The sequence below is a fragment of the Aeromonas sp. SrichE-2G genome, assembly GCF_017939565.1.
In the GTDB taxonomy this organism is placed as follows: domain Bacteria; phylum Pseudomonadota; class Gammaproteobacteria; order Enterobacterales; family Aeromonadaceae; genus Aeromonas; species Aeromonas taiwanensis.
Genome location: NZ_JAGKRG010000009.1, coordinates 56,167 through 113,371, shown reverse-complemented (window position 1 = coordinate 113,371; position 57,205 = coordinate 56,167). Strand labels below are relative to the sequence as shown.

Annotated in this window: 47 protein-coding genes, 4 tRNA genes and 1 riboswitch (2 of these 52 running past the window's edge); of the genes, 29 read left to right on the top strand and 22 right to left on the bottom strand. The window is 63.3% G+C overall.

The window, feature by feature from the left end; all coding sequences use genetic code 11:
• Positions 1-723, bottom strand: the 5' portion of a protein-coding gene (gene murI / locus J9885_RS13105) for a glutamate racemase (RefSeq protein ID WP_210549713.1). Its footprint begins 66 nt before the window's first position; 723 of the gene's 789 nt are visible here — the first part of the coding sequence; the start codon lies at positions 721-723; its stop codon lies off the left edge, out of view.
• Between the two features lie 114 nt (positions 724-837).
• Positions 838-2,676: a TonB-dependent receptor gene (locus J9885_RS13100; RefSeq protein WP_210549712.1), complete on the bottom strand. Its 1,839-nt coding sequence runs from the start codon at positions 2,674-2,676 to the stop codon at positions 838-840.
• Between the two features lie 51 nt (positions 2,677-2,727).
• Positions 2,728-2,906: riboswitch (cobalamin riboswitch) on the bottom strand.
• A 208-nt stretch (positions 2,907-3,114) separates the two neighbouring features.
• On the opposite strand from J9885_RS13100, the gene purE reads away from it, so the two are divergent.
• Positions 3,115-3,624 carry a 5-(carboxyamino)imidazole ribonucleotide mutase gene (gene purE / locus J9885_RS13095; RefSeq protein WP_043763649.1) on the top strand — a complete coding sequence of 170 codons (510 nt, stop codon included), beginning with the start codon at positions 3,115-3,117 and terminating at the stop codon, positions 3,622-3,624.
• The gene (locus tag J9885_RS13090; protein WP_210549711.1) at positions 3,621-4,745 is read left to right on the top strand and encodes a 5-(carboxyamino)imidazole ribonucleotide synthase; all 1,125 of its coding nucleotides are present in this window, start codon (positions 3,621-3,623) and stop codon (positions 4,743-4,745) included. The genes purE and J9885_RS13090 overlap by 4 nt, the downstream gene beginning before the upstream one ends.
• Positions 4,746-4,818: 73 nt before the next feature.
• On the opposite strand, the gene J9885_RS13085 is transcribed toward J9885_RS13090, so the two are convergent.
• From J9885_RS13085 to leuE, 4 genes are all read right to left on the bottom strand, one after another.
• Positions 4,819-6,015 carry an MFS transporter gene (locus tag J9885_RS13085; protein WP_210549710.1) on the bottom strand — a complete coding sequence of 399 codons (1,197 nt, stop codon included), beginning with the start codon at positions 6,013-6,015 and terminating at the stop codon, positions 4,819-4,821.
• 109 nt (positions 6,016-6,124) lie between these two features.
• On the bottom strand, positions 6,125-6,856 hold the full coding sequence (locus J9885_RS13080) for a LytTR family DNA-binding domain-containing protein (RefSeq protein ID WP_210549709.1): 732 nt from the start codon (positions 6,854-6,856) through the stop codon (positions 6,125-6,127).
• Between the two features lie 46 nt (positions 6,857-6,902).
• A complete protein-coding gene (locus tag J9885_RS13075) occupies positions 6,903-8,576 on the bottom strand; it encodes a sensor histidine kinase (RefSeq protein WP_210549708.1) in 1,674 nt (557 codons plus the stop codon).
• Positions 8,577-8,725: 149 nt separating this feature from the next.
• Complete coding sequence (gene leuE / locus J9885_RS13070) at positions 8,726-9,361, bottom strand: leucine efflux protein LeuE (RefSeq protein ID WP_043763660.1); 636 nt, start codon at positions 9,359-9,361, stop codon at positions 8,726-8,728.
• 221 nt (positions 9,362-9,582) lie between these two features.
• On the opposite strand from leuE, the gene J9885_RS13065 reads away from it, so the two are divergent.
• Entirely contained in the window at positions 9,583-10,803 is a 1,221-nt protein-coding gene (locus tag J9885_RS13065) for an MFS transporter (RefSeq protein WP_210549707.1), read from the top strand.
• Between the two features lie 188 nt (positions 10,804-10,991).
• On the opposite strand, the gene J9885_RS13060 is transcribed toward J9885_RS13065, so the two are convergent.
• Positions 10,992-12,176 (bottom strand): NAD(P)/FAD-dependent oxidoreductase, encoded by a 1,185-nt coding sequence (locus J9885_RS13060; RefSeq protein ID WP_210549706.1) that lies wholly within the window; start codon positions 12,174-12,176, stop codon positions 10,992-10,994.
• Positions 12,177-12,335: 159 nt separating this feature from the next.
• A complete protein-coding gene (ftnA, locus tag J9885_RS13055) occupies positions 12,336-12,860 on the bottom strand; it encodes a non-heme ferritin (protein WP_043763665.1) in 525 nt (174 codons plus the stop codon).
• 209 nt (positions 12,861-13,069) lie between these two features.
• Here ftnA and J9885_RS13050 point away from each other — a divergent pair, with 209 nt between their 5' ends.
• Positions 13,070-14,854, top strand: coding sequence for a GGDEF domain-containing protein (locus tag J9885_RS13050; protein WP_210549719.1), 1,785 nt, complete (start codon positions 13,070-13,072; stop codon positions 14,852-14,854).
• A 28-nt stretch (positions 14,855-14,882) separates the two neighbouring features.
• On the opposite strand, the gene fabV is transcribed toward J9885_RS13050, so the two are convergent.
• Positions 14,883-16,070, bottom strand: a complete 1,188-nt coding sequence (fabV, locus tag J9885_RS13045) for an enoyl-ACP reductase FabV (protein WP_210549705.1) — start codon at positions 16,068-16,070, stop codon at positions 14,883-14,885.
• A 466-nt stretch (positions 16,071-16,536) separates the two neighbouring features.
• Between fabV and J9885_RS13040 the strand changes: the two genes are divergently transcribed.
• Positions 16,537-16,971 carry a universal stress protein gene (locus J9885_RS13040; RefSeq protein ID WP_010672329.1) on the top strand — a complete coding sequence of 145 codons (435 nt, stop codon included), beginning with the start codon at positions 16,537-16,539 and terminating at the stop codon, positions 16,969-16,971.
• A gap of 190 nt (positions 16,972-17,161) precedes the next feature.
• On the top strand, positions 17,162-18,175 hold the full coding sequence (gene trpS, locus J9885_RS13035; protein ID WP_210549704.1) for a tryptophan--tRNA ligase: 1,014 nt from the start codon (positions 17,162-17,164) through the stop codon (positions 18,173-18,175).
• Here the strand turns inward: trpS and J9885_RS13030 are convergent.
• Positions 18,154-19,113, bottom strand: a complete 960-nt coding sequence (locus tag J9885_RS13030; RefSeq protein ID WP_210549703.1) for a LysR family transcriptional regulator — start codon at positions 19,111-19,113, stop codon at positions 18,154-18,156. The genes trpS and J9885_RS13030 overlap by 22 nt on opposite strands.
• 91 nt (positions 19,114-19,204) lie before the next feature.
• Here J9885_RS13030 and J9885_RS13025 point away from each other — a divergent pair, with 91 nt between their 5' ends.
• Together J9885_RS13025 and J9885_RS13020 are read left to right on the top strand one after the other, a co-directional pair.
• Positions 19,205-20,104, top strand: coding sequence for an EamA family transporter (locus J9885_RS13025; RefSeq protein WP_043763678.1), 900 nt, complete (start codon positions 19,205-19,207; stop codon positions 20,102-20,104).
• Entirely contained in the window at positions 20,089-20,250 is a 162-nt protein-coding gene (locus J9885_RS13020) for a hypothetical protein (protein WP_134696378.1), read from the top strand. The genes J9885_RS13025 and J9885_RS13020 overlap by 16 nt, the downstream gene beginning before the upstream one ends.
• Positions 20,251-20,354: 104 nt before the next feature.
• On the opposite strand, the gene J9885_RS13015 is transcribed toward J9885_RS13020, so the two are convergent.
• Entirely contained in the window at positions 20,355-20,825 is a 471-nt protein-coding gene (locus tag J9885_RS13015; RefSeq protein ID WP_210549718.1) for a DUF6314 family protein, read from the bottom strand.
• Between the two features lie 42 nt (positions 20,826-20,867).
• Between J9885_RS13015 and J9885_RS13010 the strand changes: the two genes are divergently transcribed.
• On the top strand, positions 20,868-21,722 hold the full coding sequence (locus tag J9885_RS13010; protein ID WP_210549702.1) for a carboxylate/amino acid/amine transporter: 855 nt from the start codon (positions 20,868-20,870) through the stop codon (positions 21,720-21,722).
• 74 nt (positions 21,723-21,796) lie between these two features.
• Here the strand turns inward: J9885_RS13010 and J9885_RS13005 are convergent, their stop codons facing one another.
• Together J9885_RS13005 and J9885_RS13000 are read right to left on the bottom strand one after the other, a co-directional pair.
• Positions 21,797-22,660 carry a sensor domain-containing diguanylate cyclase gene (locus tag J9885_RS13005; RefSeq protein WP_167576816.1) on the bottom strand — a complete coding sequence of 288 codons (864 nt, stop codon included), beginning with the start codon at positions 22,658-22,660 and terminating at the stop codon, positions 21,797-21,799.
• Between the two features lie 423 nt (positions 22,661-23,083).
• Positions 23,084-23,797, bottom strand: a complete 714-nt coding sequence (locus tag J9885_RS13000) for a 3-deoxy-D-manno-octulosonic acid kinase (RefSeq protein ID WP_043763711.1) — start codon at positions 23,795-23,797, stop codon at positions 23,084-23,086.
• 139 nt (positions 23,798-23,936) lie between these two features.
• On the opposite strand from J9885_RS13000, the gene J9885_RS12995 reads away from it, so the two are divergent.
• The 8 genes from J9885_RS12995 (at position 23,937) to J9885_RS12960 (ending at position 31,971) form a co-directional block, all read left to right on the top strand.
• Positions 23,937-25,037 carry a glycosyltransferase family 9 protein gene (locus J9885_RS12995; RefSeq protein WP_246876944.1) on the top strand — a complete coding sequence of 367 codons (1,101 nt, stop codon included), beginning with the start codon at positions 23,937-23,939 and terminating at the stop codon, positions 25,035-25,037.
• Positions 25,038-25,292: 255 nt separating this feature from the next.
• Positions 25,293-25,919 carry a guanylate kinase gene (gmk, locus tag J9885_RS12990; RefSeq protein WP_043763682.1) on the top strand — a complete coding sequence of 209 codons (627 nt, stop codon included), beginning with the start codon at positions 25,293-25,295 and terminating at the stop codon, positions 25,917-25,919.
• A gap of 79 nt (positions 25,920-25,998) precedes the next feature.
• Positions 25,999-26,274 carry a DNA-directed RNA polymerase subunit omega gene (gene rpoZ / locus J9885_RS12985; protein ID WP_005307060.1) on the top strand — a complete coding sequence of 92 codons (276 nt, stop codon included), beginning with the start codon at positions 25,999-26,001 and terminating at the stop codon, positions 26,272-26,274.
• Between the two features lie 135 nt (positions 26,275-26,409).
• Positions 26,410-28,527, top strand: coding sequence for a bifunctional GTP diphosphokinase/guanosine-3',5'-bis pyrophosphate 3'-pyrophosphohydrolase (gene spoT / locus J9885_RS12980; protein ID WP_210549701.1), 2,118 nt, complete (start codon positions 26,410-26,412; stop codon positions 28,525-28,527).
• Between the two features lie 107 nt (positions 28,528-28,634).
• A complete protein-coding gene (gene trmH / locus J9885_RS12975) occupies positions 28,635-29,366 on the top strand; it encodes a tRNA (guanosine(18)-2'-O)-methyltransferase TrmH (RefSeq protein WP_210549700.1) in 732 nt (243 codons plus the stop codon).
• Entirely contained in the window at positions 29,366-30,028 is a 663-nt protein-coding gene (locus J9885_RS12970; protein ID WP_210549716.1) for a CatB-related O-acetyltransferase, read from the top strand. The genes trmH and J9885_RS12970 overlap by 1 nt, the downstream gene beginning before the upstream one ends.
• Entirely contained in the window at positions 30,025-31,065 is a 1,041-nt protein-coding gene (locus J9885_RS12965) for an alpha/beta fold hydrolase (protein WP_210549699.1), read from the top strand. The genes J9885_RS12970 and J9885_RS12965 overlap by 4 nt, the downstream gene beginning before the upstream one ends.
• Positions 31,066-31,158: 93 nt before the next feature.
• Positions 31,159-31,971 (top strand): Cof-type HAD-IIB family hydrolase, encoded by an 813-nt coding sequence (locus J9885_RS12960; RefSeq protein WP_210549698.1) that lies wholly within the window; start codon positions 31,159-31,161, stop codon positions 31,969-31,971.
• A gap of 48 nt (positions 31,972-32,019) precedes the next feature.
• Here the strand turns inward: J9885_RS12960 and J9885_RS12955 are convergent, their stop codons facing one another.
• On the bottom strand, positions 32,020-32,334 hold the full coding sequence (locus tag J9885_RS12955) for a hypothetical protein (protein ID WP_043763717.1): 315 nt from the start codon (positions 32,332-32,334) through the stop codon (positions 32,020-32,022).
• A 211-nt stretch (positions 32,335-32,545) separates the two neighbouring features.
• On the opposite strand from J9885_RS12955, the gene J9885_RS12950 reads away from it, so the two are divergent.
• Complete coding sequence (locus tag J9885_RS12950; RefSeq protein WP_210549697.1) at positions 32,546-34,189, top strand: methyl-accepting chemotaxis protein; 1,644 nt, start codon at positions 32,546-32,548, stop codon at positions 34,187-34,189.
• Between the two features lie 4 nt (positions 34,190-34,193).
• On the opposite strand, the gene J9885_RS12945 is transcribed toward J9885_RS12950, so the two are convergent.
• From J9885_RS12945 to J9885_RS12935, 3 genes are read right to left on the bottom strand one after another with little or no spacing between them, the layout of a single operon-like run.
• Positions 34,194-35,471 (bottom strand): sigma-54 dependent transcriptional regulator, encoded by a 1,278-nt coding sequence (locus J9885_RS12945; RefSeq protein WP_043763701.1) that lies wholly within the window; start codon positions 35,469-35,471, stop codon positions 34,194-34,196.
• The gene (locus J9885_RS12940; RefSeq protein WP_210549696.1) at positions 35,455-37,908 is read right to left on the bottom strand and encodes an ATP-binding protein; all 2,454 of its coding nucleotides are present in this window, start codon (positions 37,906-37,908) and stop codon (positions 35,455-35,457) included. Before J9885_RS12940 ends, J9885_RS12945 begins: the two co-directional genes overlap by 17 nt.
• Entirely contained in the window at positions 37,905-39,137 is a 1,233-nt protein-coding gene (locus tag J9885_RS12935) for an ABC transporter substrate-binding protein (RefSeq protein ID WP_349237391.1), read from the bottom strand. The genes J9885_RS12940 and J9885_RS12935 overlap by 4 nt, the downstream gene beginning before the upstream one ends.
• Before the next feature lie 340 nt (positions 39,138-39,477).
• On the opposite strand from J9885_RS12935, the gene J9885_RS12930 reads away from it, so the two are divergent.
• Both J9885_RS12930 and pyk read left to right on the top strand, forming a co-directional pair.
• Positions 39,478-40,815, top strand: coding sequence for an MFS transporter (locus J9885_RS12930; protein ID WP_043808845.1), 1,338 nt, complete (start codon positions 39,478-39,480; stop codon positions 40,813-40,815).
• 67 nt (positions 40,816-40,882) lie between these two features.
• A complete protein-coding gene (gene pyk / locus J9885_RS12925; protein ID WP_210549694.1) occupies positions 40,883-42,373 on the top strand; it encodes a pyruvate kinase in 1,491 nt (496 codons plus the stop codon).
• Between the two features lie 30 nt (positions 42,374-42,403).
• Here pyk and J9885_RS12920 read toward each other — a convergent pair whose 3' ends face one another.
• The 5 genes from J9885_RS12920 to J9885_RS12900 all read right to left on the bottom strand — a co-directional run bounded on the left by J9885_RS12920 (position 42,404) and on the right by J9885_RS12900 (position 43,545).
• The gene (locus J9885_RS12920; protein WP_210549715.1) at positions 42,404-42,871 is read right to left on the bottom strand and encodes an RICIN domain-containing protein; all 468 of its coding nucleotides are present in this window, start codon (positions 42,869-42,871) and stop codon (positions 42,404-42,406) included.
• 224 nt (positions 42,872-43,095) lie between these two features.
• A tRNA-Pro gene (locus tag J9885_RS12915) sits at positions 43,096-43,172 on the bottom strand.
• Between the two features lie 64 nt (positions 43,173-43,236).
• Positions 43,237-43,322 (bottom strand) — tRNA-Leu (locus tag J9885_RS12910).
• A 20-nt stretch (positions 43,323-43,342) separates the two neighbouring features.
• Positions 43,343-43,418: transfer RNA gene (locus tag J9885_RS12905), tRNA-His, on the bottom strand.
• 50 nt (positions 43,419-43,468) lie between these two features.
• A tRNA-Arg gene (locus tag J9885_RS12900) sits at positions 43,469-43,545 on the bottom strand.
• 254 nt (positions 43,546-43,799) lie between these two features.
• On the opposite strand from J9885_RS12900, the gene J9885_RS12895 reads away from it, so the two are divergent.
• From J9885_RS12895 to J9885_RS12855, 9 genes are all read left to right on the top strand, one after another.
• Positions 43,800-44,390: a TetR/AcrR family transcriptional regulator gene (locus J9885_RS12895; protein ID WP_043763732.1), complete on the top strand. Its 591-nt coding sequence runs from the start codon at positions 43,800-43,802 to the stop codon at positions 44,388-44,390.
• Entirely contained in the window at positions 44,387-45,493 is a 1,107-nt protein-coding gene (locus J9885_RS12890) for an efflux RND transporter periplasmic adaptor subunit (protein ID WP_210549693.1), read from the top strand. The genes J9885_RS12895 and J9885_RS12890 overlap by 4 nt, the downstream gene beginning before the upstream one ends.
• Before the next feature lie 15 nt (positions 45,494-45,508).
• Complete coding sequence (locus J9885_RS12885) at positions 45,509-48,589, top strand: multidrug efflux RND transporter permease subunit (protein ID WP_043808961.1); 3,081 nt, start codon at positions 45,509-45,511, stop codon at positions 48,587-48,589.
• Positions 48,590-48,710: 121 nt separating this feature from the next.
• The gene (locus J9885_RS12880) at positions 48,711-50,669 is read left to right on the top strand and encodes an ATP-binding protein (RefSeq protein WP_210549692.1); all 1,959 of its coding nucleotides are present in this window, start codon (positions 48,711-48,713) and stop codon (positions 50,667-50,669) included.
• Between the two features lie 76 nt (positions 50,670-50,745).
• Complete coding sequence (gorA, locus tag J9885_RS12875) at positions 50,746-52,095, top strand: glutathione-disulfide reductase (protein ID WP_210549691.1); 1,350 nt, start codon at positions 50,746-50,748, stop codon at positions 52,093-52,095.
• Between the two features lie 410 nt (positions 52,096-52,505).
• The gene (gene kdpA / locus J9885_RS12870; RefSeq protein ID WP_210549690.1) at positions 52,506-54,200 is read left to right on the top strand and encodes a potassium-transporting ATPase subunit KdpA; all 1,695 of its coding nucleotides are present in this window, start codon (positions 52,506-52,508) and stop codon (positions 54,198-54,200) included.
• Positions 54,201-54,255: 55 nt separating this feature from the next.
• On the top strand, positions 54,256-56,313 hold the full coding sequence (gene kdpB / locus J9885_RS12865; protein WP_210549689.1) for a potassium-transporting ATPase subunit KdpB: 2,058 nt from the start codon (positions 54,256-54,258) through the stop codon (positions 56,311-56,313).
• A gap of 60 nt (positions 56,314-56,373) precedes the next feature.
• Entirely contained in the window at positions 56,374-56,901 is a 528-nt protein-coding gene (locus J9885_RS12860) for a potassium-transporting ATPase subunit C (RefSeq protein WP_210549688.1), read from the top strand.
• On the top strand, positions 56,894-57,205 hold the 5' portion of the coding sequence (locus J9885_RS12855) for a sensor histidine kinase KdpD (RefSeq protein ID WP_210549687.1). The gene runs 2,277 nt beyond the window's last position; the window shows 312 of its 2,589 coding nt (coding positions 1-312); its start codon is at positions 56,894-56,896; its stop codon lies off the right edge, out of view. The genes J9885_RS12860 and J9885_RS12855 overlap by 8 nt, the downstream gene beginning before the upstream one ends.

Here is a 57,205-nt window from a genome sequence, read left to right as displayed (position 1 = left end):
CTGGGCATCCAGCCGACTGCAGTACGCCCGCCCTACCCCTTCCCCCTCGTGAGAGGATGGAAACGCCGCCAGCAGATGGGCCACCCGCCGTGCGACGGCACACCCCGAGTCGACCAGCTCACACTCCGGCATCAGTTGCCGGATCTCTTCGTTCAGCAACGGGAAGTGGGTGCATCCCAGCACCAGGGTATCCGGCCTGATTTCCCCTTCCATCCAGTCCGCCAACACCTCCCTCAGCAGAGCCATATTGACCGGCAGCCCCGCCAGCTTACGCTCTGCCTCGATCACCAGCTCGGTGGCCCCCTTGAGCAGCACCCGCTTGCCCGGCGCAAACTGGGCGATGAGTTCGTGGGTATATTCACGGCTGACGGTACCCGGAGTCGCCAGCAGGCCGATGCAGCCATTGCGGGTCAGGGCGGCGGCGGGTTTGATGGCGGGCACCACCCCCACCACGGGGATGCTCAACTCGGTGCGCAGGGATGGCAGGGCGATGGTGCTGGCGGTGTTGCAGGCGATCACTACCAGATCGATGGCATGTTCGGCCACCATCTGGCTGACCAGACGGGTACACACGGTGATCAGTTCCGACTCGCTCAGCTCGCCGTAGGGGAAGTGGGCGTTGTCGAAGCAGTAGAAATAGTTGTGTGCCGGCAGGGCGCGACGGATCTCCCCATAGACGGTCAAGCCGCCCATACCGGAGTCGAACACGAGAATATTGGCCACCTGAGCTCCCCCTTGGATGCGAGGCGGCGATCATACTCCCCCCTGCCGCCAATAGAAAAGGCCCCGCACATGGCGGGGCCTCGCTTTTTCCTCTCTATATAAGCAGAGGCGGGATCAGAGACGGTAATCGGCGGTCAGCTTGAACTCTGTCCCCGCCGCCGCATAGCCATAGGCAGGCACATAGTCGCGGTCGAACAGGTTGTCGATGCGTCCCCCCAGGGTCAGCTGTGGCAGCACTTCGTAGCTGGCCCCCAGATTGACCAGGGTGTAGGAGCCCAGCACCACTCGCTCAGCCGGGAAGCTGCTGAAGTTCTTGTCATCCCGTTTGCCCACGTAGAGCAACTCGGTAGACAGATCGACCGGGCCCAGCTGCGCCTGGGTCAACCAGCTCGCCTTCTGCTTGGCACGGCGCAGCAACTGCTGGTCCCCCTCATTCTTGTCTTCGGTCTTGGTGTAATCGAAGCTCAGATCGTGATGAAGCGGGCCGGTTTCCAGCCCAAGGGCCACTTCCACACCCCGGATCTCGGCATCCGTGTTACCCGGCTTGCAGGTGGAGAATGCGCTCTGGCAGGAGATCAGGTTCTCGATCTCGTTGCGATAGAGGTTCACTGACCAGTCCCAGGCGGTGTAACGGCCGGAGAAGTCCAGCTCCAGGTTCTTGCTCTCTTCCGGCTTCAGATCCGGGTTTTCATAACCTGGGTAATAGAGGTCGAGGAAGGTCGGTGCCTTGAAGGCCGTACCATAACTCAACCGGATGTTGTGGTTCTCATTGATGTCCAGCCCGGCCGCCGCAGACCAGGTGTTGTTGCGGCCATATTGATCGTTGTCATCGGTACGACCGGACAACTCACCCAGCAGCGCCTGCCAGCGGTAGCTCGCCACGGCGAACAGGCCCGTGTTGTCGCGATCTGGCGCATTGAACGACTGACCATAGCTGCGGGAATCTGACTTCATCTGTTCCTGCTGCCAGTCGGCACCACCGGTCAGGGACAAACCTTCCACACCGCTCCAGTTGTTGATCCAGGAGAAACGGGTCAGACCGGTGTGGATGGGCTCGGCACTGGACTCCCCATTGCTCTCCCACCAGCTCTTCAGCTTGTTCTCGCCGTAGCTGGCTTCCAGCCGGCTGCTCAGGGCGCCGCTCTGATACTTGAGACCGCCATCGTACTGGAAAGCCTGCACCCGGCTCTGATCCGACGACATATAGGGGTCGTCCATCTCGGTCTGGTTGTCATAGCCCTGGGCGTTGAAATCGGCGCTCCAAGCGTCGTTGAACGCGTGGTTCAGCCCGAACTGGCCGTTCAGGCTGTCAAAACCGTCCCTATCCGGCTGCTGAGCACCGGCGACCACGTCGAAGCCATCGGTGCGCTCATAGCCCACCAGCAGGTTCATGTCGGTCTGCTCGCCCAAGGCCTGCACAGTACGCACCTGACCCTGGCCGTAGCCATGGCTGCCCACACCGCCCTTCAGGTGGGTTTCGCTGCCGTTCTTGGCCGAGGTCTTGGAGATGAGGTTGATGACGCCACCGATGGCATTGGCACCATAGACGGCGGCGCGCGGACCGCGGATGTATTCGATGCGCTCGATATTGTCGAGGGGGATCTGGCTCAGATCCGGCGTGCCGGCCACCATGGCGGCAACGGGACGACCATTCATCAGCACCAGGGAGTGGTTGGAGTTGGTGCCACGGATAAACAGGCTGCTGACATGACCGCGACCACCCAGCGTCGTGATTTGTACCCCTGGCAGGGTCTTCAGCAGATCCGGCAGGCTCTGCACCTGGCGAGCCTCGATCTCGGCGCGCTCTATCACCATGACGGGGGCGAGCACAGTGCTGGCAGGTTGTTCCACCCGGTTGGCGGTCACGACCATGGTGGGGTTGACGGGGATGGTCATCTGTTGGGCAAAAGCCGCCGTTGGCAACAGGGCAGCCGCCAATAATGTCTTGGACATGAGAGATCCTTAAGTTCGCGTAAGCATCTACTTCGTGGCCGGTTTCTCTCGGCCCGAAATACGAACTTTGGCAGGTCTTCGGGCTTGGGGGCTGATGACCTACGGCGACGGCTTCCCACCGGATGGCAGTGCCCTGATGTCGCTTCGTTCCCCCTTACCGCTGCGCGCCAGCTCCGGATTTTCACCGGATTCCCTTTTAAGCATGATGCGCCAAAGCGGGGGGATTATAGGCAGAGCCGGATTGGATGTATAGCCATCTGGATTGCCGATACCGTTTTTTCCTGGCGGACGGTGCCGAGTGGCACAACTTCCATCCCCCTCCGTCACTCAGACACCCACCGATGGCCATCAGGAAGGGGCAGACACAAGAAATGTTGAGCCAGATCCCACGGCTTTTTGGTAACATGCGGCAAACGTTTGACATCCGAGGAAGCCGTAATGACGACCCCCCCTATGATCGGCCTGGTAATGGGCTCCGACTCTGACTGGCCCGTGATGCAGGCCGCCGCCCGCATCCTCAAGGAGCACGGCGTGCCCTATGAAGCGCGCGTCGTATCCGCCCATCGCACCCCGGATCTCCTGTTCGAATATGCAGCAAGTGCCCGCGAACGCGGCCTGCGCGCCATCATCGCCGGCGCCGGCGGTGCCGCTCACCTGCCGGGCATGCTGGCCGCCAAGACCACCATTCCGGTGCTGGGCGTGCCCATCCCGACCCGCCAGCTCAAGGGGATGGACTCCCTGCTCTCCATCGTGCAGATGCCCAAGGGTGTACCGGTCGCCACCTTCGCCATCGGCGAGGCGGGTGCCGCCAACGCCGGCCTGTTCGCGGTCTCCCTGCTCTCCGTCGCCCAGGACGGCGACGCCCCCCGCTACCACCAGCAGCTCGACGGCTTCCGCGCCAAGGAGCGCGACCGGGTGCTGGCCCTGGAGCTGGAGGACCCGGCATGATACTGCCCCCCGCCACCCTCGGCATGCTCGGCGGCGGCCAGCTCGGCCGCTACTTCGTGATGTCCGCCCACCGCCTCGGTTATCAGGTCATCGTGCTGGATCCGGATCCCGCCAGCATCGCCGGGGCCGCCGCCGATGGCCAGATCGTGGCGGCCTATGACGACGCCGAGGCCCTGGCCGAACTGGCCCGTCGCTGCGACGCCATCACCTGCGAATTCGAGAACGTGCCGGCGGCCTCCCTGGCCCTGCTGGAGCAGCACAAGCCGGTGCGCCCGGCCGCGAGCGCGGTGCGCGTCTGCCAGGATCGCCGTGAAGAGAAAGCCTTCCTGACCCGCGCCGGCGTGCCGGTCGCGCCGAACCTGACCCTGCTGCCCCACGAGCCGCTGCCGGCCCTGTCCAGCGACCTCTTCCCCGCCATCCTCAAGACCGCCCGCGAAGGCTACGACGGCAAGGGGCAGTGGACCATCCACCAGGCCAGCGAACTGCCGGCAGCCCTGGCCGCCAGCGGCGTGCCCTGCGTGCTGGAGAAGCGCCTGCCGCTGGAAGGGGAGTTTGCCCTGACGCTCGCGCGCAGCCCGAGCGGTGCCATCAGCGCCCTGCCCCTGGTGCAGAACTGGCACAGCGGCGGCATCCTGGATCAGACCCGCTCCCCGGCCAACGTGCCCGCCCTGGAGGCCGAGGCCCAGCGCATCGCCGAGCACATCATCGCCGCCCTCGACTACGTGGGCGTGCTGACGGTGGAGTTCTTCCTGGTCGGCGGCCAGCTGCTGGTCAACGAGATGGCCCCCCGCCCCCACAACTCCGGCCATCCCAGCATCGACAACGCCGGCTGCAGCCAGTTCGAGCTGCAGGTGCGCGCCCTGTGCGATCTGCCGCTGCCGGCGCAGGCTGACGTTCAGCCCGCCATCCTGCTGAACCTGCTCGGGGATCTGTGGCAGGACGGCACGCCGGACTGGGCCGGCGCCCTGGCCCTGCCCGGGGTGCACCTGCACCTCTACGGCAAGGGCGAAGCCCGCCCCGGCCGCAAGATGGGCCACGTCACCGTCACCGGTCGCGACTGGCCGGCGGTCGAGGCCACCGCGCACCAGCTGCGCGCCCTGCTGGGCCTGCCGCCCCGCTAAACGCCGCTGGTACCAACGAAAAGACCCGGGCCTTGGCCCGGGTCTTTTCTATGGTGCTGCCTTAGATGAAGAGTCAGGCCCGTTCGGCAGAGGCCGCGACGGGAGCCGGCAGGCGGATGGTGAGGGAGAGCACCAGGGCTACCACCAGCAACACCAGAATGAGGTTGAATGTCGCCATGAAGCCGCCGAACAGGGAGGCGACGATGGAGCCGATGATGCTGCCCAGGCCAAAGCCCAGATAGATGACGCCGTAGTTCTTGGTCAGGTTGTTGAGACCGAAGAAGTCGCTCACCAGCGAGGGGTAGACGGTGATGGTACCGCCGAAGCTGAAGGCGACGCAGGCCACCGCCACGAAGAACAGGTTGGCGTTGAGCGGCACGAACAGCAGCAATCCCATACCACAGAGCGTGATCAGCTGGGCGATGGTGATGACCCGGATGCGGGACATCTTGTCGGAAAGGATCCCCAGCACCAACCGGCCTCCCAGGTTCGCCATGGCGATGATGGCGACGGCGTTGGCGGCGACCACGGCCGGCAAGCCCACCATGTTCTCGCCGATGTCCTTGGCCACGCCGATGACGTAGAGACCGCTCATGCAGGCGGTGAGGAACATCAGCGCCAGCATCCAGTACTGGGGCTTGCGCATCGCCTCGGCCAGGGTGAAGTCGCGGCTCTCGCTCTGCTGCACGGCGGCGGCCTGCCTGGGCGCATCCTTCATCAGCATGCCGCCCACCAGCACCATGGACATGGCGATCAGCCCCCACAGCTGGAAGGTGGTCTCAAGGCCGTTGCTGGAGAGCAGCAGCAGGTTGATGTACTTGAAGCCCAGGCTACCGAGGCCGTAGGCACCGATGGAACAGGCGGAGATGAGCCCCTTGCGCTCCGGGAACCACTTCACGCAGTTGGAGAGGGTCATCAGGTAGCCGGTGCCGTCGGCAAAGCCCACCAGGATGCCGGCACAAAGGTAGAGCATCGCCAGGTTGCTGGCATGGGCGGTGAGGAAGAAGCCGATGCCGAGCAGCACGCCGGCCCCCAGGGTAACGTTGCGCACCCCGAACCGCTCCTGCAGCTTGCCCGCCAGGGAGGAGGCGACCGCCAGCGACAGGCTGAGCAGGCCGAAGGCGAAGGCGACCTGACTGACCGGCTCGTCCAGCTTGTCGGAGAGCTGGGCATTGAACAGGCTCCAGGTGTAAACGGAGCCCAGGGCGAACTGGGTGATGATGGTACCGATCAAGGTCAGGTACCGGGTGCGGTTCATCTCTCTGGTCATGATGCGTCTCGGAAAGTGGACTTCAGGAAGTTGAGGCCACTATAGGCAAGACGCCGCTCCCGCCGACCGATTACGGCATGAAATGCAGATCGGCGGGAATGAATGACAATCAGAGCCGCATCAGCTGACGGAACGCCTTGATGTTGCTGCGACTCACCGGCACCTCGAACGGCAAATCATGGAGCCGGATGAGATAGGTGCTGTTGAACCAGGGCACTATCTCGCGGATCTTGTTGATGTTGACGCAGTAGGAGCGATGACAGCGGAAGAAGCCCTCCGCCGGCAGCCGGCTGACGAACTCGCTGAGGGTCATGGTCATCACATAGCGATCCGTGCGGGTGTAGACATGGGTCAGCTTCTCGTCGGCTTCCGCGTAGTAGATCTGCTCACAGGGGGTGACGATGATGCGCTCCCCCTTCACCAGGTTGACGGTGCGATTGTGCGGCGTGCCCGGCTCGCTCCCCTGCCCCGCCTGCGACTTGCCCGCCAGTTCGAGCTTTTGCAGCAGGCTGATGAGGCGCGGCTCGTTGTAAGGTTTGAGGATGTAGTCGAATGCCTCCAGCTCGAACGCCTCCACCGCAAACTCCTTGTAGGCGGTGACGAAGACGATGTGGGGCGGGTGGCTGGACTTGTGCAGATTCTTGGCCAGCAGCAGGCCGTCGATGGCGGGGATCTGGATATCCAGAAACACCACGTCCACCTCATGATCCTGCAGGTACTTGAACGCCTCCAGCCCGTCCTCGAAGCTCGCCACTATCTCTATGGTGCTGTGCTGGTTCACCAGATAGGCGAGCTCCTCCCTGGCCAGGTATTCATCTTCGACGATGATGGCTCTCAACATGGCTGTCCCTCTCGCGTCATGGCGTTCTTCTCAATATTGATGGCAATCAGCAAGGCATGACCTCCGGATCCGGCAGATAGAAACAGACTTCGGTGCCGGGCTCCAGCCGCTTGAGGTGCAGGCCGTCCCCATAGAGCAGCTTGACCCGCTGATGCACGTTCATCAGGCCGATGCTGCGGCTCTCCACCCGACCGGCGGCGACCCCGTCGATCACGGCCTGGCTGATGCCGTAGCCGGTGTCGCGCACCGCCACCCGGATACCGCCCGCCAGCTGTTTCACCTCTATGGTGACCCGACCCGGCGCACTGCGCGGCTGGATGCCGTGCAGGATGGCGTTTTCCACCAGGGGCTGCAACAGCAGGCTCGGCACCTGGATGTGCACGTCGTCCACCTCGAACACCACCTCCAGCTTGTCGCCGAAGCGGGCCTGCTCGATGGCCACGTAGTCGCGCACCTGTTGCAGCTCCTCCTGGATGTCGATGAGGGTGTCCCCCTTGTTGAGGTTGTAGCGCAGGTAGTCCGCCAGGTTGGCGATGAGCTGGCGCGCCTGCTGGGGACGAATGCGGATGAGCGACGAGATGGCGTTGAGGGCGTTAAACAGGAAGTGCGGGTTGATCTTGCTCTGCAGCGCGGTGAACTCCGCCTTGCGGGTCATCTCTTTCAGTTGCTCGATGCGCGACACCTCCATCTGGGTGGAGATGAGCTGGGAGAGGCCCACCGCCATCTCCTTGAGGGAGCTAGTGATGCTGTGGGTGCGGCGGTAATAGATCTTGAGGGTACCGCTGACGGCGCCGTTCTCCCGCAGTGGAATAATGATGACCGAGTGGAAATCGGCCAGATGGTACTGGCGCAGATCGTTGTTGATGATGATCTGGTCCAGCAGCACCGCCCGCTGGGTCATGGCGCTGATGGCGTGGTGCTCGTCCAGCTCGTAGTAATCCTTGCCCACCCCCACATAGGCCAGCACGTCCCGGGTATCGGTGATGGCCACCGCATCGGCGCTGATCTCGCTGCGAATGATGTCGCACACCTGGCCGAGGGAGTGACGGTCGATGTTCTGGAAAAACGGCAGCGTCTTGTTGGCGATGTCGAGCGCCAGCTTGGCCTGCTTGGCGGCAATCAGCTCCTTCTCGTCGTCCAGATCCTGCACCAGCTTGATGATGAGGCCGATGCAGAGGGTGCCCGCGATCATCGGGTAAGCGATGTGGCTGACGATCTCCACCCCCACGGCATGGGGCTCGGTCAGCTGCCAGATGAGCAGCATGGTCAGCCCCTCGCAGGCCATCCCCGCCAGGATGCCGTAGAGCCAGAGCCGCGACTTGCGGCATCTCAGGTGCAGCCAGGTGGCGAGCAGGCCGGCGATGATGCTGGCGATGAGGCAAGGAATGGAGGTGTGACCGTCCATGTCGATGAGGTAGCGGTGCAGGCCGGAGATGACCCCGGCCGGAATGCCGACCCAGGGGCCGAACAGGATGCCGCCGGAGATGATGGCGATGATCCGCACGTTGATGAGGGCCCCCTCCACCGGGATGCCGGTATAGGTGCTGAACACCGCGAACAGGCAGAAGATGGCGGCCACCAGCACCAGCTCGGCCGGGGTGTGATCCCGCTTCTGGAACAGGCGCTGGAAGGGCCGGGTACGGGTCAGCAGGAAGAGCGTCATCAGCATCAGCGCCGCCCGCTCGAACACCGCCAACAACATCATCTGATTCTCGAGCATGCATACCTCCGGGCCGCGACGAACGGGGCCCACTATAGGGATTGTGAGCCCGGCCGCCGCTGACCGGGATCAAGGAGAGAGGGCGAGTCACGGCACCAGAAACGAAAAAGCCCCGCGCCAGCGCGCGGGGCCTGGCAGAACAACCGTCCTCAGGAGAGGGTGGCCAGCCTGGCCGCAAACCCCATAAAGAAGAGGCCGATCAATCCATTGCCCAGCTTGGCGAGGCGCACCTTGCGCGCAAAGAAACGGGCCATCAGGGTACCACCGAAGATCAGCAGGGTCAGGTAGACGAAGCTCATGGCCTCCAGCATGCCCGCCAGCACCAGGTAGGAGATCCAGGTGTGGGCATAGCTGAAGTCGATGAACTGCACGAAGAAGGAGACGTAGAACAGGATGGCCTTGGGGTTGGTGAGGCTCAGGGTCAGGGCCTTGCTGAAGTAACGCTCCCCCGGATCCACCGCCGACGCCTGCCCGGCCTGTTTGGCGATGAAGTTGGCATGGAGGATCTTCACCCCCAGGTAGAGCAGGTAGAGGGCGCCGAGGTAGCGCACCAGGGTAAACAGCAAGGGGGTGGTGCGGATGAGGGAGGCGATACCCAGATAGGCGCAGAAGATCAGGATGGCATCCCCGACGAAGACGCCCAGGGCCGCCTTGTAGCCGGCACTGATGCCGCGTACCGCCCCGGTACGCAGCACGTAGAGGGAGTTGGGCCCAGGTGCGATGATGATGAAGAAGAGCCCCACCAGATAGGTCCAGACGTTGATGACACCCAGGCTTTCGAACATGTTCCCTCCATGGCGGGCGATGAGCCGGATAACGGCGGCAGGCTTTCTATACTAATCCGCCCCGCGCCAAGCACAAGATCTGACCAGCCATCCACACACTTTCAGGATGAACGGCCTGAACGCCGCTCAAGATCAGCTCGGTGTTCGCCCACTTTGGTTATGTCCAGATGCGCCGGGATAGGGCATGGTAGAGGGAGCATGCCGTCACAGATACCCCAGCCATGGACAAGACCTTGAGTACCGACACTCCGATCACCGCCCCGTCTGCGGTGGACAACCCGAATACCACCGCTTATCCGGTGATCGCCGCCATCAGCTTCTCGCACCTGTTGAACGACATGATGCAGTCGGTGCTGCTGGCCATCTACCCGCTGCTCAAGCTCGGCCTCGACCTGTCGTTCACCCAGATAGGGCTCATCACCCTCACCTACCAGTTCACGGGCTCCCTGCTGCAACCCCTGATCGGCCTCTACACCGACCGCAGGCCCATGCCCTACTCCCTGCCGCTTGGCATGGGGTTCACCCTGGTGGGATTGCTCTCCCTCTCCCAGGCGGACAGCTTCGGTGCCGTGCTGCTGTCGGCCATGCTGATCGGCATGGGCTCCTCCGTCTTCCACCCGGAATCCTCCCGGGTCGCCCGCATGGCGGCGGGCAACCAGCCCGGCCTGGCCCAGTCCCTGTTCCAGATCGGCGGCAACCTGGGTTCGGCCATCGGCCCCCTGCTCGCCGCGCTCATCATAGTGCCCCAGGGCCAGGGCAGCGCGGCCTGGTTCTCCCTGTTCGCCCTGGTCGGCGTCATCGTGCTCAGCTTCGTCGGACGCTGGTCCAGCCATCACGGCGCCAGCTTCCATAAACGGATGAAGGCCCATGCCGGCAACGGCCTGAGCCGCCGCCAGATCGGCTGGTCGCTGGCCATCCTGGGCCTGCTGATGTTCTCCAAGTTCTTCTACATGGCCAGCCTCAGCAGCTATTACACCTTCTACCTGATGGACAAGTTCAGCCTCTCCCTGGACAGCGCCCAGCTCCATCTGTTCGCCTTCCTGTTTGCCGTCGCGGCGGGTACCGTGCTCGGCGGGCCGATCGGCGACCGCATCGGCCGCAAGCGGGTGATCTGGATCTCCATCCTCGGCGTCGCCCCCTTCACCCTGCTGCTGCCCCATGCCGATCTGTTCTGGACCTCGGTGCTCTCGGTCATCATCGGCCTGATCCTGGCGTCGGCCTTCTCCGCCATCCTGGTCTACGCCCAGGATCTGGTCCCCGGCAAGGTCGGCACCATCTCCGGCCTCTTCTTCGGCTTCGCCTTCGGCATGGGGGGCATAGGCGCCGCCCTGCTGGGCCAGCTCGCGGATGCCACCAGCATCGAAACCGTGTACCAGGTCTGCGCCTACCTGCCCCTCATCGGCCTGCTGACCGCCTGCCTGCCCAACCTCAGAAAGGACTAGGGACAAAGCGACAGCCCGCATCGACGGTCGGGGCGACCAACCATAAAAAACGCGGCCTGAGCAGGCCGCGTCTGAAGTGGATGAGCACGAGGGGACCTCAGCAATACTGGCCCCCCAGCCCGCCGGGACTAAAGCCCCACTGGAAGTTGTCACTGCCGAGCCCGCTCATCGGACAGGGGCAACCTCCATCAGCAGTACTGGCCGGCTACCCAACCGGAGGACCAGGCCCACTGGAAGTTGTAGCCGCCGAGCCAGCCGGTCACGTCCACCACCTCGCCGATGAAGTAGAGACCAGCCACCTTGCGCGCCTCCATGGTCTTGGAGGAGAGCTCGTGGGTGTCCACCCCACCCAGGGTCACCTCGGCGGTGCGATACCCCTCGGTGCCGTTGGGCAGGATCTGCCAATCCCCCAGCAGGGTGGCGACCGCCTCCAGCTCCCGCTCGTTGTACTGGCGCATCGGCTTGTTAATCAGCAGGCCCAGCTCCACCAGCTTGTCGACGAAGCGCTTGGGCAGCTCGCGCCCCAGCACGGTCTTGAGCTCCTGGGCCGGATGGGCCTGGACCCACTCCCTGAGGGCCGCCGGGATGTCCAGCTCCGGCAGCAGGTTGATGTGGATTTTCTCCCCCGCCAGCCAGAAGGAGGAGATCTGCAGGATGGCGGGGCCGGAGAGGCCGCGATGGGTGAACAGCATGGCCTCCTTGAAGCGGGTGCCGTCCTCGGCGGTCACCGCCACCGGCAGGCTGACCCCGGCCAGATCCGCGAAGGCCTCCTTGTCGGCCTGATGCAGGGTAAATGGCACCAGGCCGGCGCGGGTGGGCAGCACGGTGAGGCCGAACTGCTCCGCCAGCTTGAAGCCATAGGGGGTGGCGCCGAGTTTCGGCATGGAGAGGCCGCCGGTGGCCACCACCAGGGAGTGGCAGGCGATCCCCCCCTTGCTGGTGTCGAGCACGAAGCCCTCATCGCCCTTGCTGACGGAGAGGATCTCGGTCTGGAACTGCAGGGTCACGCCAGCCCAGTCGCACTCGGTCAGCAGAATGTCGACGATATCCTTGGCGCTCTCGTCGCAGAACAGCTGACCCAGCGTCTTCTCGTGATAGCTCAGGCCGTGCCTGTCCACCAGATCGATGAAGTCCTGCTGGGTGTAGCGCGCCAGCGCCGACTTGCAGAAGTGGGGGTTCGCCGAGAGGAAGGCATGGGGCCCGGCCTGATGGTTGGTGAAGTTGCAGCGGCCACCGCCGCTGATGAGGATCTTGCGGCCCGGCTTCTTGGCGTTGTCCAGCACCAGCACGGAACGGCCCCGGTAGCCCGCCTGGGCCGCACACATCAACCCGGCCGCTCCGGCACCGATCACCACCACATCAAACTGCTTCATCATCACCCACCCATCAAAAGAAAAACGGCCCCTGTACGAAGGACCGTCATTGTACCCGGCAGAAACCACCGCCGCGGTTTCATCGCTTTTCCAATAAAAAAACGGCCCCTTTGCAAGGGGCCGTCATTGTACTGGCTGAACACTAAGTGTCCACGACTATCAGGCGTTGCCGTCCATGATGCTGGCCGGGGCGCCCTTGGCCAGCTCGGCCAGCTCCTTGTCGATGAAGTAGAGACCCTTGCCATCCTCGCCCACCAGGCTCAGGCGGTCGACGATGCTCTTGAACAGTTTCTCCTCTTCGTGCTGCTCGGCCACGTACCACTGCAGGAAGTTGAAAGTGGAGTAGTCCTGGGTGGTGAAGGCGACGTGGGCCAGGCCGTTGATGCACTTGGTGATGTGGTACTCGTGCTCCAGGGTGGTGCGGAAGATCTCCCCCAGGGACTGGAACTCGTGGGGAGGTGCCTCGATCGCCCCCAGCACCGGCATGGCACCGGTCTCGCTGACGTAGGTGAACAGGCGCTCCATGTGCTGGCGCTCTTCCACCGCGTGCTGGCGCAGGAAGGTGGCAGCCCCCTCGAAGCCCTTGTCCTCGCACCAGGCACTCATCTGCAGGTAGAGGTTGGAAGAATAGAATTCCAGATTAATCTGCTCGTTCAACTTCTCGATCATGGCTTTGGCCAACATGATGATTCTCCACTGTGATTTGCCCACGATTGTCGCCACTGTTGCGGCCAGACGCAACCAGATACCGTCGTCGAACCGAGCAGTCGGGACGGCTTTTCACCTCATCCTGCCCCCCATACGGCTATAGAGAAGCAAAGAAACATGGTGTAGGTAACGTCAGCCATTATGATGGCGCCAGTGGTCAGGGAAAGGATTCAATGAGATTCATAATGGCACTGGCGCTGCTCTGGATAACCCAGCTGCAGGCCGCTCCCTCCTTGCTCGACGAGGCTGAACTGCAGGCGGCGCGGGATCCCGTCGGCTATCTGCAGCGCCTCGATGCCAGCCCGCGGCAGGACATGGAGCTGTTTTACGCCAGAGCCCTGGCCCAGGCCGCGCTGGGACGCTACCCCCAGGCCCTGCTCGACAATGCTCGTGCCCGCGGGCTGGCCAGCGCCCGGCAAGCATCCCTGCGCCTGCTCGACTTCCGCCTGCAACAGATCGCCCTGACCCTGGAGGCAGAGACGCCGGAGCGCGCCCTCGACCTGCTGACCCAGCTCTGGCCCGCGGTCAGGGATCACCCGGCGCAGGCATCGGAATGGCACGCCCTCAACGGCCTCGCCTTCTACCGTGCCCAGCAGATGAAGGAGGCGATCCTCGAGCTCAAGACCGCTCTCCAGCAGAAACAGCAGGAGCCCGTCACCCTGCTCTCTACCCTGCAGTGCGGTCGCCTGCTGATGACCCTCGGCAACCTCTACGCCGATCTCAGCCTCCACCGGGAGGCCGAGCGTTACTATCAGGATGCCCTCGAGCAGATGACGGGGCTCAACGACCCCAACAGCCAGGCCATCATCCGGGCCAACATGGCCAGGCTCTATATCGACATGGCGCACCCTGCCAGGGCGAACCAGCTGCTCGATGCCCTGCTCGCCACCCCGGGGCTCTCTCCCCGCTACCGCGCCATTGTGCTCGGCTACCAGGCCATGGTGTTCAACGCGCAAGGGGAGTGGCGGGCCGCCTGGCTGAGCCTGGAAGAGGCACAGGCCATCTACGACGGGCTCGGCACCCCGCAGGCCGCCTCGCGCCTCGCCGAGATCAGGGCGAAAACCCTGATGGGACGCGGCGAGAAGCTGCTCGCCCTGCAACTGCTGATGGCCCAGTCCGGCCCTCTCTCCATGAATGGCCGTGCGATGCAGGCCAGGCTGCTGGCCGATCTGGGGCGCTACCCCGAGGCCTATGGCGCCATGGCCCGCTACATGCAAAGCTACAAGCAGCACTTCAACCAGACCCTGAGCCAGCATGCCGCCGCCTTCCAGGTCGAGCGGGACCTGGCCCGCAGCGAGGCCAGCAACCGTGCACTGCAACTGGAGAACGAGAACAAGCGCCGGCAGCTGCTCTATCAACAGAGCGCCCGCAACTACCAGCTGCTGTTGCTGGTGCTGCTGGCCGGTGCCCTGATCCTGCTCGGTCTCACTACCCGCAGACTGCACCGCAACTCGCGCCATCTCTACACGCTCGCCACCTTCGACCAGCTGACCGGGCTGCCCAACCGGCGCGCCCTGCTGGAGCGGCTGGCGCAGCAGTGGCAGCAGGGGGGCCCCCTGACCCTGATCATCATCGACATCGATCACTTCAAGCAGATCAACGACAGGCACGGTCACCAGGCCGGTGATGAGGCCATTCGCCAACTGGCCAGGGAGCTCAAGAGCTGGGCGCCCGATCAGCAGCTGATCGGGCGCCTGGGGGGAGAGGAGTTTCTGGTGGCCATGACCCTGGACGGAGCCAGCTGCTGGCAGCTCGCCGAGCAGCTGAGACACAGGGTCGCCTACCTTGCCGCCCCTCACATGACCGTCAGCATCGGGGTCGCGGAGCGTTCACCGGATGATGAGCACCTGGACCAGCTCATCCACAGGGCCGACATGGCCATGTATCAGGCGAAACGTCAGGGGCGCAATCAGACTGTCCTGGCACAGCCCCCCGGCGACGGGGACGAACTCGCCTGCAACGTCGCCTGATCCGGGGCCTCACAGTCCCATGCAGTGCTCAGGGAACTAGCTCGGTCAGGGACGACACATCCACCGGCGCCCCGTAGTCCACTCCCGGCAGCTCGAAGCCGTTGAGCTGCATGAAGTCCTGACGCAGGCCGACAAAATCCCCCAGTGCGTGGAAGTTGTCCGGCGTCACCTTGGGCCAGAGCGCCGAGACGGCGGCCTGCACGGCCGGGTCCAGCTCGTGGTCATCCATGCGGATCAGCCGGTTGCCATCGGCCACCACCCCCCGGGGTCCATACATCTTGGCGGCGAACAGCCGCTGCATCTGCTCGATGCAGCTTTCGTGCACTCCGCGCTCCTTCATCACCCCCATCAGCAGACCGAGGTAGACCGGCAGCACCGGAATATAGGCGCTCGCCTTGGTCACCAGTGCCTTGCACACCGACACCCAGGCGTGACCGCCGATGTGTGCCAGTTGCAGGTTGATGGTCTCGGCGGTGGCGTGCAGATGTTCCTTGGCATAGCCGATGGTACCGTCACGGTAGAGGGGATAGGTGGATTCGGGGCCGATATAGGAGTAGGCCACCGTCTGGGCGCCGGTGGCCAGGCAGTCCGCCTGCTGCAACGCCTGCAGCCAGAGTTGCCAGTCCTCCCCTCCCATCACGGTGACGGTGTCGCGGATCTCCTCCGGGGTGGCGGTTGCCAGTGACTGCTGCACCAGGGTGTCACGCTCCAGATCCAGCCCCCAGCCACTGAACGACTGGCCCGTGGTCTTGAGCACGGAGCGTACCTGAGTGCCGTCCGGCAGCACCCGGATGCCGCTCGCCAGCGAGTAGATCACCAGATCCACCTGTCCGAGCTGCTGGCGAATGGTCTCGATGGCCTGCTGGCGCAGGGTGTCGGAGAAAGCATCCCCGATGAGATTGATGGCAATGCGCCCGGCCTGCTCCGCCGCCTGACGGAACCAGATGTTGTTGTACCAGCCGGCGCTGCCGAGCCCCTTGTCGGAGGGGCCCCGCTCGAACGACACGCCCAGGGTGTCGGCACCGGCGCCGAAGGTGAGCGCGATGCGCGACGCCAGCCCGAAGCCGGACGAAGCCCCCAGCACCAGCACCCGTTTGGGCCCGTTGAAGGGGCCTGCGGCCCTGACGCTGGCGATCTGCTGCTGCACGGCGGCCCGGCAGCCGAGGGGGTGACAGTTGCGGGCGACGCAACCCTGGATCTGGGGGTGAATGATCATGAAACACGCTCCAAAGCATCAATACGATAAAAGGAGTGCCACTGCAGGAGCATCCACGTCCAACCTGAAGGTGTGGGGTACAACGCGCGCTGCGGCATCATCAAGGGAACTGGCTACAGCATAACCAAGGCGCACTGGATTACCTTGATGCCGGGCGGGATCCGGGCAGGAAAAGGGCGGAAAAACAAAAGGGAGCACCAGGCTCCCCAAAGCGGTATTCAGATGCTTTTTGTTGTGTTGTGCTCATTGCGAAACACGGGCACATCCTATGCCCCTCCCTTCTCCGGGGCAAGAGAGGGGCTGTGATCGGCTTCAAACTCCCGCTCAAAATATGCACTACCTTTTCATCGGATACGGCAACCCGGGTGTACAGGGTCCATGCAAATCCTGAAACTGTGGTACCGCCGTCGTTTTAGTTTCAGCAGACATTGGTATAGTGGACCCAGGATCAGTGAGGAGAACTCCCATGAACGGTACCTATTACAAACACGTACTGGCCGCGATCGACCTGTCGGAAGATAACCGCAAGGTGATCGAGAAGGCGGTCGACCGGGCCCGCTCCAACGGCGCCAAGCTGTCGGTGATCCATGTCGATGTGGACCTCAAGGATCTCTACACCGAGATGATCGATATCGACATCGACAACGTGCAGGATCAGGTGATCGCCGAAGCGAAGGAGAAGCTGGAGGCCTTCCTGGCCTCGGTGGACTACCCCATCGAGAAGAAGCTGGTGATCTGCGGCGACCTGAGCGAACGGGTCAACCAGGCGGTCAAGGACTACCAGATCGACCTGCTGGTGTGCGGCCACCGCCAGAGCTTCTGGAGCCTGCTCACTTCGAGCGCACGCCAGCTGATGAATACAGTACCCTGTGACATGCTGGTCGTGCCCTTGCAGAAGTGATCAAACAGGCGTAGCTTGATTTGCCATGAATACGACCTTCTTCACTCATAACTACTGGTGGTGCTGCTTATAACAGGCGGCACTGCTTTTCTATGTAATATATCCCAAAGAAAACACCGTGACCGCCGAGAGGCGGTCATTGTTTTCATCCCTTTGTCGCCTCCCGGCTCACCCAACTGGAGAGAGTGACATGCACAACCCCATCATACTGACTGGCGACCGCCCCACCGGCAGACTGCACATCGGCCACTACGTCGGCTCCCTGCGCCAGCGCGTCGAGGCCCAGCACCATTACCGCCAGTTCGTGATGATCGCCGATCTGCAGGCGCTCACCGACAACGGCCACAACCCGGCCAAGGTGACCGACAACGTGCTGGAGGTGATGGCCGACTACCTGGCCGCCGGCCTGGATCCCGCCAGGACCACCTTCTGCCTGCAGAGTGCCCTGCCCGCCCTCGCCGAGCTCACGACCTACTACCTCAACCTGGTCAGCGTCGCCCGGCTGGAGCGCAACCCCACCGTCAAGGCGGAGATCCAGCAAAAAGGGTTCGAACGCAGCCTGCCCGCCGGCTTTCTTGTCTACCCGGTCAGCCAGGCCGCCGACATCACCGCCTTTCGCGCCACCCACGTGCCGGTGGGCGAGGATCAGCTGCCCATGCTGGAGCAGACCAACGAGATAGTGCGCCGCTTCAACACCCTGGTTGGCAAAGAGATCCTGACCGAGTGCCAACCCATCCTGAGCGACACCGGCCGCCTGCCCGGCATCGACGGCAAGGCCAAGATGTCCAAGTCCCTCGGTAACACCATAGAGCTCGGCATGTCGAGCGAGGAGATCAGGCAGGCGGTGTTCGCCATGTATACCGACCCCGACCACTTGAGGGTGAGCGATCCGGGCCGGGTGGAGGGTAATACGGTGTTCGCCTACCTGGATGCCTTCCACCCCGACCAGGCGCTGGTAGCCGAGATGAAGGCCCACTACCAGCGTGGCGGCCTGGGGGACATGCGCTGCAAACAGGTGCTGAACGACTGCCTGCAGACCCTGCTCGCCCCCATGCGGGAGCGGCGCCAGGCGGCCATTGCCGACAAGCGCCGGCTGCTGCGCCTGTTGCAGCAGGGCACTGAGCAGGCCCGCGCCCTCACCGACGAGGTGCTGGCCGAGGTGAAGGGGGCCATGGGACTGGATTACTTCAGCGCGCTGGGGTGAGCCGCGCCGCCCAGCGCGTGCGGGCCGTAGCGCTCGAACGCCAGCCGGTGCAGCAGCCCCTTGAACCAGCCGATCGCCTCGTCATGGGCGGTGAGCGGGTGGCCCGCCATCAGATAGACGATGGGAATGGCAGGATCCAGCTGATGGAGTCGCAGCGGGTAGTGGCGGCAGAAGTGGCGCCCGATCATCTCGGGCACCACCACCAGATAGCGACCGGTGGCCATCAGCGGCGGCACCGCCATGAAGCTCGGCAGCCGGACCCCCAGCTCCCGCGCCACCCCGAAACGCCCCAGCCAGAGATCCACCATGGCCTGGCTGTGACCCCAGCTGGAGGTGTGGATGTGAGGGCGGCTGACCAGCTCGTCCGGCCCCAGCGCATCGGGCAGATCGCTGCCAAGGGGTGACAGGCAGACCAGGGGATTGCTGAACCACTCCTCCCGCCACAACCGGGGGGAGAGGTGGTTGGCGCCAGCGAACCCGATCACCAGATCCAGCTCTCCCTTCTCCAGCTCCCGCTCGTAATCGCTGTCCGCCAGCTCGCACACCTCCAGCCGGCAGTGGGGTGCGAGCTGCACCATGCGCTCCACCAGCATGGGCACCAGCCCGTGTTCCACCGACCCCGGGGTGGCGATGCGAAACACCCGCTGGGCACTGGCGGGATCGAACCCCTTCGCCTGCCGCAGCCCCTGCTCCAGCATGGCCAGCGCCTGACGTACCGGGCTTGCCAGTGCCTTGGCCCGCTCGGTCGGCATCATCTCGCGCCGGCTCATCACGAAAAGGGGATCATCCAGCGCCTGGCGCAAGCGCCCCAGGGCATGGCTGACAGTGGACTGGGAGAGGTGCAGCCGCTCTGCGGCGCGAGTAACGTTGCGCTCCTGCATCAGCATGTCGAACACGGTGAGCAGGTTGAGGTCGAGTCGGGAGAGGGGAAGTTCCATCGATAATGGCCATAGTTGAATGACGACAATTCATTTTTGGCATAGTAGCAGATTGCATAGAATGCGCTGGCGAATTACCTCGGAGATTCAAATGCGTAGTTATCTGTTGTTGCTGGCGATAGGCCTGTTGTGGGGCTCCCAGTTCATCTTCATGCACCAGGCCGTGGCGGAACTGCCTCCCATCCTGGTGGCGGCCGGTCGCGCCCTGTGCGGCAGTCTGACCCTGGGTCTGCTCTGCCTGTTCATGCGCCTCAAGAGTGAGCACACCCCCTGGCGTACCTACATGCTGATCGCCCTGCTGGATGCCACCATCCCCTTCATCATGGTGGCCTGGGGTCAGCAGTATGTGGACAGCGCCATCGCCGCCGTGGTCATGGGTTGTATCCCCTTTGTGACCATTTTGGCAGCACCCCTGTTTATTTCTGGTGAAAGAATCACCAAGGGCGGCCTCGTCTCCGTGCTCATCGGCTTCGTCGGCGTGCTGGTACTGTTCTGGCCCAAGCTGGCCAACGGCATGAATGCCGGTCTGCTCGGTGCCATGGCCATCCTGTTCGGCGCCAGCTGCTTCGCCATCGGTCTGCTGATGATCAAGCGCTTTGCCAAGGATCACCCTGTGGTCGTGGCCCGCAACATCCTGATCTCCTCGGCCATCCAGCTGCTGCTGGCCGCCCCCTTCGTGGCCGACCTGAGCACCTTCACCCTGCCGAGCCAGCAGGCCATGGGCGCCGTCGCCATGCTGGGGATCTTCTGTACCGGTCTGGTCTACTTCCTCTACATGGCGCTGATCCAGAAGGCGGGCCCGACCTTCGCCTCCTTCAGCAACTACCTGGTGCCGCTGTTCGGCGTCATGCTGGGTGCCCTGTTCCTCGGCGAGCAGATCCAGTCCACCACAGGTGTGGCACTGGCCCTGATCCTGGGCTCGGTCGCGCTCAACCAGTGGGCCCAGCAGCGTCGCCAGCAGCGGGAGGCCACCCCATGTCAGGCATCCTGACCAGCCTCTGCGGCGGTCTGGTGCTGATCGCCGGCTGGCAGTATCGCCACCGGCTGGCCGGGGTAGTCGGCCTCTTGATGGTGCTGCTGCCCTGGTTCTTCGACAGCAAGCTGCAGGCCATGCTGAGTTATGCGTTGAGTGCCTGAAGACACCCTCTGCGTGTGTGACGAGAGTATATCTCTCCTGTTTTTGGGACCGTTTTAAAAAACCTCCGATTTGTCCCCTCTACCGGCGCCCTGCGCCGGTTTTTTTATCTCTGCGTCTCTGATCCGTAGCGGTAGCTCAGCCGCTCGTTCTTGCGCGGCCCCGTGATCTGCCAGGCGAGCAGAAAACCGTCACCGGTTTCGGTCAGCTCGGCGCTGTAGTGATCCTGCCCGCACAGGTGCGGCTCGGCCGTTATCCAGCGCCCATTCTCCCCGGGCAGCAACTCGAACAGCTCGACCGGCTGCTCGTAGCGCAGGTGGGAGAGCAGGATCCCCCGCTGTGTACGCCGCCACCAGAAGCGGTTGTGCATGGCCAGCACCCGGCCATGGGGCGTGGTGTAGCGCCCGCTCTCGGCAAACAGCCAGCCACCCTGGTGATCGGTCACCTGCACAGACCCCTCCCCACGACCGCACCAGTCGGTGGCGGACCCGGCCCCGTTGCTCGCCTCGAAGGCAAATGCTCCGATCTGTGGCAACCCTTCCCATAAACGCTGGATCGCGCCTTCCAACTCGGCCATCATAGCGCCCTCCAAATTGACAACTGACGACAATTCAATCACATGAACTACTTGATAGGGGTTACCCTGCTCTGGTCCTTCTCCTTCAGCCTGATCGGGGTCTACCTCGCCGGCCAGGTGGATGCCTACTTCTCCGTGCTGACCCGCATCGTCCTCGCCAGCCTGGTATTTCTCCCCTTCCTGCGCCGCCGCTGGCTGCGGCCCGACCTGGTGATCAAGCTGATGAGCCTCGGCGCCATCCAGCTCGGCATCATGTATCTGTTCTATTACCACTCCTTCCTGCTGCTGACGGTGCCCGAGGTGCTGGTGTTCACCATCTTCACCCCCATCTATGTCACCCTGATCCACGATCTGCTGGAGCGGCGCTTCAAGCCGGTCTATCTGTGGGGGGCCCTGCTGGCGGTGCTGGGGGCGGCCGTCATCCGCTTCGACGGGCTCACCGAAAGCTATGTGCTGGGATTCCTGGTGGTACAGGGGGCCAACGTCTGCTTCGCCCTGGGTCAGGTCGGCTACAAGGTGCTGCTGGCCCGGGAGACCGAACAACCCCCCCAGCTCGCGGTGTTCGGTTGCTTCTATCTGGGAGCCCTGGTGATCGCCCTGCCCGCCTGGTGGCTGCTGGGCCAGCCCCAGTACCCCACAAGCAACCTGCAATGGGGCATCCTGCTCTGGCTGGGGATTGGCGCCTCGGGACTTGGCTACTTCCTGTGGAACAAGGGGGCAACCCTGGTCAGCAGCGGCGTGCTGGCCATCATGAACAACGCCCTGATCCCGGCGGGTCTGCTGGTCAACCTGGTGCTCTGGGGCAAGGATACCGACCTGCTCAGGCTCAGCCTTGGCGCCCTGCTGATGCTGGCATCCCTCTGGGTCTGCCAGCGTCAGCGGGTCAGTGAAGGCTGACGGAAAACGGGCTCGCTCAGGCGGGGCCTCTCTGGATTCGCAGATGTTCGTGGTGAGTGAGCGCTGACTGAAAATCAGCCGATGACTGTGTTGTGCTCCCGCTTCGCCTGGCCGTGGCAGGAGGCCAGGCGCGCCAGCAGATGATCGAGCTGCTCGGCACTCTGGCTCTGCACCAGACCGATGCTGACGGTCACCGGGCGCTGGGGCAGCAGGCTGGCATCGGCTATCTCCAGACGCAGCCGCTCGGCAATTTCCAGACCGCTCAGTCGATCGGTCTGGGAGAGCATCAGGATGAATCCGTCCTCGTCCCAGCGGGCGAAGGGATCCTCCCGCCTCAGCTCGCGGCGGACCATGCGAGCCAGTTTGGCCAGCATGGCGTCACAAGTAGCCTCGCCAAACAGCTGCAGGATCTTGCTGCGGTGATCCACGCTGAATTGCAGCAGACAGAAACTGCCGCTTTCACTGGCCAGCCGCTCATCCAGCAGCATCTCGAAATGGCTGCGGCTCTCAAGCCCGGTGAGCGGATCCGTGTCGTGGCGATCCTCCAGGGGCGCCATGGCAGCATCCAGATGGCGCACCACCCCCAGCAACTGCCCCCGCTCGTCGCGGCGCATCCGCTCCTCCAGCCGAATGTAGTGGCCCTGATGATGCAAGATACGGTACTCGAGCCGCACCCCGCTGCTGCGCCCCTCCTGGCAAGCCGCCATGGCCTCGGCCAGACGGGGGCCGTCGTCCGGGTGCACCCGGGCCAGCCAGCCGAGATCATCCAGCTCTCCCCCCTCCAGCCCCAGTAGCTGCAGACAGGAGGGATCGCGCCTCAGGCCCTGTTCGGCCGACCAGGTCCAGATCCCGGCCTCCAACATCGCCATGGCCTGCGCCATCAGCGTCACCTCAAGGGGGGTGGTGATCTCTACCCAGGGAGTCTCATACCTTTCCATCACGCGCCTCGAAACCGGATCTGAATATCTGAATCTAACATTCTCAATAAGTAACATTGGCGCAGGCGCCGAGCAACCGCGCCAATGTCAGCCCCTCAGCCCCCCGCTCTTGTCCACTTCAAGATATCAGGTCCCAGCAAAACGCCATTCACCTTACCCTGATAATCGGCCATCAGTGCCTGCCAGCCTTCAGACACGAAGTAGCAGAGGAACTCAGCCCGCCTTGCCCTGATAACCGGCCATCAGTGCCTGCCAGCCTTCAGCCACGAAGTAGCAGAGGAACTCAATTCACCTAGCCTTGATAGCCAGCCATCAGCGCCTGCCAGCCTTCAGCCACGAAGTAGCAGAGGAACTCAATTCACCTAGCCTTGATAGCCAGCCATCAGCGCCTGCCAACCTTCAGACACGAAGTAGCAGAGGAACTCAATTCACCTTGCCCTGGTAACCGGCCATCAATGCCTGCCAGTTCTCCGGCACGAAGTGGAAACTGGTATGCAGCTGGGACTCCTTGTTGAAGGAGCGCAGCAGCCGCTCCAGGTTAGCCTGTTGCCAGCTGCCGGGTGCGCGGATGGCCCCCTTGTCGAAATCGATCACCCACACCTTGCCCTCCTTGTCGAGCAGCAGGTTGTGGCTGTTGAGGTCCGCGTGACAGACACCGGCATCGTGCAGCCGGCGCACCGTCTGCCCCACCTTGTGCCACACCTCGGCGGCCAGCGGCCCCAGCTTCAGCAGGGCCACCAGATCCTTGGCCCCCCGGATGCGCTCGATCAGGATGTCGGCCCGGTAGAAGGGCCCCTGCTTGACCATGCGTGCCGCAAACGGGCGCGGCACCGGCAGCCCCTGCTCGCTCAGGGTGGCCAGCAGGCGGTATTCGGCCATGGCCCGACTCGACTCCACCCCTTCGAACCAGAAGCGATCCCGCACCAGCTTGCCCACCATGCCGCCACGGTAGTAGTGACGCAGCACCAGATGGCGCGACTCATCCTTCACGAACCAGGTCACCCCCCGACCGATGGCGCTCCCCACTACCTGGCGATGGGTCTGCCACCAGACCGGGTCGAACAGGGAGGGGGAAGGATCGCGGAAGGCACCGTCGGCATACCAGCAGATCTGGTTGTGGGTGGTCTGTGTCAGCATCATGAAAATTCCGGTCGGTAGTGGGACGCAGGGCATCCCGTCAGGGGACTGTGCCGGTCGGGCAACTGGCGCAATTTTACAATCCACAAGGGAGTTTGCATAATGCCATCCATCCATTTTGCCATCGTTGCGCCACATCATGCCGCTGTTCCAAACGCCGCCCTCATCCATCTGCATCCTGCGTCTCTCCGCCATCGGCGACTGCTGTCACGCGCTGGCGCTGGTGCGCGTCATCCAGCGGGCGTGGCCAGAGACTCGCATCACCTGGATCACCGGCAAGATTGAGGCGACCCTGTTTGCCGACCTGCCCGGTGTCGAGGTCATCCCCTTCGACAAGAGCAAGGGCTGGCGAGGCTATCGCGAGCTGTGGCAAACCCTCAAGGGACGCAGGTTCGATGCCCTGCTCCATCTGCAGGCAGCCTTGCGAGCCAGCATCGCCACCTTGGGGATCCGCGCCAAGGTCAAACTCGGTTTTGACCGGGAGCGGGCCAGCGATGGCCAGTGGCTGTTCACCAACCACAGCGTGCCATCCCCCGCCTCTCCCCACGTGCTGGACGGCTTCCTCGCCTTTGCCAGGGAGCTCGGCATCCGGGATCTTACCCCGGACTGGCAACTGCCCATCAGCGCCGAACACCAGGCCTGGGCCAGGGAGAAGGTGGGCGGCAAACCGACCCTGCTCATCTGCGCCGCCGCCAGCAAAGCCTTCAAGAACTGGACGGCGGCCGGTTATGCCGCCCTGGCGGATCACGCCGCCAGCCGGGGCTTTCAAGTCTATCTGTGCGGCGGACCGGCCAAGCTGGAACGGGATCTGGCTGCCGATATCCAGCAGCTGAGCCAGAGCAAACCGGTGGATCTGGTGGGGCAGACCAATCTCAAGCAGTTGCTGGCACTGATCAAGGAAGCCAGCCTGGTGCTGGCCCCGGATACCGGCCCCGCCCACATGGCCACCCTGGTGAGCACTCCGGTGATCGGCCTCTATGCCCACCATAACCCGGACCGCACCGGCCCCTATCTGTGCCGCGACTATCTGGTCAGCGTCTATCAGGAGCTGATTGAGCAGGAGACCGGCAAGCCCCTGGCCGAGCTCGGTTGGCGCACCCGCCTCAAGGATCCGGACGCCATGGGCAAGATCACCCGCGAGCGGGTCATCGCCGCGTTCGACCGGTTCTGTGCCGATCGCCAGCTGCTGCCAGCGGCGGGCAATTCGGAAATACCGAGCCCTGAGGCAGGGATAATCTGATGGCTCTCCCCCGGCAGCAGGGGCAGAATGGCAACCAATGTGGGTAACGCTCCTGCAGCAAGCTACGAATACTTTGATCGGCTGGAATATGATTCCGGCCGTTTTTTTATCCGCCCCCATCTGCTAACATTCGCCGCCTTTACATCCCCCTGATTCTGACTTTTCCGCGTTTTGCGTTTGGCTGTCTCCCTTTCGGGCACAAGACGGCGGCCTCTGCTACAACCAAAACTCGGGTCATCGATTAAAGGTAATGACATGGCGCAACAAGGCACTCTCTATATCATCTCCTCCCCGAGCGGGGCAGGTAAATCCAGCCTGCTCAATGCCTTGCTGACCAAACACAACGGTGCGGGCAAGATGCAGCTCTCCGTCTCCCACACTACCCGCGCCACCCGCCCCGGCGAGGAACACGGGGTGCACTACCACTTCGTGCAGGTGGAGGAGTTCAAGGAGTTGATCGAGCGCGGCGATTTTCTGGAGTGGGCCGAAGTGTTCGGCAACTACTACGGCACCTCCCGCGCCGCCATTGAAGCCTGCCTGGCTCAGGGGATCGACGTCTTCCTCGACATCGACTGGCAGGGTGCCCGCCAGATCCGCGAGTTGATGCCGACCAAATCCATCTTCATCCTGCCCCCCAGCCGTGAGGAGCTGGAGCGCCGCCTGATCGGCCGTGGCCAGGACAGCGTCGAGGTGATCAAGGGCCGGATGGAGAAAGCCATTGCCGAAATGGTGCACTATGACGAGTATGACTATGTCATCATCAATGAAGACTTTGAGCAGGCACTGTTCCAGCTCAGGGCCATTATCGAGTGCCAGCGACTGGAATTGCGCCAGCAACAGCAGGCCCAGCAAAACTTGCTGAAACAGCTACTGGCAGAGTAAGCCAAAAACAAGTAAACTTTTGCGTCATTTTTAAACACCGCTTTTTCAATCACAGAAAGCCCAAACACTGGAGTCCCGCATGGCCCGCGTTACTGTAGAAGATGCTGTAAAACAGGTAGGTAACCGTTTTGACCTGGTGCTGGTCGCCGCGCGCCGCGCCCGTCAAATCGCGGTACAAGGCAAGGATCCCCTGGTCGACGAAGAGAACGACAAGCCGACCGTGATCGCCCTGCGCGAGATCGAACTGGGTCTGGTCAACAACCAGGTGATGGATACCCAGGACCGTTACGAGCAGCAAGAGCAGGAAGCCGCCGAGCTGGCTGCCGTCGCCGCCATCGCCGAAGGTCGCGGCTAAGTCAGTCGTTTCCCATAGTCGGCGCCCGCCCGGGTGCCGGCTGTTATCCCCATTTACAACCGCTCGAAAACCTCGCAAACTCGAGGGCATACCCTCAATTTCACGGATTGCCGTTTAACCGCTGCGGGGACTGTCTTGTATTTATTTGAAAACCTTAAAGAAATAGCCAGTTCCTACCTGCCAGCCGAGCAGGTCGAGAAGCTCAGGCAAGCCTATGTGGTGGCCCGCGATGCTCACCAGGGGCAGATGCGTTCCAGCGGTGAACCCTATATCACCCATCCTGTTGCCGTGGCCCGCATTCTGGGCGACATGCGCCTCGATCACGAAACCCTGATGGCCGCCGTGTTGCACGACGTCATCGAAGACACCCCGGTCACCAAGGACGACCTGGCCGAGCTGTTCGGCAATGCCGTCGCCGAGCTGGTGTCCGGTGTCTCCAAGCTCGACAAGCTGAAGTTTCGCGATCGCAAGGAAGCCCAGGTCGAGAACTTCCGCAAGATGATGATGGCCATGACCCAGGACATCCGGGTCATCCTGATCAAGCTCGCCGACCGCACCCACAACATGCGCACCCTGGGTTCCTTGCGCCCGGACAAGCGCCGCCGCATCGCCCGGGAAACCCTCGAGATCTTCGCGCCCATCGCCAACCGCCTCGGCATTCACACCATGAAGAACGAGCTGGAAGAGCTCGGCTTCGAAGCGCTCTATCCCATGCGCTCCCGCGTGCTGCGGGAATCGGTGCGCCGCGCCCGCGGCAATCGCCGCGAGATCATCGACTCCATCCAGAGCGAGATTGAGGGCCGCCTGCGGGAAGCCGGCATCGACGCCCAGGTGAGCGGTCGCGAGAAGAACCTGTTCTCCATCTACAACAAGATGGAGAAGAAGGAGCTGCAGTTCCACGAGGTGATGGATATCTATGCTTTCAGAGTGAGAGTGAAAGACATAGACACCTGCTACCGGGTGCTTGGGCAGATGCACAGCCTCTACAAACCGCGCCCCGGCCGCTTCAAGGATTACATCGCCATCCCCAAGACGAACGGCTACCAGTCCCTGCACACCTCATTGGTGGGGCCCCACGGGGTACCGGTCGAGGTGCAGATCCGCACCGAGTTCATGGACCAGATGGCCGACAAGGGGGTCGCCGCCCACTGGGCCTACAAGCAGGATGGCGACAGCTCGGGCACCACGGCCCAGATCCGCGCCCAGCGCTGGATGCAGAGCCTGCTCGAGCTGCAACAGAGTGCCGGCAGCTCCTTTGAATTCATCGAGGGGGTCAAGACCGACCTCTTCCCGGACGAGATCTACGTCTTCACCCCGGAAGGCCGCATCATGGAGCTGCCCGCCGGCGCCACCCCGGTGGACTTCGCCTACACGGTGCACACCGACATCGGCCACGCCTGCGTCGGCTCCCGGGTCGACCGCCACCCCTATCCCCTGAGCAGCCCGCTACACTCGGGTCAGACGGTGGAGATCATCACGGCACCGGGCGCCCGTCCGAACGCGGCCTGGCTCAACTTCGTGGTGACCACCAAGGCGCGCTCCAAGATCCGCCAGTTCCTCAAGAACCTGCGCACCGAGGAGTCGGTAGTGCTGGGCCGTCGCCTGCTCAACCATGCGCTGGGTGCCAAGAATATCGAAGACATCCCGGAAGCCCGCGTCAAACAGGTGCTGGCCGACACCAAGCACGAGAACCTGCAGGGCTTGCTGGCCGACGTGGGTCTCGGCAATGCCATGAGCGTCATGGTGGCGCGCCGCATGCTCGGTGACGAGCTGCCGCCGGAAGAGCAACCGAAATCCAATAGCAAGAAGATGCCGATCAAGGGTGCCGACGGCATGCTGGTCACCTTCGCCAACTGCTGCCGCCCCATCCCGGGGGATGCCATCATCGCCCACATCAGCCCGGGCAAGGGTCTGGTCATCCACCAGGAGTCCTGCCGCAACATCAAGGGCTACAGCAAAGAGCCGGACAAGTACCTGCCGGTGCAGTGGGAAGTGGACAAGGAGCAGGAGCAGGAGTTCCGCACCGGCATCAGCATCGAGATCGTCAACCACCAGGGCGCCCTGGCGGAGCTGGCCAACGTGATTGCCGCCACCGGCGCCAATATTCACGCCATCAGCACCGAGGAGAAGGACGGCCGGGTCTATGTGGTCACCCTGCTCATCACCACCAAGAGCCGGATCCACCTTGCCAACATCATGCGCAAGATCCGGGTCATGCCCAACGTGCTCAGGGTGAGCCGACAGAAAAACTGAACACAGGCGGCGCAAGCCGCCTGCTGCTTTTCAAGAGACACTAATGGCCCCATGCAGCAGGCCACCAGCCTTGTTGCATGCACCAGCATCACGACATAGAAACCGATATGACTCCTGAACGTTTCAAGCGCATCACCGACATGCTGGCCCAGCGCCAGCTCGACTTGACCGTCTGCATGGAAGAGGTCCACAAGCCGCACAACCTAGCCGCCATCGTGCGTACCGCCGATGCCATCGGCATCCACAGGGTGCACGCGGTCTGGCCCAAGAGCTGGATCCACAAGCGCAAGGGCACCGCCCGCGGCAGCCAGAACTGGGTGGACGTGAAGCTGCACCCGGACATCGGCAGTGCCGTGACCGAACTCAAAGCCTCCGGCATGCAGATCCTGGCGACCCACCTTTCCGAGAGCTCGGTGGACTTTCGCGCCATCGACTACACCAAACCCACCGCTATCCTGGTGGGCCAGGAGAAGCACGGCATCGGCGAAGAGGCGCTGGCCCTGGCCGATCACCATATTGTCATCCCCATGGTGGGCATGGTGCAGTCCCTCAACGTCTCGGTGGCGGCCGCCGCCATCCTCTACGAGGCCCAGCGCCAGCGCGAGCTGGCCGGTTGCTATCAGCGCGGCTGCCCGCTCAGCCTGGAAGAGCAGAACACCATCTTGTTCGAGGGGGGCTATCCCGTCTATGCCCAGCTCTGCAAGGAGAAAGAGATGCCCTACCCCCAGCTCGGCCCGGCCGGCGAGATCCTGGCGGACGAGCGCTGGTGGCAGCAGATGCAGCTGACCCGCAAGGGGTGGGCCGCGCAACAGGAAGAGGATGAATGGCAGGATCAGTGATGGAGAATCCCTTTGGCAGCTGGCTGGAATCCCAGGTCATACGGGATAACCTGACCAACCCCAATATCGAGGCCGGGGAGTACAGCTACTACTCCGGCTACTACCACGGCAAGCCATTCGAGGATCACTGCGTGCGCTACCTGCTCGGTGACGGCTCGACCCGTGACACCTGGGAGAGCGGCGTCTGGGGCGAGGTGGATCGCCTCATCATCGGCAAGTTCTGCTCCATCGGATCCGGTGCCACCTTCCTGCTGGCAGGCAATCAGGGCCACCGCATGGAGTGGGCCTCCACCTTCCCGTTCGATCCCGGTATCTTTGGCGAGGGGGTGCAGAGCGGCTTCCAGCGCAAGGGGGACACCCGGGTCGGCAACGACGTCTGGATAGGCTCGGAAGCCATGATCATGCCGGGCGTCACCATTGGCGATGGCGCCGTGATCGCCACCCGCGCCGTGGTCACCCGGGACGTGCCGCCCTACACCATAGTGGGCGGCAATCCGGCCAAACCGATCCGTCTCCGCTTCGACGAGGAGCGGATCGCCATGTTGCAAGCCATGCAGTGGTGGGACTGGCCGCTGCCCCGTTTGCAGGCCGCCATGCCTCTTATCTGCTCGAGCGACATAGCGACGCTCTACCACCATTGGCGAGAGGAGCTTGCCCGATGAAATATTTCTCTCTTCCCCTGCTGGCCCTGACCCTGTTTTCTGCCGGAACCCTTGCCGTGAACAACCCCTATCAGCTGACCACCGAAGCCGACGTCCCCGCCCTCTATCAACAGACCCTGCCCGACTTCTGGCGTGAACATGCCGTGGAGGGGGAATTCAAGGGCAAGGACGGGATCGCCATCCGCTATGCCGCCCTGCGCCAGCCCACCGTCGATCGCGCCATCCTCATCGTCAACGGCCGGGTCGAGAGCTATCTCAAGTACCAGGAACTGGCCTGGGATCTGTGGCGTCAGGGCTACAGCCTCTACCTCATCGACCATCGCGGTCAGGGGATGTCCGGGCGCATGCTGGCCGACAAAGAGAAGGGATATGTCGACCAGTTCGACGACTATGTGCTGGATCTCAAGCAGTTTCACGACGAGGTGATCCTGGCGGACAAGCCCGCCAGCCTCTTCCTGCTGGCCCACTCCATGGGCGGCGCCATCTCGGCCCGCTATCTGGAGCGCTGGCCTGACGACATTCGGGCCGCCGTGCTCTCCTCCCCCATGATGGGCATCAACCTCGGCGGCCTGCCCAAGTGGCTGGCCAAGGGAGTAACGGCCACCATAGGCACGGTCGGCGGCTGGTTGGGCGAGCCCCCCTACGGCCCGGGCCAGGGGCCCTATCAGGATCAGGGCTTCGCCGACAACGAGCTGACCCACAGCACGGCGCGCTATCAGGCCTTCCGCCAGATCTACGAGCAGCATCCCCAGGTCAAGCTCGGGGGAGCCACCGCCCACTGGATCCATCAGGGCATTACTGGGGCAGATGCGGCGATCGCCGATGCCGGCGCCATCAGGACGCCGCTGCTGCTGCTGCAGGCTGGCGAGGACAGCGTGGTGGACAACGCGGCGCAGGATGCCTTCTGCGCCAGGGCCAGGTGTGAGGGAGGCAAGCCGCTGCGCATCGAAGGCGCCTGGCACGAGCTCTTCATCGAGGCGGATCCCCAGCGCCAGGCCGCGCTCAACGCGACTCTGGCCTTCTTCGCACGCCACTAACACCTGGTTATTTTTTGTATCCCTAAATAAATGGGGTCGCGGGAGCGGTTGCTGTACACTGCTCCCGCTTTCATTCGTAACCCCGAGGTGATGATGTATAAGGTCGTTGTATCCGATCTCGATGGCACCCTGCTCAACAAGCAGCACCAGATCTCCCCCCGCACCCGTGACACCCTGCACCGTCTGGTGGAACAAGGCGTGAAGTTCGTGGTGGCCACCGGCCGGCACCATGTGGACGTGCGCAGCATTCGCGATGCGCTCGGCCTCGATATCTACCTCATCACCTCCAATGGCGCCGTCGTCCACGACAAGCAGGATCAGCTGGTCTACAACCAGGCGCTGCCGGAGAACGTGGCGGCCGAGCTGATCGCGCTGGAGCGGGATCCCTCCATCCACCTCAACGTCTACTACGGCGACGAGTGGCTGGTGGAAGAAGAGCTGCCCTGGTTGCTGCAGTTCCATCACGACTCCGGCTTCACCTATCGCCTGGCGGATCTCGCCAACCACCCGATGGACAGGATCAACAAGGTGTTTTACATCGGCGACCACGAGAAGCTGCTGAAGATCGAGGCATATCTCAACCAGCAATATGGTGATCGGATCAACGTCACCTTCTCCCTGCCGGACTGTCTCGAGGTGATGCACGCCGGGGTGCACAAGGGCAATGCCGTGCGCGCCGTGCTGGAGCAGCATGGGCTGGAGATGTCCCAGGCGGTGGCCTTCGGCGATGGCATGAACGACTTCGAGATGCTGAGCATGGTGGGCCGCGGCGTGGTGATGGGTAACGCCCACGATCGCCTCAAGCTGGCCCTCACCGGGCACGAGCAGACCCTGAGCTCCGATGAGGATGGTGTCGCCGTCTATCTGGAGCAGCTGTTCGCCCTCGGGAAGATCACCGCAGCCTGATCCCCTCGCCATGGATACCACACCGGGTGGTCTCCATGAGCTCGCCGGTCAACGCTCGAAGCTGTGACCGCACCCCTGACAACGGTATTGCCGGGAGATCTGGCGATCCAGGGTGCGGCCCAGCCACAATCCAGCTCCGCCACCGGTCGCCCCGCCCAGCAGGGCACCACCCAGCGCCCCCGCGATGGCACCGAGCGGCACGCCTATCCCCCCCAGTGCGGCCCCCATGCCGGCCCCCACCTTGGCAAAGCTGGCTGCGCAGGCAAAACCGCCAGCGGCCCCGCATCCCAGCGCGCAGGCTCGCCCTACCCGCTCATCCAGTGCTTTCTCGACCCCTTCCTTCAGACATTTCGGACATCTCATGATGCGCCCCCTCTGACCGGCAGAATAGAAAACCTGTTCACTCCTTGAACAAGTTTCGCTCCGATCGGCATCGGCTGCACTCGATTATGTGCCGGTAATAACTCAAATTTTTCTGGCTCCCGTCCGATTGCGTGACACCCGTATGAAGCCTACCCATTCCCTTGGCCCGATAATGGAACGTCACTCCCCTCCCCTTGCGAGACTCACCGTCATGACACTCCTCCATCATTTGTCCCTCACGACCAAGACCCGTCTGCCCGTGGTGATCGTGTTGATCATCATGTCCAGCGTGGTCGCCGTCGCCTACACCAGCTTCACCGAACAACTGCGGGTCAACCGCACCGTCGTCGAGCAGATACTGCCGGTACAGGATGCCCTGGAGGACGCCTATCGCGACCTCTATCAGGTCATCGCCGCCGGCCAGGGTCTCATCGTGGGCGGTCTCGGCACCGACAATGTGGCGCACCAGAAGGCGGAGTTTCTTGATAATGGCCACAAGGCGAGGGACAGGATCAGCCAGGTACAGACCCTGATCGACGCGGGCCTCATCGGCAGAGAGCATCAGGCCTCGCTGGACCTCATGCTGGCAGAGTTCGATCGCTGGCTCGCCCACTATCAGACCGTCTTTGCCGATCCCCACGGGAACAGCCATCAGCTCTCCAGCCAGTTCCAGACGTCACAACAGCAGTTCACTCTTATCCGTCAGCAGCTCAACCAGCTCAAGGATGCCATCGAGCAGTCCCAGCAGCAGCTCAGGCAGGAGGTCGAGGCCTCGAGCCAGCACGCACAGCAGGTGCTGGGCCTGGGCACCCTGATCGCCATTGTGCTGGCCCTGGTGCTCACCTGGGCCGTCACCCGGCTCACCCTCAAGCCCCTCGACCAGATGCAGCGGGCCCTGGAGGACATCGCCCAGGGTGAGGGGGATCTTACCCGCCGCCTCACCCTCACTTCCCGCGACGAGATAGGCACCCTGGGCGCCACCTTCAACCGCTTTATCGGCCAGGTCCACAGGATTGTCGGCGACGTCAGCCAGACCGCCGATGCGGTGCAATCCGCCTCCCGCCAGCTGCACGTCCTGATGGAGGAGATGGTCACCCATGCCGAGGAGCAGCAGCGCCAGAGCGATCAGATTGCCGCCGCCGTGGAGGAACAGAGTGCTACCAGCGCCCTCATGGTGACCCACGCCAGCCGGACCGAGCACGCCTCCGCCGAGGCAGCCGGCCAGGTACAGAGCGCCACGACGGACCTGATGAACACGGTCACGGCGATGGAGTCCCTGGCGCGGGACATTCACGTATCGGAGCAGGGGATCCAGCGACTGGAACAGGATGTCGGGCACATTTCATCGGTGCTGGAGGTGATCCGCGGCATCGCCGAGCAGACCAACCTGCTGGCACTCAACGCCGCCATCGAAGCGGCACGAGCCGGAGAGCAGGGGCGCGGCTTTGCCGTAGTGGCCGACGAGGTGCGCACCCTGGCCAGCAAGACCCAGCACAGCACGGGGGAAATCCAGCAGATGATCGAGCGGCTGCAGCAGGGCAGCCAGCAGGCGGTACAGAAGATGGGGGCCAGCAGCCACAGCGGGACCCTGGCCGTCAGCCAGGCGCACCAGACCCGGGAGAGCCTGGGTCAGATGACCCGGGCCATCACCATCATCAACGAGATGAACACCCAGATAAGGGACGCCGCCCATGAACAGAGCGGCGTCAGCACCGAGATCAACCGCAACCTCAGCGTCGTCACGGGCAACGGCCGCGCCATGCTGGAGAACCTGGAGCGCATTCGCCAGACCTGTGGCCAGCTCGAGGGCCAGAGCCAGCAGCTGGCCACCCGGGTACAGCAGTTCAAGATCTGATGGCTCAGCCGGCGGGCTTGAACTGCTCCTTGTCGAGGTTGTGCTTCTTCATGCGCAGATAGAGCTTCTTGCGCGGGATGCCGAGGTACTGGGCCGCCTCGGTCACCCGTCCCGAGAACAGGAACAGGGTGTCCTCGATAACCCGCCGCTCGAACTCCTCCACCAGATCGTCCAGCGGCTCCTTGGCATTGGCGAGGGGAATGGCCCGCTCCGCCCCGGCCAACTTGACGATGCCCACCGCATAGAGCTCGGCCACGTTGCGCAGCTCCCTCAGGTTGCCCGGCCACTGGTGGCGCTTGAGGGTCTCCAGATAGGCGCGATCCACCGCCGGCACCGGCTTGCCAATCCGCTTGCACCCCTGGCGCAGGAAGGTGCGAAACAGGGGGATGATGTCGCAGCTGCGCTCCACCAGGCGGGGCAGCTTGAGCCGCACCTGGGAGAGGAAGTAGTAAAGCTCCGGCATCAGCTGATGCTGCTCCACCAGCCCTTCCGGTGACTCCTCGAACAGCGCTATGGTGCGCAGCGACTTGCCTCCCCTGCGCTCCTGCTCCAGCAGATGGTTGCCGAGCCAGCGCTGGCACTCGGCCGTCAGCCGGGCCGGGGACTGCAGCACCAGGGTGCCCTGATCGGCCTGCGCCAGGCTCTCCTGCACCTCGGCCAGCGAACTGGCCGACACGCAGTCGTGCAGATGGAAGGCCTGCTCCCTGCGGGCGCTGATCTTGTGCAACAGCTGCGCCAGGGTGTGGCGCCCCGAGCCCGCAGGCCCCTCCAGCATCAGGTCCTTGTCGGTCTGGGCCAGCTGGTTGATCTGGTTGCGGATGGCGACGATCTGCGGGCTGGTCCCGATCAGCTCGTCGTCGATCGTCTCCTGGATCTCGTTGCGCCGCGCCAGCACCTCGCTGCGCTGCTTGCAGGCCCGCTCCAGCAGCCCCAGCAGGGCCTGCGGGTTGAGCGGTTTCTCCAGGAAGTCGAACGCCCCCTGCTTCACCGCCTTCACCGCCAGGGGGATGTCCCCATGGCCGGTGATCATGATGACCGGGATCTCGGCATCGATCTCGTGCACCCGGGTCAGCAGCTCCATGCCGTTCATGGCGGGCATGTAGATATCGGAAACCACGACACCGGGCCACTGGCTGGCCAGCAATTCCAGCGCCTCGTGAGGGGAGGTGGTCGCCCTGGGCTGATAGCCGGAAAGCCGCAGCAGGTGACAATAGGATTCCAGCACGTCCTCATCGTCGTCCACCAGCAAGACGTTGGCCGGGCGATTACGGGGTAGCAACATCGACAGACTTCTCCTCATTCAAGAACACTTCTGATTCGGCCCCCTCCTGCGGCTTGGCCGACGGGGGGTCGCCAAACTCCAGGATCACCATGGCCCCTCCTCCCAGGGCGGAGCCCAGCAGGATCCCGGCATCACAGCGGGCCAGCAGGGAGCGGCAGATGGTCAGCCCCAGGCCCAGCCCCACCTCCTTGGAGGTGGTGAAGGGGGTAAACAGTCTGGGCAGTATGGCCTCGCCAAAACCGGTGCCGCTGTCGGCGATCCCGATCTTCAGCCGGCTGCCACGCTGCTCCAGCAGCAGCAGACGGATTTCGCGCCGCTCCCGTCCGGCGACGGCGTCCATGCCGTTGACCAGCAGATTGACCAGCACCTGCTCCACCAGCACGGGATCGGCCTCGATCCAGAGCCCGGCGGGCAGCTCATTCTTCAGGGTACACCCCTCCCGCTTGGCCCGGGTCTCCAGCAGCAGCAGCGCCTGCTCCGCCAACTCCCCGAGTTCGAGCCTGACCCGGGTCTCCTCGGTCGGCGACTTGCGGGCGAAATGGCGCAAGGCGTTGATGATGCGGCTCATCCGCTGGACGAGCATCTCCATCTTGCCGAGATCCTTGTCCAGCATCTGGATCTCTCCGGCCCCGAGGGCGGTCCGGCTGGTGTAAAGGTACGTCATCATGGCTGACAGGGGCTGATTGAGCTCATGGGCAAGGCTGGTCATGGCCTGCCCCACCACCGCCATCTTGGCCGCCTGGATCAGCTCATCCTGGGTCTGCAGCAGGTTGCGCTGGGCCTGCTGGCGCTGCACCACCTCCGCCGCCAGCAGGCGGTTGTTCTCGGTCAGCTCGCGGGTGCGCTCCTCCACCAGCTGGCCCAGTTCCCTGGCGGTCAGCTCCTGGCGGGTCACATCCGTGACCGTGATGATGAAGCGATGACCGCGCCCCTGCTCGAAGCGGCGCAGATTGAAGTGCAGGAAGCGCGGGGCCTCGTCGGGCCCGGTGGCGACGGTGCATTCGCCGTGCCCCAGCCGGTGCAGCGGCTGATCCGGCTCAAACTGGCTGGCCAGCACGGCGCCCGCCTCCTCGGGGAAGACCTGCCACAGAGGCAGATCCGCCCTGATGGTTGCCTGCCTGAACAGGGTCAGGGCGCTCGGGTTGACCGATTCGATGGTGCCGTCCGGATAGCAGGTGATGAGGCAGGCCTGGGTGTTGTTGATGAGGTTCAGGGCGTTGGTGCGCTCCATCTGCTGCAACTGCTGGCAGAAGTGGCGCAGGCTCTCCCCCAGCTGGCCAATCTCGTCCCGCCCGCCGGTCTGGATAGGCACGTCCATCTTGCCGGCCGCCACCCGGGCCAGATCCTGGCCCAGCACATCGAGCCGTCCGATCAGTCGCCGCCCGATCAGCACCACCAGCACGAAGATGCTGAGCAGGATGACGAGCGCCAGCACCACCAGGATCACCAGCTTGCCGGTCGCCACCATCTGGCTGCTGTTGTGGCCGAGTACGTGGAGGGAGCTGTTCGCCTCGCTCACCGTCTCGCTGACCCGCTGGTGATAACGCGAGACGGCGTCGTCCAGCTTGGGGCGCAGGGCCATCAGCCGCTGGTGAGTCAGGGCATCGGCCTGCAAGAGCCGGTGCAGCTGGCCATCCGGTTTCACCAGGGTGACGATGTCCTGCAGGATCTGGCGATAGCTGACGGTCGAGGGGTACTCGGCCAGCCGGTAGGTGAGCTCGTCCATCTCGTCGATCTTGTAGCCGATGAACAGGAAGGCGCTCTCGAGATCCTGCTGGTAGCGCTGGTCAATCACCTCGCTGACCAGTGCCTGCAGCTCGTTCTCCTTGAAGGTGAGATCCTGCAGGGCAGAGAACTCCTTGATGACATTGCCAAATTCGCTCATGTCGTCGGAGCTGGTCACCATGCTGGTGAGGTGCCACTCCACCTCCTGCAGCAGGGGCGCCACGTCGTCCACCAGATCCTGATGCAGCCAGTTGCTGCGCTTTTGCAGCTGCTGCAGCGTCTCGGCATGGGCGATCTGCTGCTTCAGGTAGCGGGCGTGATCCGCCACCAGGGCGCTCAGCTCCGCAAAGGCCTTCTGCCTGGCCTGCACCTCGTCATCGCTCTGCAAGCCCAGCAGGTAAGCCTGCTGGATATCCTGCAGCGTGGTGGAGACCGAGAGGGAGAGCCGCTTGTACTGTACCGGATCCCGGGTGTCGCGCAGCTGCGCCAGCAGCAGCAGCAGGCGGGAGCTGGCCCGCTCCAGCTGGTAGGCGCTGCCGACGGCGGGCAGGCTCTCCCTGACGATCAGGTTGACCTGCTGCCCCAGCCTGTCCCACACCATGTAGGCCGCCATTCCCATGATCCCGGTCAGGGCCATGATGGCCAGGAAGGCGAGGATCAGCCGCCGCCCCAGGCTGCTCGGCAGACGCAGGCTGCGTCCCAGGCGGCTCATGGCTTGCCGGCCTGTTCGACCAGCCGCAGCGCCTCGTTCAGCCGCGCCTCCGTCGTCTGGCGCCACTGGTGCATCACGCGCTCGGCCTGCGGGTTGCCCTGCTCCCTGTCATACATGCCGTCAAACAGCGCCAGCAACGCCGGATCCCTGGCCTCCCGCTCGCTCAGCGGCGGCGTGCTCGCCAGCAACTTCGCCTGTTCGAGCAGCCTGATCCGTTCGGGATCGCCGCGGGTATCCACCCCGTTGATCCCGCGCCAGGCCAGCTTCAGACTCGGCAGCTGCTGGGTGATGGTCTGCTCGAACAGGGCCTTGAGCAGCCCCGCCCGCCGGTAGAGCAGCCCCTTGTCGGTCACGTAATGGGTCTGCCTCGCCAGGTCTGGCTGGCTCAGGGTGGTCTTGGCCATGCCGGGGGTGCCGATGATCCCCTGCCCTTTGTCGGAGAGCAGGTACTGGATGAACAAGGCGCCGTTCTTAGGGTTGGCCGTGCTGCGGGGCACCCCGAGATAGGTCGGCAGGATCACCGAATCCGCCATGGTGCTGAAGCCGATGTGCTTGAAGAGTGCCTGGCTGTTGAGGGCATAGCTGTCGATCACGGGGCCCGCCCCGGCCAGGCCGCGGGCGATGCCGTCGCTCACCCCGAAGCTGCGCGCCGTGATGGCGGACAGGTTGCTGCCCAGGCGCATCAGCAGGGCCCAACCCCGATCCCAGCCATATTGTTGCAGTATGCTCTCCACCATCATGTGGGTGGTGCCGGACTGGGAGGGGGAGCTCATCATGACGTGGCCCATGAATACCGGCGACGCCAGCTGCTGCCAACTGGTGGGCTGTGGCAGCTGATATTTGGCAAGATAGTGGCGGTTATACATGATGCCACTGCTGGAATATCCCACCACCGCCACCTTGTTGCTTAATCCCAGGGTATGGGGACTCAACCAGTCCGGTGGAATGGTGGTCGTTGGCAAGGGGGCCAATAGCCCCTCTTTGTCGAGTGTGTTAAAAAAGGTCGGTGACGATGACATGATAATATCGACCGACTGTGCCTCCCCCTCCGCTAATAAGCGCAGTGACGGGATGGTTCGCCGATATATCACCTCGACCCGGATATCAGGATATTGCTGAACGAATCCGTCTATCACCGATTTGACCGGCGTCTCCGAGAAGGAGGTGAGGACCGTCAGGGACGCGGCCTGGGCGGCGCCAATGGGCAACAATATTGCCGCCAGACTCACGGGCAGCAGTCGAGAAAATAGAGACATGGGATCGGTCTGCTCACTCTCAAAAACGGATTATGTGCGGTACATCTAATATTTGGTTTTTCACCTTGTTTTTATTAGAGGGGAGATGAGCCAATTCTGACCCATCTCGCTCCGGCGATATGACTATTGTTATTCATCGCTTATCAATAAGACAGTCAGAATATGTCATTTCTGACCCGTGCTTTTCCCTCACCCGGGTCACAACTGACCCATTTTTGGCCTTTTGCCGCCGCAATTTCTCCCTTCTTATCATGGCAACCGCGCTCAGAGCTCCCTCTGAAACCATGCTGCCAAAATAGAAACGGAGAACACCATGTTCAACTTCTTCAAGACGCGAGCAGACCTGCCGGTCATGGATGCCTCGCCAGATAAAATTCGATCAATTTACCGCAAGTACCAATGGCAGGTCTTCCTGGGCCTGGTACTCGGTTACGCCATGTTCTATGTGGTTCGTATGAGCCTTAACGTGGTCAAGAAACCCATGCTGGACTCCGGCGTGGTGACCCTGGAAGAGCTGGGCGTCATCGGCTCCGCCTTCCTGTTCACCTACGCCGTCGGCAAGTTCTCCAACGGCTTCCTGTCCGACTACGCCAACATCGGCCGCTTCATGTCGGTGGCCCTGGGTCTGTCGTCCATCTGTACCATCCTGATGGGCATGAACACCGCCACCTTCTTCCTGGTGCTGATGTGGGGCCTGAACGGCTGGTTCCAGTCCGTGGGCTCGGCGCCGTCCTGCGTCTCCATCTTCCAGTGGTTCTCGCCCAAGCAGCGGGGCTCGGTCTACTCCATCTGGGGCGGCTCGCGCAACATCGGTGAAGGCATCTCCTGGATCCTGACCGCCACCGTCGTCAGCTACTTCGGCTGGAAGGCAGGCTTCATCGGTGCCGGTATCGCCTCCCTGATCGCCGCCCTGTGCATGTACCTGGTACTGAAGGATCGTCCGCAGACCTATGGCCTGCCGGAACCTGCCGTTGCCTTCGGTGAAACACCGGAAATCGCCAAGAAAGTGGACCCGGCTGAAATCCGCCGCGCCCAGCTGTTCATCCTCAAGCAGCCCGCCGTCTGGCTCATCGCCGCCGCCTGTGCCTGCATGTACATGTCCCGCTACGCCATGAGCTCCTGGGCCGTGCTCTACCTGCAGGAGCAGAAGGGTTACAGCCTGATCGACGCCGGCTTCGCCATGTCGGCCTACCCCATCGCTGGCTTCCTCGGTGCCATCCTGGCCGGGATCATCTCCGACAAGGTGTTCAACGCCAACCGCCACATCCCGACCCTGCTGTACGGATTGGCCAACATCGCCGGCATGTGCCTGATGTTCTGGGGCCCGCAGAGCCGCATGATGGACGCCGTCGCCCTCGCCCTGATCGGTTACGCCATCGGTGGTCTGGTGGTCTTCCTGGCCGGTCTGACCGCCTGTGACCTGATGCCCAAAACCGCGGTCGGTGCCGTGAAAGGCTTCATCGGCCTGTGCTCCTACATCGCCGCCTCCGTCCAGGAGCTGGTCTCCGCCGCGCTCATCAAGACCAGCGAGATCGACGGTGTGACCCACTACGACTTCAGCAGCGCCCAGTACTTCTGGCTCGGTGCCTCCGTGGTCTCCATGCTGCTCGCCATGACGGTGTGGAACGCCAAGAAAGTCGTCAACTACTGATATTTGCCCATAAAAAGGGTGGTCAAGTGACCACCCTTTTTTCACGTCGTCGCAACAGGAGTATCCCATGCGCAAGACCAAGATTGTTGCCACTCTGGGCCCCGCCAGCTCATCGGACGCCATGGTGGAGAAGCTGATCCTGGCCGGAGCCAATGTCTTTCGGCTGAACTTTTCCCACGGCACCGCGGAGCAGCACCTGGCGCTGGCCACGCGGATCCGCACCATCGCCGCTCGCCTCAACACCCATGTCGGCATCCTGGCCGACCTGCAGGGGCCCAAGATCCGCATCGCCTGCTTTGCCAATGACAAGATCCAGCTGCAGAACGGCGACACCTTCGTGATCGATGCCAGCCTCGGCAGTCATCAGGGGGATCAACACAGGGTCGGCACCGACTACCCGGCGCTGGTCCATGAGGTGCACGCAGGCAACACCCTGCTGCTGGACGATGGCCGCATCCAGCTGCACGTCGAGCGGGTGGAAGGACAACAGGTCGTGACCCGCGTGCTGGTGGGCGGCCCCCTCTCCAACCGCAAGGGCATCAATGTGCTGGGCGGTGGCCTGAGCGCCCCGGCCCTGACCGCCAAGGACAAGGAAGACATCCTCACCGCCCGCCAGCTGGAAGCGGACTTCGTGGCCGTCTCCTTCCCCCGCAGCGCCGCCGACCTCGAGGAGGCGAGAACCCTCATCCGCGCGACCGGCAGCGAGGCGGCCATCGTCGCCAAGGTGGAGCGAGCCGAAGTGGTGGCCTCTGTCGAAGCCATGGACGAGATCATCCGCGCCTCTGACATCATCATGGTCGCTCGCGGCGATCTGGGGGTGGAGATAGGGGATGCCCGCCTGCCGGGGGTGCAGAAGAAGCTGATCAAACGCTGCCGCGCCCTGGGTCGGCCCGTCATCACCGCCACCCAGATGATGGAGTCCATGATCGGCAACCCCATGCCGACCCGCGCCGAGGTGCTGGACGTGGCCAATGCGGTCATGGATGGTACGGACGCCGTGATGCTGTCGGCCGAATCGGCGGCGGGGCTCTATCCGGTCGAGGCGGTCGAGGCCATGGCGCGCATCGCCCTGGGTGCCGAACAGGAGATGGACCCCGTGCAGCCACGCTGGCGCAGGGAGCACGGCCAGGCCGACCACTCGGGTCGCTGCATGGCGCTGGCCGCCATGACCTCCGCCTTCAGCCAGGATCGCTCCTGTGGCATTGCCGTGCTGACCAATCAGGGAGAGGCGGTGATCGCCATCTCGCGCGGGGGGCTCAACAACCCGATCTGGGCCCTGTCAGACAACCCGCAGCTGCTCAACCAGATGACCATACTGCGCGGGGTCAAGCCGATCCTCTTTCAGGCACATGCGTCCCAACCCCAGCAAGACCAGCTGATTGCAGCCCTGCAAAAGGCCGACCAGCTCGAGGGCATCCACTCCCTGCTGATCAGCCGCCTCGACTCCCTCGAAGGGGCCGGGCACGAGGATGTCTGCCGTCTGGTCTCCCTGACCGGCGTCGCCCCCCAGCCCGTCCCGGTCGCCCCCACCGCGGCCTCCCACAGCCACCCCCATTGAGCTGACGCGATCTGGCATGGATGACACGCCTCAACGGATGAGGCTATTCAGCTCCAGTCGATCCAGCAGGTTCCCTTCACGCTGCCACTGGAAACTCTGGTTGGCGCCCCCGAAGCAGTCGGCCAGCCGCAGCGGCGTGCCGGCCTTGTGGCGGCGCCCCGCCACATCCAGACAGAGACCGGCCTTGCGGTTGAACAGGCGATCCTCCTGCCACTGCCATTGGCGGCTCCCATCCTCGCATCCGGCCAGGGTCAGCTCGCTGCCACCGCTGGCGACCAGGCAACGCTGCACCAGTTGCAGGGCGCCTGCATCCCAGCCAAATTGCTGGCGGACACTCAGGTCACAGGGCTGGGTGACCAGCCTGTCCCGGGTATCGAGGGCCACGCAGAATCCCCCGTCGGTCACCAGCGCCGAGACCGGAGGAGCGCTCTGCCTGGGAGCGGCCTCCATCCGAAGTTCCTGGGGTTGGGGATGGTAGGTGCAACCAGCGAGGGCCATGACGACCAGCGCCAGGGTGCTGGTGCAAACAGAAGGAAGGGATTTGGGGCATGCGAGCCAGAAAGGGTTCAATCACGAATGTCCATATGCCGAGGATCTCTCCCCAGCATACCCGACCCCAGTGCAGGAAAGAGCCGACAGAAATGTAACCGGGCGTGACAGATAGGATGGAAAGTGGACGACAGAAAGCAAAAAACCCCGCCAAGGCGGGGTTTTTCAGAATGTGGTCGGTGATAAAGGATTCGAACCTTTGACCCTCTGGTCCCAAACCAGATGCGCTACCGGGCTGCGCTAATCACCGAAAATATTTTTATTCTACAAAAAACAAAGACGACCATGCGGTCATCCTCGTTATACAGCAAGTATGGTGCGAAGAGAGGGACTCGAACCCTCACACCCGGGGGGCACTAACACCTGAAGCTAGCGCGTCTACCAATTCCGCCACCTTCGCGTACCTGACAAGCTGTAAAATGGGGTGGCTGATGGGGCTCGAACCCACGACAACCGGAATCACAATCCGGGACTCTACCAACTGAGCTACAGCCACCACAGCTGTTTTCGTTCTTCAACTCGCCCGTTTAACCGGCGCACTTTTGATGGTGCGCCCGACAGGATTCGAACCTGTGACCTCTGCCTCCGGAGGGCAGCGCTCTATCCAGCTGAGCTACGGGCGCTACGCTGTCGAACGGGGCGCATTATTGATGATGACGCCAAGCTTGTCTACTCTTTTTTTGAGACATAAAACCAAGTGATTGTTTTTCAGTCATTTCTGGCGCTTTTTACGCCTTTTTGTTTCGTTCAGAGCGGATCCGGGGTCACTCGCTGCTTTTGGCTCCCCCCCACCCTGGGCAGATGGCGGGCAATACCTTGACTTGCCTGAAAGCCCCCCTAGAATGAATGAACGTTCATTCACTCACCTCTGATAACCATGGACAAGAAAGAACGCATTTTTGAAGCGGCTCGCGAGATCCTCGGCGAACAGGGCTTCTACGGCCTTTCCATTGCCGTGGTCGCCAAGAAGGCCAGAGTGGCGGCCGGCACCATCTATCGCTACTTCAGCGACAAGGATGATCTGCTCCGTCAGCTTTATGTGCACACCATCCTTCAATGTCATCCCCAGGTCATGGAAGGCGTGCAGATAGAGGAGGTGTCCTATGCGCAGTATCGCCGCCTCTGGCTGAACATCGATGTGATCTTTACCAGCATCCCCAATGCACTCAAGTGCAAATTGCAGTACGAAAGTTCGCCATTGGGGGCTGAATTGGAGCGGGATCCGGTCATAATGGCAGCATGGGCGCCACTTGAGCGCTTCTTTGAGCAGGGACGCCAACAGGGACTCTTCGTCGATCTCCCCGTGCCGGTGTTGCAGTCATTGAGTCTGGATTGCGTGGCCAACCTGGCACAGCAACGCCGGGTTCACGATTTCGAATTGACGCAGGAACAGCTGGAGACGGTGATCCGGGCCAGCTGGAATGCCATTTTAAACCCTCACTTTTCCACCACAGGAGCCCGTTCATGAAAAAGTGGATGGCCATCATGTTGCTGATAGCGCTCGCCCTGTTTGGCAGTGTCATCGGCTTCAATATGTTCAAGCAGAAGAAGATTGCAGAGTTCATGGCCAATCGACCCGAGCCCGAGTTCCCGGTCACCGCCATGGTCACCAAGGCGCAGGACTGGGTCCCTACCATAGAGGCGATCGGCTTCATCGAGCCGAACCAGGGGGTCACCCTCTCCAGTGAACTGTCCGGCACCATCGACGCCATCCGGTTCGAATCCGGGGCCCACGTCAAGGCGGATCAGCTGCTGCTGAGCCTGGATTCCAGCGTGGAAAAAGCGAATCTGCTCTCTTCCCAGGCCAGGCTGCCTGCGGCCAAGGCCAAGTTCGACCGCTACAAGAACCTCTACCAGAAGAACTCCATCTCCCGGGATCAGCTGGATGACGCCGAAGCCGCCTACCGCTCCCTGGAGGCGGATATCGAAAGCCTGAAGGCCACCATCGCCCGTCGCGAGGTGCGTGCGCCCTTCGGCGGCGCCGTGGGTCTGCGCAATGTCTTCCTGGGCCAGTACCTGGAGCCGGGGACCGAGATCGTGCGCCTGGAGGACACCAGCGTGATGCGCCTGCGCTTCACCGTGCCCCAGACCGACATCTCCAAGATAAGCCTGGGCCAGACCATCAAGATCAACGTGGACGCCTATCCCCAGACCAGGTTTGACGGCCAGATCACCGCCATCGAACCGGCGGTCAACTACCAGAGCGGCCTGGTCCAGGTGCAGGCAGACATCCCGAACAATGACGGCCAGCTGCGCTCCGGCATGTTCGCCCGCGCCAGCATCATACTGCCCACGGTGAAGGACCAGATCGTGATCCCGCAGTCCGCCATCTCCTTCACCCTCTATGGCGAGAACGTCTATGTCATTCACGAGGCTGATGGCGTGAAGCGCGCCAAGCAGGTGGTGGTCAAGGCGGGCGAGCGTCGCGGCGACGACGTTCATGTGCTGTCCGGCATCAAGGCGGGCGACGAAATCGTGCTGTCTGGCCAGGTCCGCCTGAGCAACGACACCAAGGTGCGCGTGGTCGAGAACGATGCCCTGGCCGTTCCGGCACAAACCCCGATGCTGTAAGCGCGGAGATCTGCGATGCGATTTACTGACATATTCATAAAACGGCCTGTGCTGGCGGTCTCGCTCAGCTTCCTGATCGCCCTGCTGGGCTTCCAGGCCATCTTCAAGATGCAGGTACGCGAATACCCCGAGGTGATCAACACCGTCATCACGGTCAACACCAGCTACTATGGCGCCAGCTCGGATCTGATCCAGGGCTTCATCACCCAGCCCCTGGAGCAGGCGGTCGCGCAAGCCGACAACATCGACTTCATGACCTCCTCCAGCCAGCTGGGCAGCTCCACGGTGACGGCCTACATGAAGCTGAACACCGACCCGAATGCCGCGCTGTCCGACATTCTGGCCAAGGTCAACTCGGTGCGCTCCCAGTTGCCGAAAGAGGCGGAAGACCCCTCGGTCACCTCCTCCACCGGCTCCACCACGGCGGTGCTCTACATGGGCTTCACCAGCCCGGAGCTCAACTCCAGCCAGATCACCGACTACCTTGAGCGGGTCATCAAGCCCCAGCTGTTTACCGTGGGCGGCGTCTCCAAGGTGGACCTGTACGGCGGGGTCGAGTTCGCCCTGCGGGTGTGGCTGGATCCGGCCAAGATGGCGGCCTTTGACCTGACGGCCAGCGACGTGATGACGGTGCTCAACAGCAACAACTATCAGTCCGCTACCGGCCAGGCCACCGGCTACTTCACCCTGTTCAACGGCAATGCCGAGACCCAGGTCAGCAACATCGAGGAGCTCAAGCGCCTGGTGGTGGCGTCCCGGGACAGCAAGGTGATCCGCCTCTCCGACATCGCCAAGGTCTCCCTGGAGAAGAGCCACGACATCTACCGCGCCAGCGCCAACGGCAAGGAGGCCGTGGTCCTCGCCATCAACGCCGCCCCGACCGCCAACCCCATCAACATCGCCCACGATGTGCTGGAGCTGCTGCCGGATCTCAAGCGCAACATGCCGAGCACCATGCAGGCCAACGTCCTGTATGACTCCACCATCGCCATCAACGAGTCCATCCACGAGGTCATCAAGACCATCCTCGAGGCTGCCGCCATCGTACTGGTGGTGATCACCCTGTTCCTCGGCTCCTTCCGGGCGGTCATCATTCCCATCATCACCATTCCCCTGAGCCTCATCGGCGTGGTGATGATGATGGACATGTTCGGCTTCTCGATAAACCTGATGACCCTGCTGGCCATGGTGCTGGCCATCGGTCTGGTGGTGGATGACGCCATCGTGGTGCTGGAAAACGTCGACCGTCACATCAAGGAGGGGGAGGAACCGTTCCGGGCCGCCATCATAGGTACCCGGGAGATCGCCGTGCCCGTCATCGCCATGACGGTCACCCTGGCGGCGGTGTACGCGCCCATCGCCCTGATGGGGGGCATCACCGGCTCCCTGTTCAAGGAGTTCGCGCTGACCCTGGCGGGCGCCGTGTTCGTCTCCGGCATCATCGCCCTGACCCTGTCGCCCATGATGTGCGCCAAGATGCTCAAGGCCAACGAGCAGCCGGGCAAGTTCGAGCGCACCGTGCACGAGCTGCTGGACCGGATGACGGCCCGCTACGACGCCATGCTCCACGCCGTAATGCAAAAGCGTCTCGTGGTGGTGGTGTTCGCCATCATCGTGTTCGCCAGCCTGCCGATGCTGTTCAAGTTCATCCCGAGCGAGCTCGCGCCGAACGAGGACAAGGGCGTCATGGCGGTGCTGGGGACGGCGCCGTCCAACGCCAACCTGGACTACATCGAAAACACCATGGCGGACGTGAACAAGATCCTGGATGACCAGCCCGAGATAGCCTACTCCCAGGTCTTCTCCGGGGTGTTCAACTCCAACCAGGCGTTCGGTATCGCCTCCATGGTGCCCTGGAGCCAGCGCGAGGCGAGTCAGAAAGAGGTGCTGGATCGGGTGGCCGGTCTGGTGCAGGACATCCCTGGGATGGCCATCACCACCTTCCAGTTCCCCGAGCTGCCGGGTGCCTCCAGCGGTCTGCCCATCCAGTTCGTCATCACCACCCCGAACAGCTTCGAGAGCCTGTTCCTGATCGCGGGTGAGATGCTGGCGGCCACCCAGGCCAACGGCCAGTTCGTCTACTCGGATCTCGATCTGAACTACGACTCGGCCACCATGAAGATCAGCATCGACAAGGACAAGGCGGGTGCCTACGGCATCACCATGCAGGACATCGGTACCACCATGGGCACCATGATGGCGGATGGCTACGTCAACCGGATCGATCTGGATGGCCGCTCCTACGAGGTGATCCCGCAGGTGGAACGCAAGTACCGCCTCAACCCCGAGTCCCTCAAGGGCTACTACGTGCGCGCCGCCGACGGCAAGTCGATCCCCCTGGGCAGCCTGATCAAGATTGAAGTGGTGGGAGAGCCCCGCGCCCTGCCCCACTTCAACCAGCTGAACTCCGCCACCATAGGCGCCGTGCCGGCACCTGGCGTGGCCATGGGGGATGCGATCAACTGGTTCAAGGCGACCGCCGAAGAGAAGCTGCCCCAGGGCTATCGCTACGACTTCATGGGGGAAGCCCGCCAGTTCGTGACCGAGGGCAACGCGCTCTACGCCACCTTCGCCCTGGCTCTGGCCATCATCTTCCTGGTGCTGGCCATCCAGTTCGAATCCGTGCGCGATCCCCTGGTGATCATGGTGTCGGTGCCGCTGGCCATCAGCGGGGCGCTGATCGCCCTGGCATGGGGCATGGCCACCATGAACATCTACTCCCAGGTGGGGCTCATCACCCTGGTCGGTCTGATTACCAAGCACGGTATCCTGATCTGCGAGGTGGCGAAGGAGGAGCAGCTGCTGCACGGCATGAACCGGATGCAGGCCGTGATGCAGGCCGCCAAGGTGCGTCTGCGCCCCATCCTGATGACCACGGCAGCCATGATCGCCGGCCTCATCCCGCTGCTCTATGCCACCGGCGCCGGGGCGGCCCAGCGGTTCAGCATCGGCATCGTCATCGTGGCGGGTCTGGCCATCGGCACCCTGTTCACCCTGTTCGTGCTGCCGGTGATCTACACCTTCCTGGCCTCCGAGCACAAACCCCTGCAGGAATTCGACGAGTCCATACCGGCGAAAGCCAAGGGTGGTCACTGATTGCCTGCCCACAGCAACAAGGCCCCTTTCGGGGCCTTGTTTTTATCCATTGGATGACACACGACATGAGTCCATGAAGCAGTTACACTAAACCGCACTCAATCCAGACCGCAAGGACGCCATGTCAGGAATCTTCCCCAAGGCCGTGGGCCTTAACGGGCTCTCTTATCGCCTCCTTTCCTACATTCTGATCTGCAGTACCGTACTGGCACTGGCCATCACAGTGCTGCAGCTCGCCTGGGACTACAACAAGGACGTGACCGTCATCGAAGCGAGCATCGACCAGATCGAGGCCTCCTTCCTGCAGCCCATCTCCGCCAGCCTCTGGAACCTGGATGAAGAGCAGGTCAAGGTGCAGATAGAGGGCATCATGAACCTGCCCAACATGCAGTTCGTGATGGTCAAGGAGATGCTGGGCAACTCCGAGGTGCCCATGCTGACCCAGGGGACGCAACAGGCCCAGTACGACATCTCCCGCGAGTTCAACCTGACCTATCAGGGGGAAGTGGTCGGCAAGCTGTTCGTCGCCGCCTCCCTGGATCAGGTCTATCAGCGCCTGATAGAGAAGTCCGTGCTCATCCTGGTCAGCCAGACCATCAAGACCCTGGTGGTCTCCTTCTGCATCCTGGTCATTCTCTACTATCTGGTGATCCGTCATATCAACCGCATCGTCACTTACGCCCAGAAGCTGAGCCTGGATCGGCTGGCCGTGGAGCTGACGCTGGAAGGCCGCCCCCTGCCCCGCAAACATCCTGACGAGTTCGACGCGCTGGCGGCTACCCTCAACCAGATGCGTACCCGGCTGAACGACGAGTTCACCGCCCGCCATCAGGCCAGCGAGCAGCTGCAGCAGGAACGGGACTTCTCCGCCACCCTGATCAATTCCGCCAACATGGTCATCTGCTGCATGGAGCCGGATCTCAACATTGCCAGCATCAATCCGGCTGCCATCCTCCTGACCGGCTACCACCATCAGGAGCTGCTGCAGCACAACTGGCTGGATCTCTTCGTCGGCCCGGAACAGCGCGACGAGCTGGCGGCCACCCTGGCCGACCAGGGCACCCTCGAGGACAGGGAGATCACCATGCATGACCAGCAGGGCGACGAGCTGGTCCTGCAGTGGACCTTCGCTCCCTTCTACGAAGGGCCCAACCTCAAGTATCTGATCGGCTTCGGTTACGACATCACCCGCCTGAAGAAGGTGGAGCGGGAGATCACCCTGTTCAACGAGCAGCTGGAAGGCAAGGTGGCAGAACGCACCCGCAGTCTGAGCGACGCCAACAACCAGCTCGGCAAGGCCTATGACGATCTCAAGCAGGCCCAGCAGACCCTGGTGGAGTCGGAGAAGATGGCCTCTTTAGGATCCCTTGTTGCCGGGGTGGCTCACGAGATCAACACCCCCATCGGCATCAGTGTGACCGCCTCCTCCTACCTGCAGGAGCGGGTGGCCGACTTCAAGCAGCATATCGAGGCCAAGCAGCTCTCCCGCTCCTACCTCAACGAGTTCACCCAGAACCTCGACGAGTCGATGCAATTGCTGCAAGGCAACCTGAGGCGCGCCTCCGAACTCATCGCCAGCTTCAAGCAGGTGGCGGTCGATCAGTCGTCCGAGGCGCGCTACAACTTCAGCCTCGCCGATAACCTGCACCAGGTAGTGGTCTCCCTCGGCTACAAGCTGAAGAAGGCCCAGTGCGAGGTCGACATCCAGTGCGATCCCAAGCTGACGATCTTCTCCTTCCCCGGCAGCTTCACCCAGATCTATTCGAACCTGATCCTCAACTCCATCCACCACGGTTTCGATGGCTGGGACAGGCCCAGGAAGATCACCATCAAGGTGGAGCAACAGGGCGGCGAGCTCATCATCGACTACAGCGACAACGGTCGCGGCATCCCCCCGGAGATACTGCCGCGCATCTTCGACCCCTTCGTCACCTCCAAGCGGGGTCAGGGCGGCAGCGGGCTCGGCACCCACATCATCTACAACCTGGTGGTGCAGCTGCTGCGCGGGCGCATCCACTGTGCCAGCGAACCGGGCCAGGGAGCCCAGTTCCACATCAGCCTGCCCATCCAGCAGAACTGAACGCCGGCTCTTGTGAGCCGGCCACTTTGTCCCCATCATGCTGTGATTGCATTCTTAACGAGCGGAGAACCTCGCAATGGCACAGCATTTTGACTATATCGCCATCGGTGGCGGCAGCGGTGGCATCGCCTCGGCCAACCGGGCCGCCATGTACGGCAAGCGCGTCGCCCTGATCGAAGCCAAAGAGCTGGGTGGTACCTGCGTCAACGTCGGTTGCGTGCCGAAGAAGGCCATGTGGTATGCGGGCCAGATCGCCGATGCCCTGAGATATGGCGCCGATTACGGCTTTGACACCACCCTCAACCACTTCAGCTGGGCCAAGCTGGTCGAGTCCCGCCAGGCCTATATCGGCCGCATTCATCAGTCCTACCAGAACGTGCTAGGCAAGAACCAGATCACCGTCATCAAGGGCTTCGCCCGCTTCATCAGCAGCAATACCATCGAGGTCAATGGCGAGCAGTACACGGCCGATCACATCCTGATCGCCACCGGTGGCCGTCCCGAAGTACCGGCCATCCCGGGGGCCGAGCTGGGCATCGACTCCGACGGCTTCTTCGAGCTGCAAAGCCAACCAAAACGGGTGGCCGTGGTGGGGGCCGGTTATATCGCGGTGGAGATCGCCGGCGTGATGCAGGCGCTTGGCTCCGAGACCCATCTGGTGGTGCGCAAGCACGCGCCGCTGCGCAACTTCGACCCCATGATCCACGAGACCCTGGTGGAGATCATGGCGCAGGAAGGGCCCAAACTGCACACCCACGCCATTCCGAAAGCCGTGGTCAAGAACGCTGACGACAGCCTGACCCTGCAGCTGGAAGATGGTCGCCACCTCACCGTCGACTGCCTGATCTGGGCCATCGGCCGCGTCCCGGCCACCGACAACCTGAACCTGGCCGCCACCGGCATCACGCTGGACGAGAAGGGCTTTATCCCGACCGACAAGTTCCAGAACACCGCCATCGCCAACGTCTATGCCGTCGGTGACAACACCGGCCGCATCCAGCTCACCCCGGTGGCCGTCGCGGCGGGCCGCCGTCTCTCCGAGCGGCTGTTCAACAACAAGCCGAACGAGCACCTCAACTACGATCTGGTGCCGACCGTGGTGTTCAGCCACCCACCCATCGGCACCATAGGGCTGACCGAGCCGGAAGCCATCGCCGAATACGGTGAAGATCAGGTCAAGGTCTACCGCAGCCAGTTCACCGCCATGTACTCGGCGCTGACCCAGCATCGCCAGCCCACCCGGATGAAACTCGTCTGTGTCGGCCCCGAGGAGAAAGTGGTCGGCCTGCACGGCATCGGCTTCGCCATGGACGAGATCCTGCAAGGCTTCGGTGTCGCCATGAAGATGGGTGCCACCAAGGCGGACTTCGACAACTGCGTCGCCATCCATCCCACCAGCGCAGAAGAGTTTGTCACCATGCGCTGAGGGAGTTGGGACATAGAGGTCAAACCGACCACTGCGCCCCCCGTCCCACCCCACCAGCACGGAAGAGTCTGCGACCATGCGCTAACCGCATATCAAGGTCACAGCGACTTGCTACCAAACCCGGCTCAGGCCGGGTTTTTCGTTCCATCCACCGCTGCTCCCTCGCAAAACACGCCTTCTTTACGCCGATTTTACGCCCGCTCCCGGCCGCTTTATGGCGCCTTTACGCCCCTCTTTCATACCCTTTCAGCGTCAATGACATCGAAGGGATCGACACGGATATGCATTGGTCCCTGACGCTAATTACCTCAACGGAGTCGTTATGAATTGGCTATATCTGCTGCTGGTCCTCGCCCTCGCGGGCTATCTGCTGCGCGCCCTCGCGCGCACCCATGAGTGAGGAACCGGATATGTGGCAAGAGATCATCTATCCCGTCGCGTTTGTACTGCTGGTGCTGCTGCCGGCGCCTCTGCTTGGCAACTACCTGTATCGGGTATTTGAGGGCAAGAGTCGCTGGCTGGCTCCCGTCGAGCGCGCCACCCTGGCCTGCTGCGGCACGGACGGGCGCGAGCAGGACTGGAAGTCCTACGCCCTCAGCCTGCTGGCCTTCAACGGTGCCGGCTTCGGCCTGCTGTTCCTGATCCTGCTGGCGCAGGGGCTGCTCCCCCTCAACCCGCAACAGCTGCCCGGGCTGAACTGGCAACTCGCCTTCAACACCGCGGTCAGCTTCATGACCAACACCAACTGGCAGGCCTACTCCGGCGAGGCCAGCCTCTCCTACTTCAGCCAGATGGTGGGGCTCACCACCCAGAACTTCGTCTCGGCCGCCACCGGCGCCGCCGTCGCCATCGCCCTGTTTCGCGGCATCGCCCGCCAGCAGACCACCCACCTTGGCAACTTCTGGCAGGATCTGGTGCGCTTCTGCCTCTACGTGCTGCTGCCGATGGCACTGATCCTGGCGCTGCTGCTGGTCTGGCAGGGGGTACCCCAGAGCCTGTCGGCCTACCTGCCGTTCCACGCCCTGGAAGGCCAGGAGCAGCTGTTGCCGCTCGGCCCGGCCGCCTCCCAGATCGCCATCAAGCAACTCGGCTCCAACGGCGGCGGCTTCTTTGGCGTCAACTCGGCCCATCCGTTCGAGAACCCGACCGCCCTCTCCAACTGGCTGGAGATGGTCGCCCTGCTGACGCTGGCCGCCGCCATGGTCTGTACCCTGGGTCGCTACGTGAAGGACCTGGCCCACAGCCGCGCCATCCTCGTCGCCATGACCCTGATGATGGTGATCGGGCTCTTCGTCTCCATCACCCAGGAGCTGAAACCGGACCCCACCCTCGCCCGGCTCACCACTGACGCCAGCAGCATGGCCGGCAACTGGGAAGGCAAGGAGAGCCGCTTCGGCCCCCTGCTCTCCAGCATCTGGGAAGTGGCGACCACCAGCGCCTCCAACGGTGCGGTCAACGCCATGCACGACAGCTTCACACCTCTCGGCGGCATGGTCGGCATGATCAACATGCTGCTCGGTGAGGTCATCTTCGGCGGGGTCGGCTCCGGCATCTACGGCATGATGCTGTTCGTGCTGCTGACCGTGTTTCTGTGCGGCCTGATGGTGGGGCGTACCCCGACCTATCTGGGCAAACGGCTCGGCATCACCGAGATGAAGTGGGTGGTCGCCAGCATGCTGGTGATGCCGGTCGGGGTATTGGTGATCGGCGGCATTACTCTGCTGATGCCGGACTCCGCCACCGTCATCGGTCACGACGGCCCCCACGGCCTGTCCCGACTGATCTATGCCTACGCCTCGGCCGCCGGCAACAACGGCTCCGCCTTCGCCGGCCTGGCCGCCGCCGACAACTGGCAGTGCATCGCCATCGGGCTGGCCATGCTGCTCGGCCGCTTCGGCTACATCATTCCGGTGCTGGCCATCGCCGGCCAGCTGGCCCGCGCCCCGCGCCAGGAGCGAAGCGAGGGGGACTTCCCCGTCAGCGGCCCGCTCTTCATCACCCTGCTGATCGTCACCGTACTGCTGATGGGGGGCCTCTCCTTCCTGCCGGTGCTGGCGCTGGGTCCGGTGGCGGAACACCTGAGCCTGCTGGGAGGTGCCTTCTGATGCTGCACACCCCACTGATCGCCGTGGTCAACTATTCGATGCTGGGAGCTTTCCAATGAGCAAGTCCGCTTCAATGAGCACCGACACCCTCAAGGTGAAGGGCAAGAAACAGAAATCACAGATCATGCAGGCCATGGTGGAAGCCCTCTATCGCTTCAACCCCAGGGCGCTGCTCGGCAGCCCCATCCTGTTCACCCTCTGGCTGGCGGCCGTGATGGCCAGCGTGGAGTCCCTGCTGGGGCAGCCTGTCTCCGGCGTCGCCCCTTCGCTGGCCTGGCAGCTGACCGCCTGGCTCTGGCTCACCCTCTGGTTTGCCAACTTCGCCGAGACCCTGGCCGAGGGGCGCGGCAAGGCGCGGGCCGACAGCCTGAAGGCGGGCATGAGCCAGCTCAGGGCGCGCCGGGTCACCCATCCGCAGGATGACAAGGGGGAGTGGGTGCCAGCCACCAGCCTGCGCAAGGGCGATCTGGTGCTGGTGCGCAGCGGCGAGATGATCCCCGCCGACGGCGAAGTGGTCGCCGGCATCGCCTCGGTCAACGAGGCCGCCATCACGGGGGAATCTGCTCCCGTCATCCGCGAGTCGGGCACCGATCGCAGCGGCGTGACCGGCAACACCACCGTCGTCTCCGACGAGATCTGGGTGCGCATCAGCAACAATCCGGGCGAAAGCACCCTGGATCGCATGATTGCGCTGGTGGAAGGGGCCAAGCGCCAGAAGACCCCCAACGAGATGGCGCTGGACGCCCTGCTGGTGGGACTGACCCTGATCTTCCTGCTGGTGGTGGCCACCCTGCCCTGGTTCCTCGACTACAACGGCACCCAGGTGCCCCGGCTCTACCTGCTGGCCCTGTTCATCACCCTGATCCCGACCACCATCGGCGGTCTGCTCTCCGCCATCGGCATCGCCGGCATGGACCGGCTGGTGAAGCTCAACGTGATCGCCAAGTCGGGCCGCGCGGTGGAAGCCGCCGGCGACGTGCGCACCCTGCTGCTGGACAAGACCGGCACCATCACCTTCGGCAACCGGATGGCGGATGAACTGATCCCGGCCCCCGGTATCGATCCGGCCCTGCTGGCCCAGGCCGCCATGCTGGCCTCGCTGGGTGACAACACGCCGGAGGGCAAATCCATCCTGACCCTGGCGGGCAAGAGCCACACCAGACCGAGCCAGCTGGAGAGCGACATCCTGATCCCCTTCAGCGCCGAGACCCGGCTGAGCGGGCTGGATCGCAACGGTCATCACTATCGCAAGGGGGCGGTGGATGCCGTGCTGCGCTACCTCTCCCTCGATCGCAAGGCGGTGCCCGAGCCCATTCTCAAATCGGTCGACAGCATAGCTCGCCAGGGCGGCACACCGCTGCTGGTCTGCACCCACGAGAAGCTGCTGGGGGTGGTGTTCCTCAAGGACATCATCAAGCCGGGCATCAAGGCCCGCTTCCAGATCCTGCGCCACATGGGGATCCGCACCGTGATGATCACCGGCGACAACCCGCTAACCGCCGCCGCCATCGCCGCCGAGGCAGGGGTGGACGACTTCATCGCCGAAGCGACACCGGAGAAGAAGCTGGCCTACATCCGCCAGGAGCAGGCCGACGGCCGGCTGGTGGCCATGTGCGGGGACGGCGCCAACGACGCGCCGGCACTGGCCCAGGCCGACGTGGGGCTGGCCATGAACGAGGGCACCCAGGCCGCCAAGGAGGCGGGCAACCTGGTGGATCTCGACTCCAACCCCACCAAGCTGCTGGACGTGGTGCTGGTGGGCAAGCAGCTGCTGGTGACCCGTGGAGCCCTGACCACCTTCTCCATCGCCAACGACGTGGCCAAGTACTTCGCCATCCTGCCGGCCCTGTTCATCGCCGCCTATCCGCAGCTGGGGGCGCTGAACCTGATGCAGCTGGGCAGCCCCGAGAGCGCCATCATGTCGGCCATCATCTTCAACGCTCTGATCATCGTCGCGCTGGTGCCGCTGGCCCTGCGCGGGGTCAACCTGCAGGGCACGGCGGCCAGCCTGCTGCGCCGCAACCTGCTGCTCTACGGCGTTGGCGGTCTGATAGTGCCCTTTATCGGTATCAAGCTGCTCGACCTAGTTATCACCGGCCTGGGGCTGGTGTAACAGCATCACCGGATGCGGGGCAGACCCGCATCCACCCAACGCATTTGGAGCAAGAAAATCATGATAGCAATCAGAACCCTGCTGACCCTGACCCTGCTGATGGGGGTGGCTTATCCGCTGGCCGTCACCGGGCTGGCCCAGCTTATTTTCCCCTGGCAGGCCAACGGCAGCCTGCTCACCAATGACGAGCAGCAGGTGGTCGGCAGCGCCCTGCTGGCCCAGAAGTTCGAGCGGGCCGACTACTTCCACTCCCGCCCCTCCGCCAGCGACTTCGCCACCATAGGTGGCGGTGGCAGCAACCTGGGGATGAGCTCGCCGCTGCGGGCCGAGTTTGCAGCAGCGGCGGCCAGGGCGCAGCCGGAGGCCAGGGTCCCCGCCCTGCTGACCCGCTCCGCCTCCGGCCTCGATCCCCATCTGCCCCTCGATGCGGTGCTGGCTCAGGTGGACCGGGTCGCCGGGCAACGGGGACTGGATCCCGCTCGGCTGACGGAGCAGGTCAAGTCGGCGGCACAAGCTGGTATCCTTGGCCCCCAGGTGGTCAATATTCTCCAGCTGAATCTGCAGCTCGATAAGGACAAGAATGCGTGATGAGGTGAGGGCCGATGCCCTGCTGGCCAGTCTGGAGCAGGATCACAGGGGCAAGCTGAAGGTGTTTCTCGGCGCCGCCCCCGGTGTGGGCAAGACCTACGCCATGCTGCAGGCGGTGAGGGAACAGGCCAGAGAGGGGGTCGACATCCTGATCGGGGTGGTGGAGACCCACGGTCGCCAGGAGACCCTGGCCCTGCTCGACAAGCTCGCCATCCTGCCGCGCAAGCTGTACCTGCACCGCCAGCAGCGGCTGGAGGAGATGGATCTCGACGGCCTGCTGACCCGCAAACCCGCCATCGCCGTG

Excerpts from the sequence above, each read along its gene's own strand:
- J9885_RS13020 (WP_134696378.1), top strand. The coding sequence starts at position 20,089 with ATGTCAGGCATCCTGACCAGCCTCTGCGGCGGTCTGGTGCTGATCGCC.
- rpoZ (WP_005307060.1), top strand. The coding sequence starts at position 25,999 with ATGGCCCGCGTTACTGTAGAAGATGCTGTAAAACAGGTAGGTAACCGT.
- J9885_RS12890 (WP_210549693.1), top strand. The coding sequence starts at position 44,387 with ATGAAAAAGTGGATGGCCATCATGTTGCTGATAGCGCTCGCCCTGTTT.
- J9885_RS13030 (WP_210549703.1), bottom strand. The coding sequence starts at position 19,113 with ATGGAACTTCCCCTCTCCCGACTCGACCTCAACCTGCTCACCGTGTTC.
- J9885_RS13080 (WP_210549709.1), bottom strand. The coding sequence starts at position 6,856 with ATGTTGAGAGCCATCATCGTCGAAGATGAATACCTGGCCAGGGAGGAG.
- J9885_RS12960 (WP_210549698.1), top strand. The coding sequence starts at position 31,159 with ATGTATAAGGTCGTTGTATCCGATCTCGATGGCACCCTGCTCAACAAG.
- J9885_RS12895 (WP_043763732.1), top strand. The coding sequence starts at position 43,800 with ATGGACAAGAAAGAACGCATTTTTGAAGCGGCTCGCGAGATCCTCGGC.
- J9885_RS13060 (WP_210549706.1), bottom strand. The coding sequence starts at position 12,176 with ATGAAGCAGTTTGATGTGGTGGTGATCGGTGCCGGAGCGGCCGGGTTG.
- J9885_RS13005 (WP_167576816.1), bottom strand. The coding sequence starts at position 22,660 with ATGGAAAGGTATGAGACTCCCTGGGTAGAGATCACCACCCCCCTTGAG.
- J9885_RS12930 (WP_043808845.1), top strand. The coding sequence starts at position 39,478 with ATGTTCAACTTCTTCAAGACGCGAGCAGACCTGCCGGTCATGGATGCC.
- J9885_RS12970 (WP_210549716.1), top strand. The coding sequence starts at position 29,366 with ATGGAGAATCCCTTTGGCAGCTGGCTGGAATCCCAGGTCATACGGGAT.
- purE (WP_043763649.1), top strand. The coding sequence starts at position 3,115 with ATGACGACCCCCCCTATGATCGGCCTGGTAATGGGCTCCGACTCTGAC.
- J9885_RS13050 (WP_210549719.1), top strand. The coding sequence starts at position 13,070 with ATGGCACTGGCGCTGCTCTGGATAACCCAGCTGCAGGCCGCTCCCTCC.
- J9885_RS13015 (WP_210549718.1), bottom strand. The coding sequence starts at position 20,825 with ATGGCCGAGTTGGAAGGCGCGATCCAGCGTTTATGGGAAGGGTTGCCA.
- J9885_RS13040 (WP_010672329.1), top strand. The coding sequence starts at position 16,537 with ATGAACGGTACCTATTACAAACACGTACTGGCCGCGATCGACCTGTCG.
- J9885_RS12880 (WP_210549692.1), top strand. The coding sequence starts at position 48,711 with ATGTCAGGAATCTTCCCCAAGGCCGTGGGCCTTAACGGGCTCTCTTAT.
- kdpB (WP_210549689.1), top strand. The coding sequence starts at position 54,256 with ATGAGCAAGTCCGCTTCAATGAGCACCGACACCCTCAAGGTGAAGGGC.
- J9885_RS12950 (WP_210549697.1), top strand. The coding sequence starts at position 32,546 with ATGACACTCCTCCATCATTTGTCCCTCACGACCAAGACCCGTCTGCCC.
- J9885_RS13065 (WP_210549707.1), top strand. The coding sequence starts at position 9,583 with ATGGACAAGACCTTGAGTACCGACACTCCGATCACCGCCCCGTCTGCG.
- J9885_RS12885 (WP_043808961.1), top strand. The coding sequence starts at position 45,509 with ATGCGATTTACTGACATATTCATAAAACGGCCTGTGCTGGCGGTCTCG.
- ftnA (WP_043763665.1), bottom strand. The coding sequence starts at position 12,860 with ATGTTGGCCAAAGCCATGATCGAGAAGTTGAACGAGCAGATTAATCTG.
- J9885_RS13000 (WP_043763711.1), bottom strand. The coding sequence starts at position 23,797 with ATGCTGACACAGACCACCCACAACCAGATCTGCTGGTATGCCGACGGT.
- pyk (WP_210549694.1), top strand. The coding sequence starts at position 40,883 with ATGCGCAAGACCAAGATTGTTGCCACTCTGGGCCCCGCCAGCTCATCG.
- J9885_RS12995 (WP_246876944.1), top strand. The coding sequence starts at position 23,937 with ATGCCGCTGTTCCAAACGCCGCCCTCATCCATCTGCATCCTGCGTCTC.
- J9885_RS12945 (WP_043763701.1), bottom strand. The coding sequence starts at position 35,471 with ATGTTGCTACCCCGTAATCGCCCGGCCAACGTCTTGCTGGTGGACGAC.
- J9885_RS13090 (WP_210549711.1), top strand. The coding sequence starts at position 3,621 with ATGATACTGCCCCCCGCCACCCTCGGCATGCTCGGCGGCGGCCAGCTC.
- J9885_RS13075 (WP_210549708.1), bottom strand. The coding sequence starts at position 8,576 with ATGCTCGAGAATCAGATGATGTTGTTGGCGGTGTTCGAGCGGGCGGCG.
- J9885_RS12860 (WP_210549688.1), top strand. The coding sequence starts at position 56,374 with ATGATAGCAATCAGAACCCTGCTGACCCTGACCCTGCTGATGGGGGTG.
- J9885_RS12920 (WP_210549715.1), bottom strand. The coding sequence starts at position 42,871 with ATGGCCCTCGCTGGTTGCACCTACCATCCCCAACCCCAGGAACTTCGG.
- gorA (WP_210549691.1), top strand. The coding sequence starts at position 50,746 with ATGGCACAGCATTTTGACTATATCGCCATCGGTGGCGGCAGCGGTGGC.
- J9885_RS13100 (WP_210549712.1), bottom strand. The coding sequence starts at position 2,676 with ATGTCCAAGACATTATTGGCGGCTGCCCTGTTGCCAACGGCGGCTTTT.
- kdpA (WP_210549690.1), top strand. The coding sequence starts at position 52,506 with ATGTGGCAAGAGATCATCTATCCCGTCGCGTTTGTACTGCTGGTGCTG.
- fabV (WP_210549705.1), bottom strand. The coding sequence starts at position 16,070 with ATGATCATTCACCCCCAGATCCAGGGTTGCGTCGCCCGCAACTGTCAC.
- leuE (WP_043763660.1), bottom strand. The coding sequence starts at position 9,361 with ATGTTCGAAAGCCTGGGTGTCATCAACGTCTGGACCTATCTGGTGGGG.
- trpS (WP_210549704.1), top strand. The coding sequence starts at position 17,162 with ATGCACAACCCCATCATACTGACTGGCGACCGCCCCACCGGCAGACTG.
- trmH (WP_210549700.1), top strand. The coding sequence starts at position 28,635 with ATGACTCCTGAACGTTTCAAGCGCATCACCGACATGCTGGCCCAGCGC.
- J9885_RS12940 (WP_210549696.1), bottom strand. The coding sequence starts at position 37,908 with ATGAGCCGCCTGGGACGCAGCCTGCGTCTGCCGAGCAGCCTGGGGCGG.
- J9885_RS13025 (WP_043763678.1), top strand. The coding sequence starts at position 19,205 with ATGCGTAGTTATCTGTTGTTGCTGGCGATAGGCCTGTTGTGGGGCTCC.
- gmk (WP_043763682.1), top strand. The coding sequence starts at position 25,293 with ATGGCGCAACAAGGCACTCTCTATATCATCTCCTCCCCGAGCGGGGCA.
- J9885_RS13010 (WP_210549702.1), top strand. The coding sequence starts at position 20,868 with ATGAACTACTTGATAGGGGTTACCCTGCTCTGGTCCTTCTCCTTCAGC.
- J9885_RS12965 (WP_210549699.1), top strand. The coding sequence starts at position 30,025 with ATGAAATATTTCTCTCTTCCCCTGCTGGCCCTGACCCTGTTTTCTGCC.
- J9885_RS12955 (WP_043763717.1), bottom strand. The coding sequence starts at position 32,334 with ATGAGATGTCCGAAATGTCTGAAGGAAGGGGTCGAGAAAGCACTGGAT.
- J9885_RS13085 (WP_210549710.1), bottom strand. The coding sequence starts at position 6,015 with ATGACCAGAGAGATGAACCGCACCCGGTACCTGACCTTGATCGGTACC.